This window comes from Roseovarius gahaiensis (assembly GCF_011601345.1).
GTDB classification, from domain to species: domain Bacteria; phylum Pseudomonadota; class Alphaproteobacteria; order Rhodobacterales; family Rhodobacteraceae; genus Roseovarius; species Roseovarius gahaiensis.
The window spans coordinates 1-46,725 of record NZ_JAAORB010000021.1; the positions used below are offsets into that span (position 1 = coordinate 1).

The following is a 46,725-nucleotide window of genomic DNA, read 5'->3' on the forward strand; positions in this document are numbered from 1 at the left end:
ATATGCCTCAAAAGCATGGAATCACAAAGCAAGCATCATGGGAATCCTGAATCTGATCAGGGGCGACACGCTCTAGATAGATGCGCAGCCACGGGGTATAGATGTTTGGACGTTGACGGATGCGCTTTTCCAAATCCGCCATATCGATCCATTGCACATCCATCACCTCATCGCGATTAGGGGTGACGGGAATACGCGACCGCACACGGGTTACGAAAATGTCCACCACCTCGTGTTCTATAAGGCCGTCGCCAACATCGGCGCGATACTCGACCTGTTCGCGATACTGTAGAGGCAACCCCTGCAGGCCCAGCTCCTCATCCAACCGTCTGGCGGCGCACGACACCGGGTCTTCGTCCCAATGAGGATGCGTACAGCAACTGTTCGCCTATAGACCGGGGGTATGGTATTTGCCCATAGCGCGGCGCTGAAGCAGCACCTCGCGCCCATGCATCACGAAGACCGAGACCGCCTTGTGCCGCAGCCCTTCACGATGCGCTTGCAGTTTTTCGACCGCGACAAGGTCGCCGCCCACCCATGTGGGGATCATCACAGTCATGTATAGGCCTTTGGGACCAAGCGGGTCAGATGGGCGAGGTTCTTGAGCCCGATCTTGAGATGCGCCATGGGTCGCGCCTTCACCAGCCGCTTGTTCATATACGCCTCAAACGTCAGACGCTGCACATCAACGTCATGGCACAGCGACACGAAACGTTCGCGCCTCTCGTCGGATTTGTAATAGGCGTTCTGCATCGAGGCCAGCACTCGGAACACAGTCTTGTGCTCGCGCATGAAAAGCTGCCGGGCAAGGCGCAGGTCTTTGACCCGCCCCGACGTCAGACAGGCCGCCGCGGCGGTGGCGGCCACGCGCCCCCCGGCCATGGCGTAATAAATCCCCTCGCCCGAACTGGGCGCGACGACACCGGCGGCATCCCCGGCCAGCACGACATCGTGGCCATTGTCCCAACGCTCAAGCGGTTTGAGCGGAATGGGCGCGCCTTCACGCCGGATGGTCGGGCAATCGGCAAGGCCACTGGCGATGCGCAGATCGGCCGTCGCCTTTTTCAGATCCACCTCGCGCACAAGCGAGCCCATGCCCACGCTGGCCTTTTGCCCGTGCGGGAAAACCCAGCCATAAAAATCTGGCGAAATACGGCCATCATAGATCACATCGCAGCGGTCCGGGTGATAATCCCCCACCGCGGCAGGGGCCTCGATAATCTCGTGGTAGGCAATCACATAAGGGATGCAGTCGCCGCCCGGCACCTCGTCACGCGCCACGTTTGAACGGGCGCCATCCGCGCCGATCACCAGCTTGGTGGTGAGGCGGGTTTCTTCGCCGCTAACCTTGTCGCGATACACCACGGCCGAGCCAGTCCCATCGCGGTCGATCCGCAGATAGGTGCCCGTCAGCCGCACAGCCCCGGCGCCGGCTGCACGCTCGCGCAGGAATTCATCGAAATCCTCACGATCAACCATCCCGACAAAGCCGTTTTCAATCGGGATATCCACACGGCGTCCAGTGGGCGAGATCATCCGCGCGGTGGTGATCTTGGCAACCAAAAAATCCTCGGGGATATCAAAATCAGCGATCAGGCGCGGCGGGATGGCCCCACCACAGGGCTTGATCCGCCCGGCCTTGTCCAGCAGCGCCACCTTTCGGCCCGAGCGGGCCAGATCCTCGGCCGCGGTGGCCCCGGAAGGCCCACCCCCTACGACAACGACATCATATTCAGCCATGATCTATTCCCCCAGAACGATAATTGCATTGCGGCCCTGGCGGTGTTCGATCACCCGCATGGCCATGAGGGCCGCCAGCACGAAAAGCGCCGCTTCAGCCAAGAAAACTGCGCCAAAGGCTGCGGCGTCCTGCCCCGATGCCACGCGCATCACATCCACGGCGGCGGCGCCGACCAGCCCGCCAAACCCGGCTGCAATGGCTTGCGCCGCGCCCCACAGGCCCATGCGCGTGCCTTCACGCGCGCCGCGCCCTTTACCCGCCAGCGCCATCATCGACCCGATGGCGGCCACGGCAAACATGCCATTGAAAAATCCAAGCGTTACGACCGCGCCGATCAACGCCTTGGCAAAGCCCACCTGCCCCAGACCGGTGATGACAGTCAAACTGACCGCTGACCCAAGGCAGCCCGCAACAACCCAGTGCCGAAGTGAGCCGATACGAAGGCCGGTCGCGGCGATGCCAACGGTGAGCATTCCAAGGAAAACCCCGCCGTTCTGCGCCCCGCTGAGCGAGGTGGATTGCCCGGGCGTGAAGCCAAAGACCAGCCCGGCATAGGGTTCGAGTATCAACTCCTGCATGAAATAGGCTGTCATTGACAGGAAAACGAAGATGGTGAAAAAGCGCGCCTCGGGTTCGGCCCAGACCTCGCGCAGACCGTCGATCAAGCGGGGGGTGTCGCTATGGCGAGCGGGGGCTTTGACACCGCGCTCAATGCCCCAAACCGCCAGCGTTGTCAGCGCGACCGCCCCGGTACAGACGATCCCCACGATCTTCAGCAGAAGCTGCGGCGTGTAAGGATCAAGGAATGCACCCACGCTGCCTGCGGTCACGGCGATGCCCGCAATCATCATAAGCCAAGTGATCGTGGCGGCCGCCGGGCGACGGTGCGGCGCGGTGGCCGTGGCCAAAAGCGCCAGAAGCGATGTACCCGACGCCCCAACACCCACACCGATCAAGGCATAGGCAAGGAGCGACAGGGTCAAACCCACGGCATAGGACGTCTCAAACAACACGACCCCCTGCGCCGCGCCATAGGCCCCAAAGGCCAGCGCCGCCATGCCGCCGATAATCCAACGGGTCCGATGCCCGCCTGCGTCTGACAAAAAGCCCCAGTTGGGGCGGGTAATTTGGATGCCATAGTGTAGCGCCACCAGCGCACCGGGCAGGACAGCGGGCAATGCAAGCTCCACCACCATCAGGCGGTTGAGCGTCGAGGTCGTCAGGACCACCACCGCCCCAAGCGCCATTTGCACAAGGCCCAGACGGATAATCAACAGCCAATTCAAGGTCATGGCGTCCCCTCCATCGTGCGCAGGGCAAAGGCGGCGATCATCATGCCGCTGACATAGAGGGTGACGCCAGTGGCATTGTACCACGGCGCGCGACCTTTGGGATCACTAAGCAAAATACGCATCGCCCAAAGCTGTGCGGCCACAAGCGCCGCGATGGCCAAGGCGTGATAAGGACGATCCCATGCAACCAGCAAAACGATAACCAAGAGTTGCGGAAGCGCCATGACCCAACAGGCCATGCGCGCCGCGCGTTCCGGGCCGAGGGTCACGGGAAGCGAGTTGACGCCGGTTTGCCGGTCCCCCTCCAAGGCCTTGAAATCATTGAGAGTCATAATGCCATGCGCCCCAAGCGCATAGAGCAGCGCAAGGATGACCGCCGGAAACGACGGCGCCCCGGCGGACAACACGGCAGCACCAGTGAACCACGGCAGGCCTTCATAGCAAAGACCCACAAGCCCCGGCCCCCAGATACCCGACTTCTTGAGTCGAACGGGTTCAGCGGAATAGGCCCAAGCTGCCAAAACCCCAAAGACGGTCGCACCGCCCCCCCATGGCCCAAGGGTGGCCCCAAGAGCCAAGGCCAGAACACTCATCATCAGGGCGATCCAAAGGCCCCAACGGCCCGGAATGGCGCCAGACGGAATTGGGCGGTTGGGTTCATTTATGGCATCGACATGCCGGTCACACCAATCGTTGGCAGCCTGGCTCATACCGCAGACAACCGGGCCGGCGAGGATCATACCGGTCAAAACTGCGACAGGCGCCGAACTCAACGGCACCCCTGACGCAATGACACCACACAGATACGCCCATATCGGCGGGAACCATGTGATCGGCTTGATCAGGGTAAGCATGGCGCGCGGGTGCGGATAGCGAGGCGACGGATGTATATCAAATCTGACACTCATGGTGTCAATTAAACTATACACTCAGCGTTTTTGAAAGAGGTTTGTTTGCCACAGGTCGGGCGGCGCGCGGCGCTCAGTCGTCCTTGTCGGAATTCACAAGCCCATGCTTGCGTAGCTTGACGTAAAGACTCTGACGCGACAGGCCCAGCATCTGCGCGGCAGCCACGCGGTTATTGTTGGTGATCTGCACCGCGGTTTCGATGCACATTTTCTCAACCACATCCGAGGTGGCCGACACCAGATCCTTGAGCGAAGCCGTCCCGACCAAATCCATGACGTTGCGCATCGCCTCTTCGCTGACAATGGCGTTTGCATCCTCAACATCAGGCAGTTGATTCGAGGACACATCGCGAACGATCAGCCCGAATCCCAACTCGCCACCGCGTTGGCGCAATCTGGAAATCGAAATATCTACGGGTGTCCGATTGCCAAAGGCGCTTTTGAGCTGTGCCGAATAATGGCGGATAGGACCCTTTTTTGCCGCGCTTTCCAGCAACAGCTTGAGGTCAACCGACCCGCGCATCAAAAACTCGGACAACGATTGGTCTTGAACGTCACGCAGTTGCATCGCGTCGACCATGACAAGGAAAGCCTCATTGGCTTCGCGCACGAAACCCTTGCCGTCAATCAAAACGATTGCGTCGGCCGAGGCGGCGTAAAGCGACGCAAGCCAATGCGCGAACTCTGGGCCTGTAGCATCGTTGTCGTCGGTCGGCTCAATCACGCAGAGCAGCAAAGATTCCCCCGCCGCGCGGAAAAACATGGGCCGAAGGTTGAAAACCCGCCCATTGCGGCGCGACACGGCCTCAACCGTACGGGCCGACTCGGCATTGGCCGCGCTTTGCATGGCTTCCATGAATTCGCCGCGCCGCCGCCCCTCAAAGGTTTGCGACATGATATTGCCGGTCAGTGTATCGGGATTACTGCCAAGAAGGCTTGCAGCGGCCGAGTTTATATTGCGAATACGGGCCTTTTCGGGCTCGACAATGATGAAAGGTGTTTCCGATTGCTCAAGCACCACGCGAAACAGCGTTTGCTCACTTCTAAGAAGCTGCTGATCGCGCTCGCGGGCAAGCTGTTCGTGCACAAGACGCTGCTGAACCTCGGCCAGGGGCTGCATATCGCGACCGATAAGCAAAACCTCACCAGCATCGCCAATCCGGTGAAGGGTGTAACGAACCGGGAACTCCCATGTAGCGTTGTCCATGTGATTGAGTTCGATGGCGCGCACGGCCCCATCCGCGGACTTCGACAACTCGGCCAGACGGTCGGTGAACTTGATCGCACTGTCCGACGTCAGGAAGTTCTTGAAAGGCCGCCCGACCCAATGATCGAGACAGCCGAGTGCAGGGCTTTCGGGATTGACTGAAATACCTTGAATGGTGTCACCTGCATCCATGTAGACGGCAATATCCGACGACTGCTCTAGGATATTCCCAGCAGATCCCACGTCGGGCAAGCCCCCGGCGCGCATTCGCTCTGATGTCCGACTCTGTCTCGTCAAGTTTACACCTCGGTAAGCCAAGCCAAAGGCTTGGGCTTTCAAGCGTCAAGCAGCGCCGAACCCGCAACCGTTGACAGCTCTGCCCGCTCTACAGCCTCGCGAACCGACTTTACTGCGAAATCCGCTCCGGTGACTCGCTCAACCGCCTCAGCGTCTTCAACCGCAAAGCCTCCGATCGCTATTGGCGGGCAATGCTCAACTTTAGTTTTCAGGTATTCAACTATCTTCCTGCACTTTTCAACCGATTTCGGTGTTGCCGCAGTAATGCCTAGCAAAGAAAACCCACTTGTTTCTATTAAAGCGGCAATTTCCTCATCTTCAAGGCCAATGGCCATATGAACCCACAAACCGTGACGGCGGAACTGATCGGCGGCCACGAAGGCCCCAAGCGAATGGTTTTCAAAATTGGGCACGATCATCAGAACAGATTGGCCAAGCGGTATACTGCGGGTGAGCCAGCCCGCCTCGCCTGGCTGTGCTTTATTGCGGAACAGGGCCTGCAAGCGCGCCGCGCCCACGGTAACATCGACAAAGCTGGCCTTGTCGCCGACCCACATCTCGCCAAGAAATCTTGACACGGCGGGAATATACTTCTGAAACACCTCTTCGGAAGACACCCCCGACGCGACAAGCGAAGATATCGCCGCATGGTGGCTTGTCTCAGATTCTGAGATCATCGCCTCGGCAAGGTAGGCAACCCATTCCTCCCGCGATCGAGGCTTGTCAGATTGAGATTTGGATAGAACCGATCGCAAGGCGGATTCGACCAGAAATCTGATCGCTGGCTCACGTTTCTGGCTGATCCCCGAGCCGCTATTCCCGTTCTCTTCTCCCATGCGCTCCTCCCATGGCCGCACTTTGATGCCGTTATACACGACACCGAATAATTGCACTCTTAGGTTTAAGTCTGCTTAGGGCTGGATCAAATGTCAATTTTTATTGACATGCCAAACGCCTGAGTGGAACCAAATCACTGGGATCACCGACAATTTCTTGCAAACCGGCGCAAACGCCAGAAACGCCGCCCCGATCCTCCCCCCAACCCGCGAAACACACCGGCAATATGACAACCAATATAGACAGATCATGATTTTCTAATGTGTAAATTTCAATTGACACTTTCACCCTGAAAGCCATAGCATCGAATGACAAGATATCGGCTTTTCGAGGGACCAAATGACGCCAAGCGCGCAAAATACGACCCATTCGGCCGCGCTATACACCCCAGCGCAGCGCGCCCGGCGAGACTCAAGTCGCTGGACAATGGTGCAAGGCGTTTTGGCCCCCCTTCAGTTCGTCGCTTTCGTGATCTCATTGATCCTTGTGCTGCGCTGCCTCTGGAACGGCGCTGGATACGAGGCCGCGACCTGGTCGATCCTGATCAAGACGGGCTTTTTGTATCTGATCATGGTGACCGGCGCGATTTGGGAAAAAATCGTTTTTGGTCAGTACCTTTTCGCTCCTGCATTCTTTTGGGAAGACGTCTTTAGCTTTGTGGTGATCGCGCTGCACACGGCCTATGTCTGGGCGCTTTTCGGTGCCGCTTTGGAACCGGCGCCGCTCATGTGGTTGGCGCTTTGCGCCTATGCGGCTTATGTCGTCAACGCTGGGCAATTTCTTCTCAAGCTCAGGGCCGCGCGTCTTCAGGCGGAGGCCCCGGCATGACCGCCCACACGCCCCCGCCCCCCACCATGGGATGCCGCAACGCGCCGTTGCTCAAGGAACGTGGTCAGCACGAGGTTTTCTGTGGTCTGACGGGAATCATCTGGCTGCACCGGAAAATGCAGGATGCGTTTTTCCTGGTCGTCGGCAGCCGCACCTGCGCGCATCTTTTGCAAAGCGCCGCCGGGGTCATGATCTTTGCCGAGCCCCGTTTCGGCACCGCGATTCTGGAAGAAAGCGATCTGGCCGGGCTGGCCGATGCCCAAGAAGAGCTTGAGCGCGAGGTTGACCGCCTGTTGGCACGGCGCAGCGACATCCGTCAGCTATTCTTGGTCGGCAGTTGCCCTTCGGAAGTCATCAAGCTTGATCTGTCCCGCGCCGCCGAACGCCTAAGCGCCAAATACGCCCCGCGCGTGCGGGTTCTGAATTACTCGGGCTCGGGCATCGAGACCACATTTACCGAGGGCGAGGATGCCTGCCTTGCGGCGATGGTCCCGGCCCTGCCCGCCAGCGATGAGCGGCAGCTGATGATGGTGGGTGCCCTGCCGGACGTGGCCGAGGATCAGGCGCTGGACCTTTTGGCGCAAATGGGACTCACCAATGTCAGTGTGTTACCCGCCCGCAACGCCGACACCGAGGTTTCCGTCGGGCCAAACACTAGTTTTGCCCTGACCCAGGCTTTCCTGGGGGGCACCCATGCCGCCTTGGAAAGACGCGGGGCGCGTCATATCCCTGCACCATTCCCATTCGGCGAGGAAGGCACCACAGCGTGGCTTCGCGCCGTTGCGCAGGATTTCGGTATTGATCAGGCGCGTGTTGATGCCGTGACAGACGCGCCCCGTGCACGCGCCCGCAAAGCAGTGGCCAAGGCCGCGGAAACGCTTTCGGGCAAATCGTTATTCTTCTTCCCCGACAGCCAAATGGAAATTCCGCTGGCCCGGTTTCTGACCCGTGAATGCGGGATGGAGGCGCTGGAGGTGGGCGCGCCTTATATCCACAAGGCGCTTGTTGCCCCTGATCTTGACCTGTTGGCCGAAGGTCCGGTGATTTCCGAAGGGCAAGATGTTGAGCTGCAGCTTGATCGCTGCCGCGCGGCCCAGCCCGACCTGACGGTCTGCGGCCTTGGCCTTGCCAACCCGCTTGAGGCCGAGGGGCTTTGCACCAAATGGGCCATCGAGCTGGTCTTTACCCCGGTGCATTTCTACGAACAGGCCGGCGATCTGGCCAGCCTCTTTGCGCGCCCCCTGCGCCGCCATGACCTTCTCAAGCTGGAGGCGGCGGAATGAAGCTGAGCGTCTGGACATATGAAGGCCCGCCGCATGTCGGGGCGCTGCGCGTCGCCACCGCGATGAAGGGGCTGCACTATGTTTTGCACGCGCCGCAGGGCGATACCTATGCCGATCTTCTGTTCACCATGATCGAGCGACGCAACCATCGCCCGCCGGTGACCTATACGACATTTCAGGCGCGCGATCTGGGCAGCGACACCGCGAACCTGTTCAAGACTGCCTGCCAAGCCGCCTATGAGCGGTTCAAGCCGCAGGCGATGATTGTTGGCGCGTCCTGCACGGCGGAACTGATCCAGGACGACCCCGGCGGTATGGCCGAGACCATGGGCATGCCCATCCCGATCATCGCGCTGGATTTGCCCAGCTATCAGCGCAAGGAAAACTTCGGCGCGGATGAGACCCTGTTTCAACTTGTCCGTCGCCTTGCAAAACCAGTTGAAAAGACCGCGCAGATCACCGCCAACCTGATCGGCCCAACGGCCCTTGGCTTTCGTCATCGCGATGACATCACCGAGGTGACCGCGCTTTTGACCCATATGGGCATCAAGGTGAATGTCTGCGCGCCCTACGGCGCTACGCCCGAAGATCTGACACGGCTGGGGGCGGCGCATTTCAATGTGCTGATGTATCCCGAAACCGGCGAGGCCGCCTGCCGCTGGATGGAGCGGGAACTTGGCCAGCCCTTTACCAAAACCGTGCCCATCGGTGTCGGCGCCACCCGCGATTTTGTGGCCGAAGTAGCCAGGATCACCGGGCTTGAGGCCACGCTGGAAAAAGCCCGCCTGCGTCTGCCTTGGTATTCCGCAAGCGTCGATTCCACTTATTTGACCGGCAAACGCGTCTTTATTTTCGGGGATGGCACACATGTGGCCGCGGCCGCGCGCATTGCGCGCGACGAAATGGGCTTCGAGGTGGTGGGCCTTGGCTGTTACAACCGCGAAATGGCCCGCCCGATCCGGGCCTTGGCCAAAGAATACGGTGTCGAGGCGCTGATTTCCGATGATCATCTGGATGTGGAAGCTGCAATTGCCGAGGCCGCGCCCGAGCTGATCCTTGGCACCCAGATGGAGCGCCATACCGGCAAGCGGTTGGGCATCCCGTGCGCGGTCATTTCCTCGCCCGTGCATGTACAGGATTTCCCAGCGCGCTACAGCCCGCAGATGGGGATCGAAGGCGCGAATGTCATTTTCGACACCTGGGTGCATCCGCTGGTCATGGGGCTGGAAGAGCATCTGTTGACCATGTTCCGCGAGGATTTCGAGTTTCACGATGACGCCGGGGCCAGCCACCATGGCGGCGCACATGTGGCGCGCGAAACCGCCACGGCACCTGCAAACGGCCCAGAGGATATTTCGGACGATCTGAAAACCGGCGAGGTCATCTGGCTTGATGCGGCAGAGCGAGAATTGAAAAAGATCCCCTTCTTCGTGCGCGGCAAAGCCAAGCGCAATACCGAGACCTTCGCCAGCGAGCGCGGCCTTGAGGAAATCAGTATCGACACCCTTTACGAAGCCAAGGCCCATTATGCGCGATAACGTGGTCATAAACCCGGGCACCCTGCCCTATCGCGTGGTGATCCTGACATTGGACAGTCACGCGGCGGGGCCTTTTGCGCGTGTCGCCGAGCGGATGGCCGAGGATTTTCCTGGGCTGGAAATCAGCGTGCACGCCGCCGCCGAGTGGGGCGAGTGCGACGCTGCACTGGCCCGGGCGCGGGCGGCGATTGCCAGCGCCGATATCGTGGTCGCGAACTTGCTGTTCCTCGAAGAGCATATCAACGCCATCCTGCCCGACCTCGAGGCGCGTCGCGATCATTGCGACGCCATGGCCGGGATCATCGCCGATGGTCAGATCGTGAAATGCACCCGCATGGGCACGCTGGACATGGCCGCACCGGAGAGCGGCACCCGCAAGCTATTGAAAAAGCTGCGCGGGGGTGGCAAATCCGGCGGCGCGGGGCCGGCCAAATCGGATGACGGCGCGCGAAAAATGCGCATGTTGCGTCGGCTGCCGCGTATCCTCAAGCTGATCCCGGGCAAGGCGCAGGACCTGCGCGCATGGTGCCTGGTCATGCAGTATTGGCTGGGGGCGTCGGACGACAATATCGAGGCGATGGTGCGGTTCCTGATCTCGCGCTATTGTCACCGCGAGGATTGGCGCGGCCTGCGTGCGCCCGCGCCGCTGGAATACCCAGAAACCGGGCTTTACCATCCTGATCTCGAGGCCCGGATCACCACCGATCCCGCCGATCTTCCACACTGCGCGGCTCCAAATGGCACCGTCGGGCTTTTGATGATGCGCAGCTATGTGCTGGCGGGCGATACGGCACATTACGATGCGGTAATCCGCGCGCTGGAGGCTCAGGGGCTAAAGGTTCTGCCCGCCTTTGCCGGGGGGCTGGATGGTCGCCCCGCGATCGAGCGGTTCTTCCGCGATACAAACGGTGTCAAGATCGACGCACTGTTGTCGCTGACCGGGTTCAGCCTTGTCGGCGGCCCTGCGTATAATGACAACGACGCGGCCATCAAGGTGCTTCAAGACCTCGATGTCCCCTATGTGGCCGCGCATCCACTGGAGTTTCAGACGCTGGATCAATGGGCCAATTCTGCCCAAGGCCTTGGCCCCATCGAAACGACGATGCTGATCGCCCTGCCCGAACTCGACGGGGCCACAATGCCGACCGTCTTTGCCGGGCGTCATGGCGCAGAAGGGTGCAACGGATGCGCCCGCACCTGCCCTGCCACCTCGATCGTCAAGGCGATGGCCCCCTGCCCCGAGCGGGTCGAGGTTCTGGCCAGCCGTGTCGCGCGACAAGCCACACTGCACCGTGCCAAAATGGCCGAGCGCCGGGTGGGTATCGTGCTCTTTGACTTCCCGCCCAACGCCGGCGCGGCGGGCACGGCGGCTTACCTGGATGTTTTCACCTCGCTTTACAACACGCTGCACGCCATGGCGGCGCGCGGCTATGATCTGACCCCGCCCCAAAGCGTCGAAGCCCTGCGCGCCATCGTGCTTGAAGGCACGGCACAGCAATATGGCCAGGAGGCCAATGTCGCGGCCCATGTCGGTGCCGAAGAGATGGTGCGCAATACCGCGTGGCTGGACGAGATCGAGGCACAATGGGGCGCGGCGCCGGGGCGTGTGCAATCGGACGGTCGCGGCGTTTTCGTACTTGGGGCACAGTTCGGCAATGTCTTTGTCGGATTGCAGCCGGCCTTTGGCTATGAAGGCGACCCGATGCGCCTTTTGTTCGAGCGTGGCTTTGCCCCAACCCATGCATTCGCACAGTTCTACCTGTGGCTGCGGCACTCGTTCAAAGCCGATGTGCTGCTGCATTTCGGGATGCATGGCGCGCTGGAATTCATGCCGGGCAAGCAAACCGGGCCGGGGGCCGCGTGCTGGCCCGACCGGCTGATCGGTGACATGCCGAATGTCTATCTTTACGCCTCCAACAACCCGTCCGAGGCGACGCTGGCCAAGCGCCGCTCGGGCGCTGTAACAGTCAGCCACTTGACCCCGCCTCTGGCCACGTCCGGTCTTTACAAGGCGCTGGCAGAGTTGAAAGACAGCCTGACGCGCTGGCGCGAAATGGCGCCGGGGACCCCCGAACGCGGTGACATCGAAGTCCTGATCGCCGAACAAGCCGAGGCCGCCGACATGGCCGGACACCCGCCCGAGGCCTTGTGGTTGCGCCTTTTGGAAACCGAAGAAGCGCTGATCCCCGAAGGGCTGCATGTGCTTGGCCGGACGATGGATGCCGAGTCGCGCACTGAATATCTGGACCTGATGGCGCAGGCAGACCTCGAAACGCGCAGCCGCGTGGACGCGCATTTGCAGACCGACAGCGAAATTCCCGGCCTGCTACATGCCCTCGAGGGGCGCTATACCCCGCCGGTGCCGGGCGGGGATTTGATCCGCTCGCCCGAGGTTCTGCCGACCGGGCGCAACATCCATGCCTTTGACCCGTTCCGCATGCCCACTGCCTTTGCGTGCCGCGAAGGGGCCAAGCAGGCGCAGCTTTTGTTGGACACTCACAAGCGCCTGCCGCGCAGTGTGGCACTGGTTCTTTGGGGGTCCGACAATATCAAATCCGATGGCACGCCACTGGCGCAGGCCCTGTCATTGATCGGGGCCGAACCGCGCTTTGACAGCTTCGGGCGGCTTTGCGGGGCCGACCTTGTGCCGCTGGAACAATTGGGCCGCCCACGCATCGACGTGATCATGACGCTATCGGGCATTTTCCGCGACCTGCTGCCTTTGCAAACCAAGCTTCTGGCCGAGGCCGCCCTGAAGGCGGCCACGGCGGATGAGCCGCTGGACCAGAACTTCATCCGCGCCCATGCGCTGGCCTATGCGGAAAAAATCGGCTGTGACATGGAAACCGCCGCCTTGCGGGTCTTTTCCAATGCCGAGGGGGCCTATGGGTCCAACGTCAACCAACTGGTCGACAGTTCGGCCTTTGGCGACGAGGATGAACTGGCCGATGCCTATGAGGCGCGCAAAAGCTTTGCATACGGTGTGAACGGCAAGCCGACACAGCACACCGCCCTGTTGCGGCAGGCCCTGCGGGATGTGGATATCGCATATCAAAACCTTGAATCGGTCGAATTGGGCGTGACCACGGTGGACCATTATTTTGACACGCTGGGCGGAATTTCGCGCGCAGTGAAGCGCGCCCGCGATGGCGAGGAAGCGGCGGTCTATATCTCGGACACCACGCGCGGGGCCGGTAAGGTGCGCACGCTTTCCGATCAGGTCGCGCTGGAAACCCGCGCACGCTCGCTCAATCCGAAATTCCACGAAGCCCTTCTCAAGCACGGGGCCGAGGGCGTGCGACAAATCGAAAGCCACCTGACCAATACGCTGGGCTGGTCGGCCACCACGGGTCAGGTCGATCCTTGGGTCTATCAGCGGCTGTCGGAAACCTTTGTTCTGGATGACGTGATGCGCAAACGGCTTAGCGATCTCAACCCGGTCGCCTCGTCGCGCATGGCCAATCGCCTGCTGGAGGCGCATGACCGCGCCTATTGGAGCCCGGATGACGACACGCTGGCCGCGCTGCGCTATGCGGCGGACGCACTTGAAGACCGACTGGAAGGGGTGGCCGCCGAATGACACCGCAGCGCAGCACAAACCCACGCAGCACAAAGCCGCGCCCGAGCGACGGGCCCAATACCTATAAAATGAGGACGATATCATGAGTCCACTGGATACCAAGCAGCCACCTTCAGCGCGAGCGAACATGCGCGAGGCCGCCGGCCTTGAGGCCCGCAGAGAAGTTAAAACGCCGCCCATTCTCACCGGACAGGACGGCGAAGGCTCGGTGCAGGTGCATCAGGACCCGTCTATGCAAATCGATGGCGCCAAGGTCTTTTCCGTCTATGGCAAGGGCGGGATCGGCAAATCGACCACCTCCTCAAACCTGTCGGCGGCCTTTGCCCAGATGGGCAAGCGGGTGCTTCAGATCGGCTGCGACCCCAAGCATGACAGCACCTTCACCCTGACCGGACAGTTGCAACCCACAGTGATTGACATCCTCAAGGAAGTGGATTTCCACGCCGAGGAACTGCGCCCTGAAGATTTCGTGACCCGCGGCTGGGGCGGCGTGCAATGTGTCGAGGCCGGTGGCCCGCCCGCCGGAACCGGCTGTGGCGGCTATGTTGTGGGGCAAACGGTGAAACTGCTCAAGCAGCACCACATGCTGGAAGACACCGACGTGGTGATTTTCGACGTGCTGGGCGATGTGGTCTGCGGTGGCTTCGCCGCGCCTTTGCAGCATGCAGACCGGGCGCTGATTGTCACGGCCAATGATTTTGACAGTATCTATGCGATGAACCGGATCATCGCCGCCGTGCAGGCCAAATCGAAAAATTACAAGGTTCGGCTGGCCGGATGTGTCGCCAACCGCTCGCGCGAGACCGATGAGGTGGATCGCTATTGCGCCGAGGTGGGGTTCAGCCGCATCGCGCATATGCCAGACTTTGACGCGATCCGCCGCTCGCGCCTCAAGAAGAAAACGCTCTTCGAGATGCCCGACGAGGAAGACATCGTCATGGCGCGAAAGGAATACGTGCGTATGGCCGAAACCCTTTGGAACGGCACCGAACCCTTGGCGCCTGCGCCGATGGAAGACCGCGATATCTTTGAGCTGCTGGGGTTTGATTGATGCCTGACGGACAGCCCATCGACATGCCCGTTCCGGGCCAGATCCGGGGCCGCGACACGGCCACCAGTGCAGGCGGCTGGTCGCGCACGCGCGACCAGGTGGAGACCTATTTCGACAAGACAGCCACCCGCACCTGGGAACGCCTGACCAGCGACGCGCCGGTGTCGCGCATTCGCGAAACCGTGCGCCGCGGACGCGATGAGATGCGCGCGCAGATGCTGTCACGCCTGCCTGACGACCTGCGCGGCGCGCGGATTTTGGACGCAGGCTGTGGCGCGGGGCAAATGACCGCCGAGCTGGCCGCCCGTGGGGCCGATGTGGTCGCCGTGGATATTTCGCCCTCGTTGGTCGAGATTGCCGCCACGCGCTTGCCCGAAGACTTGCGGGGAACAGTGCGGTTTCTGGCAGGCGATATGTTGTCGGACGATCTGGGTGGCTTCGATCACGTGCTGGCGATGGACAGTCTGATTTACTACGACCGCCACGATATTGCCCGCGCGCTTGATACGCTGGGCCGTCGGACTGGCGAAAACATCGTCTTTACCGTCGCCCCGCGCACGCCGCTTTTGATGACCATGTGGCGCGTCGGGCAGATGTTTCCGCGCGCCGACCGCTCGCCCACCATGATCCCGCATGCCCCCGCCGCCCTGCACAAAGCCTTACTGCGCGCAGAGGCCCCCGGCCACCTGAGCACGCTGAAGCGGGTCACATCGGGCTTTTATATCTCGCAGGCGATGGAGCTTGCGATATGAGCCACCGCCCCTCCCCCCTGATGGCGCTGACGACGCGGCTTTTGCCCTTTGCCGATGCGGCAAGTGAAGGCCTGCCCATGTCGCAGCTTCTGCGCCTGTCGTTGTTTCAGGTGTCGGTGGGGATGGCGACGGTGATGCTTCTGGGGACGCTCAACCGCGTGATGATCGTAGAGCTGTCAGTGCCGGCGGTCATCGTCGCGGTTATGATCGCCCTGCCCGTTCTGATCGCGCCGTTCCGGGCGCTTCTGGGGTTCCGGTCAGACACCCATCGCAGCGCGATCGGCTGGAAGCGTATCCCCTACCTCTGGTTCGGCTCACTTTGGCAGATGGGCGGTTTGGCGGTGATGCCGTTCGCCTTGCTGGTTTTGTCGGGCCAACAGGCTGTGGGGCCGACATGGGCCGGTGAAGTTCTGGCCGCACTGGCGTTTCTGATGACCGGCCTTGGTTTGCATATGACCCAGACCGCCGGTCTGGCCTTGGCCACGGACCGGGCGGATGACGAAACCCGCCCACGCGTCGTGGCGCTGCTTTACGTGATGTTCCTGCTGGGCATGGGCCTGTCGGCGCTGATCATCGGCTGGCTGCTGCGTGATTTCGCCCCCTTCACGCTGGTGCGCGTGGTGCAGGGCGCGGCGGTGGTGGGGATCGTGCTGAACCTTATCGCTCTGTGGAAGCAGGAAAAAGTCACCCCGATGAGCCGCGCAGAACGCGCCACCCCGCGCCCCAAGTTCAGCGAGGCTTGGGCAGACCTGATCGCAGGTGGCCAAGCCGGGCGCCTTCTGGCCGTGGTGTTTTTCGGCACTATGGCCTTCAACATGCAAGACGTGTTGCTGGAACCCTATGGCGGTGAAATCCTTGGCCTGTCAGTCTCGGCAACCACGGTTCTGACCGCCGTTTGGGCTCTGGGCGCATTGATCGGCTTTGCGCTGGCCGGGCGTATGCTGTCACGTGGACGCTGCCCCTATCGCATCGCCGCGCTTGGTCTGCTGTCGGGAGTCGTCGCCTTTTGCACCGTGATTTTCGCCGCCCCCATGGGATCAAGCGTTATGTTCTTTTGCGGCGCGGGCCTGATTGGATTTGGCAGTGGCCTATTCGCCGTCGCCACTTTAACCGCAGCCATGAAGATGCCCGCCACCGGTGCGGCGGGTCATGGCCTTGCTCTCGGGGCTTGGGGCGCGGCGCAAGCCACCGCCGCGGGCCTGTCCATTGCTTTGGGCGGGGGCTTGCGCGATTGGATCGGCGGTCTCGCCACCTCGGGGCATCTGGGCGAGGCGCTAAATACGCCCGCGACCGGATACTCCTTTGTTTATCACATCGAGATCGGGCTTTTGTTCGTCACCCTTGCCGCCCTTGGGCCGCTGGTGCGCTATGCCCCCTCTCGTCCCCGCAACAAAAACACAGGATCGGCCCGTATCGGTTTGGCCGACTTCCCCACCTGATAGCCGGTTTCGAAAGGATACGGACATGACAGAAACATTCTTTGGACAAGTGGACCTGGCCAGCGTCGCGCTATGGCTTTTCTGGATCTTCTTTGCATTGCTGATTGTTTACATTCAGCGCGAAAACATGCGCGAGGGCTACCCGCTTGAAGATGACGACGGCAACTTGTCGGCCAACCAAGGGCCTTTCCCCGTGCCAAGCGACAAGACCTTCAAATTGCCGCATGGCCGGGGCGAACTGACACTGCCCTCGGGGCAAAGACCCGATCGCATGGATCTGGCGCTTGAAAAAACCGCCGCTGGCAATGGATTTCCCTTCGTGCCAACGGGCGATCCGATGGTCAATGGTGTCGGCCCGGCCTCATGGGCGCCGCGCCGGGATGTGCCCGAACTGGACGGTCACAGCCACCCCAAGATCGTGCCAATGGCGGCAACCGACCAATTCCACGTGGCCGCGGGCCGTGATCCGCGCGGCCTGCCGGTGATGGCGGGCGACGGCGAGATCGTCGGCAAGATCACCGACATGTGGATCGACGAACCCGAACAGCTTGTCCGCTACATGGAGGCGGAACTCGACGAGGCCCATGGCGGCGGCAAGCGTCTGATCCCGCTGACCATGGCAAGGATCAAGTCTGACAAAGTCAAGGTGCGCTCGATCTTCGGCAAGCACTTCGCCGGTGTGCCCAAGATCGCCTCCCCCAATCAAGTGACCCTGCTCGAAGAGGAAAAGATCTGCGGCTACTACGCCGGCGGCACGCTTTACGCCTCGGACGCGCGGCTTGAACCGCAACTGGGCTGACCCTGAAGGAGGCCAACATGAGAACCGACCACGACGATTTCGCTGTTGAGCCCGTAAAGGGCCTGCCGGAAACCCCACCCAAGGGCGAGCATATCCTGTGGCAAGGCCGGCCCGATTGGTGGGCGCTGACGCGCGAGTCGCTCAACCTTCGTTGGGTGGCGGGATATTTTGTGGTCCTTGCGCTTTGGCGGTTCGGCACCCTGATCGACCAGGTCAGCCTGTCGTCGGCCTTCGCGGCCTCTTTTCCATTCATCATCCTTGGCGGCATCGTTTGCGCGCTGCTTCTGGTGATCGGCGTGGTGCAGGCCCGAAGCACTGTCTACACGATCACCAACCGCCGGGTGGCCATGCGGATCGGGGCGGCGCTGACTGTCACGCTCAACCTGCCGTTTTCACAGATCGCGCGCGCCGACCTTGAAACCCGCCGCGACGGCACCGGGACCATCGCGCTCGACCTGCTGGGCGACACACGGCTAAGCTATCTTGTCTGCTGGCCGCATGTGCGTCCGTGGCATATGCGCCGCACGCAACCTGCGCTGCGCTGCATTCCGAATGCCACAGACATCGCCCAACTGCTATCCGAAGCCGCCCAGGCGCATCTCAGCACCCCAAAGGTCGCCCCGAACCCGCTGCAAACTCAGGCACCCGTCGCCGCCGAATAAGAGAGACACCATGACCCAGACCGACACGCAGCCCCACATTCGCACCCCGCAGGACAAAGACCTTATCCCGCGCCTCATGGTACGCGCCATGTTCGGGCTGGTGCTGGCAGTGCTGGCGCTGGTCTCGTTCGCACGGGTCACCGACCGCCCGCTTATTTCAACCCCGCCCCAAGGCAACATTGTGCATGAACGCAGCTTTTTCCTTGATGGCGATATGTCAGGCGCGGTCACGGTGACCGCCCCCGATGGCACGCTGATTGCCGATCTCACCCCGGAAAAGGGTGGATTCATCTCGGGCGTCTGGCGGGTCATCGAACGCGAACGCACCAAACACCGGGTCGCCATGAATGGCCCCGTCACAGTCATGCGGCACGATACGGGCCGCATCTCGATCCACGACCCGTCAACGGGCTGGAGCGCCGATTTAATGGGATTCGGCGCAGATAACGCCAAGGCCTTCGCGCGGCTTTTGGCACAATAGGGAAAGGAGGCCAGTAATGGGATGGCTTACCAAAGACATTGAACACGCGCCCTGCACTGTAGAGATAAGCCACAAGTTCGAAGCGTTGCACGCGCATGTGCGCTTCAACAATGGCGCCACCGTTTACCCGGGCGATGAGGTAAAGGTCCACGGACCAGAAATCATGGCGCCCTTCGGCGAGATCGTCAGCGAAGACCGCGACGCCACAATCGTGCGCGCCAGCGGTCTGGAACGACTTTGGACGCGCCTGACAGGCGACTTCGAGGTGATGGAACTTTGCGAGTTTTCGTTCTCTGAGGAGGTGACGCTATGAACCTTCAAGCACCGCAGACCGGCGACCAAGGCGCAACACACACCGCTGACGCGACCACCGCCGAGGAAAGCTTTGCCATCCAGAAGGAACAGGCAAAGTTCGACAGCAAGGCCGCCACCGAAGTGGCGATGCAGAACACGCTGCTCACGCCACGGTTCTACACCACCGATTTCGATGAGCTGGACGCCATCGACGTCAGCCCGGTGCGCAAGGACTGGGACAAGCTGATCGCGCAGATGGAGGCCGACCCGAACAAGGGCCACTTCAAGAAAAACGAAGACTGGGATCACGTCGATTGGGACGGGATGGACCCGGCCCTGCGCAAGGAATTCATCGACTTCCTGATATCCTCCTGCACGGCCGAGTTTTCGGGCTGTGTCTTGTACAAGGAAATGAAGCGGCGCGGCTCGAACTCGGATATCACGCAGCTTTTCCAACTCATGGCGCGCGACGAGGCGCGGCACGCGGGCTTTATCAACGACGCCCTGCGTGAGGCGGGCGTGGCCGTGAACCTAGGGTTTCTGACGCAGAAAAAGAAATACACTTATTTCCGGCCCAAGTTCATCTATTACGCCACGTATCTGTCGGAAAAGATCGGCTATGCCCGCTATATCACCATTTTCCGGCATCTCGAAGAGCATCCCGAGCATCGCTTTCACCCGATCTTCAAATGGTTTCAGGAATGGTGCAACGACGAGTTCAGCCACGGCGAGGCGTTCGCGCTGCTGATGAAGACCGATCCCAAGCTAACCCGCGGGCGCAACGTGCTGTGGATCAAGTTCTTTCTCACGGCGGTCTATGCCACGATGTATGTGCGCGACCATCAGCGCCCGGCCTTCCACAAGGCACTTGGCGTCGATCCGGATTGGTATGCCCACGAGGTCTTTACCAAGACCTCGGAGCTGACCAAGCAGATCTTTCCGATCACTCTGGATATCGAGCACCGAAAATGGCAGCCGACGCTGGTCAAGCTTCAACGCGCCAATGTCGATCTGGACGCCGCGCGCAAGCAAGGCGGGGTTATGGGCTTCGTCAAGAAACTGTCTGCGCAGGCACGGGCAGCTTCGGCCTTTGCCACGCTGTATTTCATCCCGACGCAAAAACACCAGGTGCCCGATAGCACGCGATTGGAGCCCGCCTACTGATGGAGACCGCACGCAAACATGGCCTCAGGGCCGACCAGCGGGGGGGCTGAAATGGCAAACCCTTGGATCGCCGCGCTTTTTGCGCTCTTCCTCTGGTGGTTTTCCACCGGAGCGATCCTGATCGTGGTGCGCCGGGCCGAGCGGGCAGGCGACGCGGCGCGCCGCTTGGCCACATGGGGCGGCCTGCCGGTTCTGGCCCTTGGGCTTTGGGGCTTTGTGGTGACGATGGACAGCGGAACCACCCGCGCCGCCTATGGCGCGTTTTTGGCGGCGCTGGCGATCTGGGGTTGGATTGAGCTGGCGTTTCTGACCGGCACCATCACCGGCCCCAACCTGCGCCCCTGCCCCGATCATGTGCCCGAATGGGAACGTTTCCTACGCGCATGGGGAACGATCGCCTATCACGAAATGCTTTTGACGGGCGCGCTTGTCTTGCTTTGGATCATCGGCTTCGGGGCCGAAAACACCTTTGGCCTGTGGACCTTCACCACGCTTTACTTCGCCCGCATTTCGGCCAAGCTGAACCTCTATTTCGGCGTGCCAAAGATCAATACCGAGTTCATCCCCGAAGCACTGGCCCATCTGACCAGCCACTTTCGCATATCGCGGCTGAACTGGGTTTTCCCGATCTCGGTGACCGCCCTGACCCTGGCCATCGCCTGCTGGTCAGAGCGGCTTTATGCTGCTGAAACAGCCGGCGAGACTGCAGGCTTTGCACTTTTGATTGCCATCACCGCACTGGCCGCGCTTGAGCATTGGCTCATGGTGCTGCCGCTGCCTGACGCAAAACTTTGGCGCTGGATGCTGCCCGCGCCCAAACAAAAAACCGACAAGATACGACCGGAGGGACCCCATGGATTTTGATGCGATGTTTTCCAAACAGGTGGATGCGCTGAAAGAAGACGGCAATTACCGCATTTTTGCCGAACTTGAACGCAAGTGCGGGGCCTTCCCCCGCGCCAAAAGCCATGATGACGACGCCCCCGATGAGGTGACTGTCTGGTGTTCCAATGACTACCTCGGCATGGGGCAACACCCCGTCGTGCGCCAGGCCATGAAGGACGCAATCGACGATTGCGGCACCGGCGCTGGCGGCACCCGCAATATCTCGGGTACCGCGCGCCATCACGTCGCGCTTGAAGGGGAGCTGGCCGATTTGCACGGCAAGCAGGACGCGCTGTTGTTCACTTCGGGCTATGTCTCGAACTGGGCGGCGCTTTCGACACTGGGCAGCCGCCTACCCGATGCGGTAATCCTGAGCGATGAATTCAACCACGCCTCGATGATCGAAGGTATTCGCCATTCGCGGGCCAAAAAGGTCATATGGCGTCACAACGACCCCGAAGATCTGGATCGCAAGCTGGCTGCCCTGCCCGCGAACGCGCCCAAGATCGTGGCCTTTGAGTCCGTCTATTCGATGGATGGTGACATTTGCCCGATGCAGGAAATCATCGAAGTGGCCGAAAAGCATGGCGCGATGACCTATCTCGACGAGGTCCACGCCGTGGGCCTTTACGGCCCACGCGGCGGTGGTGTGTCCGAAGAACTGGGCCTTGCCGACCGGATCACCCTGATCGAAGGCACACTGGGCAAGGCGTTCGGCTGCATGGGCGGCTATGTCACCGGCTCGGCGGCGATGTGCGATTTCATTCGCTCTTTCGCCAGCGGGTTCATTTTCACGACCGCCCTACCACCTGCCGTGGCAGCGGCGGCGCAGGCCTCGATCGCGCATCTCAAGACATCACAAACCGAGCGTGAGATGCAGCGCGACCGCGTCGCCCGCCTGCGCGCCAAGCTGGACGCGCACGGCATTCCGCACTTGCACAACCCCAGTCACATCATCCCGGTGATGATCAAGGATCCGGTGAAATGCCGGATGCTAGCCGATATCCTGATGCGCGACTGGGGGGTCTATGTGCAACCGATCAATTACCCAACTGTCCCCAAGGGCACCGAACGGCTGCGGTTTACGCCCGGCCCTCTCCATTCTGAAGCAGACATCGACCATCTCGTCGAAGCGCTAACTGTATTGTGGAAACAATGCGCCATCGCACATGCAGTTGCGTGAATTTGACTTCACTCATGACGAGCTATCTAGGATCGTTGTTTAACTTAACCGGGAGTTTCCAATGCAATTTAAGTTTTTGACCATTCTTGCCGCGACCGCTGTGGCCACTCAAGTGCTGGCAGACGATCATGCCTCGGGCGATGCGGAGGCCGGTGAAAAGACGTTCCGCCAATGCAAAGCCTGCCACATGATCGTGGATGACGACGGCAACAACATCGTGCGCGGCGGGCGTGTCGGCCCGAACCTTTACGGCGTCGTCGGCCGCGTCGCAGGCTCGGTCGAGGATTTCCGCTATTCTGGTTTGCTGGAAGCCGCAGGCGAGCAAGGCCTTGAATGGGATGAAGAAAGTTTCGTCGGCTATGTGCAGGACCCGACCGGATGGTTGCAAGACTATACCGGCGAAGACGGGCGCGGGAAAATGTCCTATCAGGTCCGCAAAGCCGAAGATGCCGTGAATGTCTGGGCCTATCTGGCATCCGTCGGACCGGATGAAGCGATGTAAACCGTTTCACTCCGGCAGCCGCCAAACAAAAAGCCGCGCTTGATTAAGCGCGGCTTTTTCATTGGAGGGCTCTTGCCCCCTATTTCGCCAAGCTCAGCGGCACCACCTGCCCGCCCCCCGAAAGCGCATTGCGCGCGGTTTCGCAGATATCGAGCGCCGTCATGCCCGCGTCTGCATACATCTCGGCTGGGCTGGCCTGTTCGATGAAACGATCCGGCAGGGTGACATTGCGGATGGCCAGCCCGCGATCAAAGGCCCCGCGGCGGGCCAATTCATGCATGACCACCGACCCAAAGCCGCCTTCGGCGCCTTGCTCGACCGTCAGCAGAACCCGGTGATCGCGCGCCAGCGCAGCAACCAGATCACCATCCAGCGGCTTGGCAAAGCGGGCATCGGCCACGCTCACTCCAATCCCCTCCGCCTCTAGCATGTCAGCGGCGGCCAGACATTCGGAAAGATGCGCCCCAAAAGACAGGATCGCCACATCCGCGCCCTCTCGCAGCATCCGGCCCTTGCCGATGGGCAAGACCTCGCCTCGGCCGGGCCGTTCAACGCCAGTCCCCGCCCCGCGCGGAAAGCGAAACGCGATAGGCCCCACATCATGCGCGGCGGCAGTGGCCACCATATGCACCAGCTCGGCCTCATCAGCGGCGGCCATCACGGTAAAGCCCGGCAGGCTGGTCAGATACCCGATATCGAAGGCCCCGGCATGGGTCGCTCCGTCGGCCCCGACAAGCCCCGCACGATCAATGGCAAACCGCACCGGAAGCCCCTGAAGCGCCACGTCATGCACAACTTGGTCATAGCCACGTTGCAGGAAAGTCGAATAGATCGCGCAAAAAGGTTTCAGCCCACTCGCCGCCATTCCTGCCGCGAAGGTCACGCCGTGTTGCTCGGCGATCCCCACGTCAAAGACGCGCGACGGGAAACGCTCGGCCATTTTTGAAACGCCTGTGCCATCCGGCATGGCCGCCGTCACCGCAACGATATCCGGGTCGCGCGCAGCCTCGTCTGCAAGGGCGTTGCCGAACACGCTGGTATAGCTGGGCGCGCCGGGCTTTGCCTTGGCCTGCGTTCCTGTTTCCACATCGAATTTCGACACGCCATGATATTTGTCGGCGCTGCTTTCGGCAGGCTGGTATCCTTTGCCCTTGACCGTGCAGCAATGAATAAGAACCGGTCCCGTGGCCCGCGCACGGGCGGCGCGCAGCACCGGCAAAAGCTGATTCATGTCGTGGCCATCAATCGGACCGGCATAGTCAAAACCCAGCTCTTCGAACAGGGTGCCACTTGCGGTGATGCCACTCACCAGTTGGCGGGCCCGCTTGGCCCCCTCGCGCATGGGCGCGGGCATCGCGCTCTCAAACCCTTCGGCCAGCGACCGCATCTTGGCCAGAGGCTCATTGGCATACATCCGGCTGAGGTAAGACGACATCGCCCCCACGGGCGGCGCGATGCTCATCTCGTTGTCATTGAGGATCACGAACAACCGCCGCCCTTCATGGCCTGCGTTGTTCAAGGCCTCATAGGCCATGCCGGCACTGATCGCCCCATCGCCGATCACCGCGATCGCATCGCCGGTGGCCTGCCCCATGTCGCGCCCCACGGCAAAGCCCAATGCGGCACTGATCGAGGTCGAAGAATGCGCCGCGCCAAAGGGATCATGCGCCGACTCGGCCCGCTTGGTGAAGCCCGATAGACCGTCCTTCTGGCGCAGGGTGCGGATGCGCTCCCGCCGCCCGGTCAGGATCTTGTGGGGATAGCATTGATGCCCCACATCCCAGATCAGCTTGTCCATCGGTGTGTTGAAGACCGCGTGGAGTGCCACGCTCAACTCCACCACCCCAAGACTAGATCCAAGGTGCCCCCCGGTTTGCGACACCGCCGAGATCAATTCGGCGCGCAGTTCACCGGCCAGAGCCGTCAAATCGCTGTCGGGCATCTGGCGCAGGTCCGCAGGCCCGGCCACCCGATCAAGCAGTGGTGTGTTGGGTAAATCCTTGGTCATCGCTTCCCCCTTTACGGTGGCTCTGGCACCGCCCGGCAACGGGCGTGATGCAGACGGCGCGATGTAAAGCGGGGCGGCACATCATGGCACCGCCCCGCGTTGTCTTAGTCGCCGTAGTCCGGCGCACCCGTCGTGGCCAATTCCGGCCAATCCTTGATGACATTGGTGCCCTGAAGCGGCTGCTGATACCCTTTGTGGCAGGTCTTGCAGGCGGCCTTTGGCGCATCCTGATGAACCGGCCCCAAGCGTTCAGCGGGGTATTCATCCTTGAGCGGCACAAGATAGTCGTTGTTCAGTTCAAGAACCATCTGGATACCAAGGCTTTCGGTGGCCCACTGCGGCGTCACCTGCGAACCGTCATAAAACGCCCGGCTGTTGTGGCAAAAGACACAGTTCACCCCCAGCGAATTACTGACATAGTTCATCAGCGAATAGGTCCGCTCGGCCTGCTGGATACCGGGATAGCCATCCTCGCCCGGCACACCGGCTACGCGACTTTCCAGATCATGCACCCCGATGATTTCACCATCCAGAAGGTATTTCTCCAAGGCATCCGATGGCAGCGAGGTCGATTGCGACTGCGCCGTGGCGCGGTTCTGAATGGCGGGCCATCCCTCTGTCGCTTCGTTCACGTTGCCCAGTTTGAACCAGATATCACTTGGCACATTCTGCCCCCGGTGACAGGTCATGCAGGTCACGCCCACCTCCTTGTTGGCATTGACGTGCCCGGCCCAGCTTTCATTTAGGGTCTGGGTCATCTGGATCATCCGGCGGGCGACGACCTTGGTGTAAAGGTTGTCCTCGCCATAGGTCTCCATCCCCCCGTCGCCATGACAATAGGCACAACCCTGCTCGGGCGCGACCCAACGGGTCATCGCCGCCATCAGGCGGTTGAAATTGGCATCGGTCAGATCGCCCAGAACCTGCACGTTCTCATAGATATCCCCGGCCAGTTCCTCGCCCGGTTCGGGCAGATATGGCGGATCTTCCAGCAGCAGCTCGATATCGGGGTCAGGTGTGGCCAAGGCGGCCTTGAACTCAGGCACCGACATGCCGGTACCACGCGGCCCGGTCTGCATGCTGTTGGTGGCAAAAGGCTGCCCCCATGCCACCAGCATGGTGGCCGTAAAGACGGCCGCGCCGATCACCCCGATAATGACCGCCGGGCCATAGATATTGGTGGGGTTCTCGCGGTTCCATTTATTAAACCATTTGGGAAACATGGATCAATCCTCCTGCACGATGAAGGCTTCGTAAGTGCCGTAAGCCTCGTAGCCATATGAGCCGTCATACATCGGCGCAAAGTTGTGCTCCTGTGCCCAGATGAACCAGTTGTCCACGACCGTCCCGGTCAGCAGAATGCCTATCCCGCCGGTGATCGGCGTCAGCACCGCAAACCACCAAGCCCAGCGGTGAATGCCTTCCATCGTGGCGTTGAACCCCATGGTCCAGCGCCAGAACAGGGCGGCACGCTCACTGGCCGTGCCACGGTCAACGATCTGCTCAAGCTCCCGGTCGCCGCCGAAACGCGTGACCGCAAGGATCGTCGCCCCGTGCATGGCGAACAGCAGAACCGAGCCATAAAGGAAGACAATCGAAAGGCAGTGGAACGGGTTGTAGTAAAGGTTGCCATAGCGAATGCTGAAGGCCGTCGTCCAATCAAGGTGCGGGAAAATGCCATAAGGCACCGCCTCGCTCCATGATCCCATAAGGACCGGACGGAACAGGCCCAGCACCAGGAACAGCCAGATCGCCGAGCCGAAAGCCCAGAAGACATGCTTGCCCATCTTGTGACTGACAGCCAGCTGATAGCTGCGCGCCCACCACGCCAAGACCGCCACCAGCAGGAATAAGGACGAGATGATATACCAGCCCCCTTCATCCAGCGGCGGGATCGACAGGCCATGCTCCGGGCCCGGCGGCTCCAACGCCAGCCAGAACCCCTGCCGCAGAAACTCGGGGATAGACCACCCCACCTGCGCCAGCATGTTGAACCCGACGATGACGAACCACAGCGTCCCGGTCAGCAGGCTGACCACCCCGAGCATACCAAGGTTGATCGGCCCGATCTGGGCATTCCCGATCCACCCCGCCAGCTTGGAGAAGAACGGCTTGCCCGCCCGTTCTTCGCTCAGACGTCCGCCGGTGTCATCCATGCCCCATTCGGGCGTGCCCTGCACCTGAACTTGTGTAAATATGTTTTGATACTCGATCATGATTACATCCCCACTTGGCTGGGCCAGATCGGCGCCTCAAGCCACCAGTTCCACCATTCGGGCCAGCCCTTGGTCCAAACCGGGCCGCTTATGATGATACAGATCGCCGACCAGAACCCGGCATTGAGCGCCAGCAAGAGACCGACACGGTGAATGCCCAGCGTGCCAACCGAATAGCCGATGAAATCACGGAAAAAGGTATCCTCGTGATCGGGCGTTTTCATCTCTTCACCCTTTTCCGGGTTCGCCGCTGACAGGATCAAACCGCCATGCAAGGCCAAGGCCAGTGTCGTGGTAAAGAAGAAGGTCACCGCTAGCATATGCGCCGGATTGTAATGGAAATGCAGATAGGCATAGCCGGTATTGCTCACCCAATCGAGGTGACTGAAGATCCCGTAAGGAAAGCCATGCCCCCAAGCGCCCATCAAAAGCGGACGGAACACCACCAGTGTGGCATAAGCGAAAATCGCAAAGCTGAAGGCGACAGGCACGTGATACCCCATGCCCAGCTTGCGGCAAATTTCCACCTCGCGCAGCGCCCAACTGATGAACGCGCCAAGCGCACAGATCGTGATGATCTGCCACAACCCCCCTTCCATCAAAGGGGCCAGGCCCAAACCGTATTTCAGGTCAGGCGGCGCAATATTGATAAGCCATGGATTGAAGGTGCCTTGTTGTGAGGCGCCCCAAAAAATCAGGATGGTCCCGAGCAACGCGAAAAAGGTCGTCGTGACCCCAAAGAAGCCAACGTAAAATGGTCCGACCCAAAAGTCGAACAGATCGCCGCCAATCAACGTCCCTCCGCGGACCCGGTATTTCCGTTCGAAACTGAGCAAAGCCATTTTCGTAGTCTCCGCGTTTTTCGGCCTTTCAAAGCGCGTAGCGCAGCTTTGGAGACCGCTTAAAAATTATATTGGTAGCTGCGGGCGGGCGAACCCGCCCGCAGCGATCGCTGTGATCAGCTATCAGCGCCCGTACTTCTCGGCCGCGATTTCAAACCAGTTGAAACCGTCGGTGCTGAGAAGCACGAGGTGAATCATCGCTGCGAGCAGGAACAGAAACGCCCCCTGCGCCACGAAAACGCGGCGGGGGTCGAAAATGAGCCAGATTTTGTAAAACTTAGCTATAGTCATTGTTCAAACCCTTTCCTTAGAACCAAGGAAACCAAAGAAAGGTCGCGATGTGCGCGACCACTGCGATCAGTGTGAACAGCCAAAGGCCACCCATATAAACCGAATGCAGCTCCTGGGCCTGCTCGTTTGTGAGACCTGTGAAGGACAGGTCGGATTTATCAGCCATGAACTTTCCTCCGGAACGTTATGCTGACGCCGCGAACCCCGCGGCCGGGTGCCTTCGGGGCCTTCACGGTCCCTCAGGTTTCTGTCCGCCCCCGAAAGGACAGGCAGGTCGTATCTCGGATTACTGGCCCTTTGCGGGACTCAGACCGAGAAAATGAATGGTGTCATCCGGTCCGCTTCCGCCCATGCGCGCGCCAACGGGCCACGCAGGTTCAGGGTGCGATACCGCGCCACGTCACGCGCCCAGCGCAAACTTGCGAATGGCAACGAAACGAAGAAAATCAACGTGAAATAGACCTGGTACTCAACACTGCGACGGCGGCCGTTACGGCCACGTTCGGGTGGGTTCGATGTCATGTCAGTCATCGGTTCAGTCCTCCTTGTGAACTATTGTGCCCGTATCGGGCGAAAGCGATTGAACGGTCTCAAGAACCACCCGATCCTGCCCTTGGCGAAGGGCGGCGTGCTCGGCAGCATCGCGCAGGGATTTGGCAGCAGAAATTCGGGTCAAGACGGGATGGCTGGCCACGATCCGGTCCAGCTCTCGGCTGGCGTCCGCATCCCATGGAAAATCGCGGCGCAGCGGTGTTGGCGTCGCCTCACCTGCGTCCATCTCGGCGCCCAGCGGCAGAATGTGGAAAAGCGCATCGAACAGCCCGTTGCAGACCTCCTGCAACAGGTAGGTCGCCCCGGCATAGCCCATCATTGGCGTGCCCGTGGCGCGCCGGATCGCGGCCCCGGGAAACGAGGCGGGAATGAACGCAGGGCTTGGCCCATGCCCGCCCGCGGTTTCGGCCAGATACATCTTTTCGTTGATCGACCCCATCAGGATCATCGGGCGTTTCTGTGCGATCATCGCGCGCACTTCTTCGTTGTTGGTCTTCGTCCCGGCACAACGTGCCACCGCAAAGGCGCAAGGCAGGCCCAGATCATTTTCAAGGAAATGCCGGATACCGCGGGCATAGGTTTCGCTTGCCACGATGCCGAAATTCGCCGTGGCAAAAAAATCCTGCGTCACCGAGCGCCACAAATCCCACACCGGCTTCAACGTGGAGTGTTTTTCACGCTCGATAAACGGCTCTGGATCAAGACCCAGCAATTCGCCCAACTTACGCAAGAACAATGTCGTCGACTCAACACCGATGGGCGCTTGCACATAGGGCTTGTCCAGAACCTCGGCCAAACCACGGCCAAACTCGCGATACATGCAGATATTTGCGTCGGCATTCACCAGATCGCGCATCTCAGCCAGATGGGCGCCCAGTGGCAACACCATGTTGACCTCGGCACCGATCCCTTCAACCAGCCGCCGGATCTCGGCCAGATCGCTTGGCATGTTGAATGTGCCATACATCGGCCCAAGGATATTGACGCGCGGGGCGGCCCCCTCTTCGCGTTTCTTCTCTTTGGGCATACGGCCCTTGGTCATCCCGAATTCGGTGAACAGCCAAGTCATCGCCCTGTCGGCGGCCTGCCATTGATCTTCGTCGATGGTGCGCGGCAAGAACCGTTGCAGGTTGGTGCCTTGTGGTGTGACCCCCCCGCCGATCATCTCGGCGATTGACCCCGTGACGACCACCGCCGGCAAGGCTGGGTCCAACGTCCCCCAGGCGCGCTTCATCGCGCCTTCGGTGCCCTCGCGGCCAAGTTCTTCTTCACCAAGGCCGGTGACGACAATGGGCAATTCGTGCGGCGGCAGGGCATCGGTGTAATGTAGTACGCTTGTCACCGGCAGGTTCTCGCAGCCGACCGGCCCATCAATCACGACCTGAAGGCCCTTGACGGCGCAGAAGGCATAGACAGCGCCCCAATAGCCCCCGGCGCGATCGTGGTCTTGGATCAACATGCCAGCCCGCCTTTCTTACCGGCGAAATACCGACGGCATACCGACGTGAGACCGACGCGGGTTTTTGCCCTTTCCCAAGCCATCACATCATCTCCTGCGCCTTGGCGGCGCGCTTTTGTTTTTCCAACTTCTTGAGGTTCAGCGCCCGATAATCCTCGCGTATGTTGGGCTTGCCTTCCCATACGCCCGCGCTGTCACCCGAGCCCACGCCCTCAAAGAATTCGCGCATATGATCCATACGCGCCTTGCCGGCGATGGCAGCATTGACAACCTCGGCCAGACTGCCCGCGCCCGCCGGTCCCATAAGCGGCCGCGCAGAGATCAGGTTTGTGAAGTAAAGCGCTGGAATTCCTTGCTCTTTTGCCTTTTGAACGACAGGTGTCGTGCCGATGGCAAGGTCGGGTTTCACAGCCTCCATTGCGGCGCAATCATCTTCCAATGAGGCGCGGAATTTCACCGTCACCCCCTTGCTGCGCAGCCATTCGGCATCGGCTTCGGACCACGGCGATTTGGCGCAGGCCGTGCCCACATAGGGCACATCCGCCCCACTTTCGATCAGCAGGCGGGCGACCAATAGTTCGCTGCCTTCATAGCCACTCAAGGTAATTGTGCCATTGATTGGAGCCGCCCCAAGCGCGGTCTTGATCACCGGCAGAAACGCATTTTGCGCGTCCGCGATTTTTTCCTGCGGCAAACCAAAAGCTTGGCCGATATTGCTCAACCAATCGGCAGTGCCATCATAGCCCACGGGCGCACTTCCCACGATGGGGCGGCCTGCAGCCTCGAATTCGCGCACGGCGGCGGTATAGAACGGGTGGATCGCCGCCACGGCACCACAATCAAGCGCGGCATAAAGCTCACGCCATTCGCGGCAGGGCACGACCGGCCCGGCGGCAAGGCCCATTGGCGCCAGAATCTGGCCGATCATGACCGGGTCCGCCGGGAACATCTCGCCCAACAGGCTCACTGTGGGCCGATCCGAAACACCCCCCGCAGGGGCGGCCACGGGGCCCGCTTCGCTTTCTTGGCGCGCATAGTTCAGCATCGCGCCTGCCAGCACATCCTTGGCCTCGGCATGGGTGGGGATACCAAACCCCGGCACATCAATGCCGACGATCCGCACCCCATTGATTTCTTTGGGCAAAAGGCGCAGGGGCACACCGCTTGCCGTGGGCACGCAGAGGTTTGTCACCACCACTGCGTCAACGCGATCAGGGTCGGCCAATTCATGCACGCTGTCGCGGATGTCCTCAAATAATTTGCCGGTGACCAGCGATTCCGAGTTGAACGGCACATACCCGACCGAGCGGCGCGCGCCGTAAAAATGACTGACGAAACTCAGCCCGTAAACACAGCAGGCCGAGCCACTCAGCACCGTCGCCACTCGCTTCATCCGCAGGCCGACACGCAGAGAGCCGAACGCGGGACACATGGATTGCGGTTTGTCATGCGGGCCTTGCGGGTAATCCTTGGCGTATTGGTCCAAAATGTCTGACTGCCCCGCCATCCGCGCGGCCTTTTCCATTTCCCCCCCCGAGTGACAGCCAAGCTCCGGCGCACCCGCCGTGTCCGGGGTCGGTTCATCGGACTTGCCCTTGATCACCTCGGCTTCATGGGCGGCATCATATGTGATCTCGTCACTCATGGGGTTCCTTTCATGCGTCGTCATAGATGACTTCGAGCGAGGGCTTGGTTTCGGCATGCTTGCCGCGCATGTCCTCGTCGGTGGCCGGTTCCAGCGTCACGCCGGCCCCGGTGTCCGATCCATCAAAGAGGTCCAGCAGACCGTCCTGATCCAACGGCGCCGGCCGGACTGGCGGGGCCAGTGAAACCGCCTCGGCCAATTCGGCAAACAGGTTGCCCCATTGGCTCTCGGAGGTGCCAACAATCTGATAATTGGCAGATTTCTTGCGCAGATCGTCATCTTGGGGAATGGCGGCCAGCACCGGGATATCGACCGCCTCTGCAAATGCCTGCGCCTCGCCCGAGTGGTCATCCTTGTTCACCACCAACCCCGCGACGCCAACATTGCCCCCCAGCTTGCGGAAATACTCCACCGCCGAGCAAACGTTGTTGGCCACATACAATGACTGTAGATCGTTCGACGCGACCAGGATCACCTTCTGCGCCATGTCGCGGGCAATCGGCAGACCGAAGCCGCCGCAAACCACATCACCTAGGAAATCCAAAAGGACGTAATCGAAATCCCAATCATGAAAGCCCAACTTTTCCAAAAGCTCGAACCCGTGAATGATGCCCCGGCCTCCACAGCCACGGCCCACTTCGGGGCCGCCAAGCTCCATGGCGAAAACACCGCCCCGCTTGAAACAGACATCACCGATCGCGACCTGTTCACCCGCGAGGCTTTTCTTGGTCGAGGTTTCAATGATCGTAGGGCACGCCTTGCCGCCAAAGAGCAAGCTGGTCGTGTCGGATTTCGGATCGCAACCAATCAGCAGGACACGCTTGCCTTGCTCGGCCATCATGTGGCTGAGGTTTGCCAGTGTGAAACTTTTGCCGATGCCACCCTTGCCATAGATCGCGATGATCTGGGTCTTCTGGGTTGGCTCCCCTTCGTGGATCACATCCGCCAGGTCTTCATGCGCTTCCTCTCGTAGACGTTGGTCGAAATCTTTTAGATTAGGTATGTCGTCCTTCACGCGGCGTCCTCCCAATTGAGTATCATTTTCAGGCAAGCAGGGTCTTCAAACGCCGTGCGATAGGCCTTCGGAGCCTGTTCGGCGGGGGCGTTGTGGGTTATCAAACCACCAAGGCTCAACGCGCCGGTTTCGATCAGCGCCGCCGTGGCCTGCAGGTCTTCGGGCGTCCATTCAGCAGCCACCCGGAACCGAGCCTCCTTCATGAAGGCCGGCGGAAACGCAAAGCTCAGGGCCTGCGGGTAAAAGCCCGCCAGAACGATCTCGCCGCCCTTGGCGATGCGCCCCACCAGATCATTGAGAATGTCCGGATTGCCCGATGCGTCATAAATTGCGCGATAATCTTGGCGGGTGTCCTCTTCGGGGTTGATGACCTCATAGCCTTCGGCGCCACTGCACCGGTCGGCTTGGGTTTCCCATACCGTGGGCGCAGGTGCCCCTGCCGCAACGGTCAGCCGCGCCAGAAGACGGCCCAGCACACCGTGCCCCACGATCAAGTCCGGCACGGCCTTGTCCAGCCCGGCCATCGCATGGCGCGCAGTCGCGGCCAGCGCCAAAAGCGCACCTTCTGCCCCTAGCGAAGACTCAATGCGCGTGACGCGCCCCGCATCGGTTACAAGCCGCGACGCGGCGCCACCGAATAGACCATAGGCCTCACTGAAACAATTCGACCCGGGGACGAAAACGGTATCTCCAGCCTTGAAACCCGTCCCTGGTCCGGCCTCCACCACTTCGCCCGCGGCCTCATAGCCGGGCACAAGCGGATAGCCCATGCCAGGAAATGGCGGCATCTTTCCAGACCAAAAAAGCTTTTCGGTGCCCGTGGAAATCCCCGAATGCGCAATATCTACGACAATATCCCCCGCGCCCGGCGCCTTGAGCGCAAGGGTGTCCAAATGAAGATCCTCAGGACCATTCAGGTAGACAGCGCGGGTATGCATGGTCGCCTCCTGTCTGTCTTTCCACCACCCTCAAACGGATTCTGCGGAAATTGGCGGCAGTGCCAGTTGTAAGTCTAACCATACACACCCAGATGTCAATATTTGTTTACACGTTAGATGTATTGGACGTCAGACAGGCTTGACGCAAGTCAGGACGCGCGTCACGTAAGGCCGCCGCGGGCGGGGCTGGCTGGATCCTAGGAACCCGGCCTCTTCGCACAGCTCTGAAATCCGCTCGGGCGATCGCGCCCGTCCGGTACCCATCGCCATGGTATAAAAGGAAAAATAGATGTCTCCCGCGCGCTCGGGGCGCGCCCCGCCCGCCATCGGTTCTGAGATGATCAAAAGCCCGCCCGGCGGAAGCGCATCAAAGGCCTTGGCCAGCAAATCGCGCACCGTCGCATCGTCATGATCATAGAGCACACGGACAAGGGATATGGCATCAGCCCCCTTGGGCAAAGCCCCATCGCGAAACGATCCGGGATGCAGCGAGACACGGCCCAAAATCCCCGATGACGCCAACCGCGACTCAGCAGCCGGAATGACACTCGGCAAATCCACCAGCATGGCGCGCAACCGGCGGTGCCGCCACAGTGCCTCGGACAGGAAAACGCCCGATCCGCCGCCCACGTCCATCACGGTTTCCACCCCACGCAATGACACGGCGCGCAGCGTGTCCTCGGCCACAAGCACTTGCGACTTGGCCATCAGGCCGGAATACCTCAGGGCCTCATCACATGCCACATCGCTGTCCCCACCCAACACATAAGGCCAGAATTGCGCCAGATGCGTCTCGCCCTCACCACGCAAGATTGCGACCGGGTCGGCCATATCCTTGTAGAACGCCGCATTGTGCCGGATCATATCCGTCAGACCCGGCACCCCAAGAATAGCCGCCCCTTTGCGCGCCAGGGAAAAGCGCCCATCCCGCCCACGTTTGAGCAGGCTCAGGGCGGTGCCCGCCCGCAACAAAGCCTCCATTCGGTCATGCGGCACTTGGCGCCCAAGCGCCGCCTCTTCAGCAGTCACAGGGCCACTCAAAAGATCTTGAAGCACCTCCAGCTTGATCAAGGCCAGCAGCACTTGAGAGGCAACAAAGCCTTGCAAAATATCGAAAATCTCGGCGCCATCCCGACGCGCCATGGATCCGATCAGCGGAACATTCGCGGCGAATTTCTGAAATCCGGGCCTTGCCACCAGACGCGCAAACCATCCCCGCCATTGGCTTTTGGGCCGCGCGGCCCGGCCCGGCAGGTCACTGAACGCGGACACCGATCAGACCTGATAGCGTTCAGGTAGCTTGGGCATGATCGCTTGCGCTTGGCGCCGCACCATCTTGGCCAGATCCGCCTCACCCGGGCATGACGGGATCGAGGCGATGGCCCCGGCCAGAATATCCGACAAATGCGCCCTGGCCCCCTTCACTCCAAGTGTGGCAACCGCGTTTGGCCGTCCATGAAGGTCGTCCTGACCCACCGGCTTGCCCAGTGCCTCTTCGTCCAGAAGTGCATCACGCAGATCATCGGCCACCTGAAACGCCTCACCGATCAAAGCCCCAAGATCGCGCCATGGCTCGGGGTCATGACCGGCCGAGATCGCACCCATTTCCGTCGACGCAATAAACAGCGCCGCCGTCTTCGACATATGATAGGCCCTCAGATCAATCGAAGCTTCGCTTTCCCAGCCTTGCCCGGCGCAAATGCCGCCCGGCATGCCCGACCGCTGCGACAGCGACAGAACCAGCTGCGCCGCGCGCAGGTTTGCATCTTCTGCCCGCCCCGCCCGCACGAGGATTTCAAACGCCAGCATAATAAGGCTATCGCCGGTCAAAACCGCCAAAGGCTCGGAATAGGCCCGATGCACCGTAGGCTTGCCGCGCCGGGTATCGGCATCGTCGAAACAGGGCAGATCATCATGCACCAGACTGGCGCAGTGGATCAATTCCAGCGCGGCTGCCGCCGCATCACTCATCGCCGGGCAATCATCGCCACAGGCGCCAGCCACCGACAGAAGGATCGTCGGCCGTATCCGCGCGCCTCCGGGCAAAATTGCGTAACTCAAGGCTTGGCTCAATTTGGCCGGGGCTGTCTCGACCTGCACGCGGCCAAGCGCGCGCGCCAAGGCGCTGTCAATCCGGTCGGATAGATGCATTTCACCCTCCTTGAAGTGATCCGTGTCATACATTAATGACATCTATAATGTAAATTACACTGGACACTTTTATCGAACGAGTCAACACTCGAGCCATGACATCCAAGGCTTCCTCCGGATCTGCGGGATCGCGCGCAATCGTGATTGGCGCGGGCGTCGCGGGCCTTGCTGCAGCAGCGCGTCTTGCGCAGGCAGGTCTGCACGTCACCGTGTTGGAACGCCATTCCGCCCCCGGCGGTCGCATGCGTACCCTGCCCTCGGCGGCTGGCCCTTTGGATGCGGGACCGACCGTTCTGACCATGCGCGCGGTCTTTGACGACCTGTTCCAGACCCTCGGAACGCGGCTTGAGGATCATATCACGCTTATCCCCCAGCATTGCATCGCGCGGCATTTCTGGCCGGACGGCAGCACGCTGGACCTGTTTGATGACGAGACCAGGAACACCGAAGCTATCCACGCCTTTGCCGGAGCGCGCGCCGCCAAGCAATTTCGCAAGTTCGCACATCGCGCACGCCGGTTGTTCGAGGGCTTCGATGCGCCGATGATGCAGGCCCCCGCCCCGTCCTTGCCCGGGCTTGCAATGCATGTTGCGGCCCGGCCATGGCTGATACCGGACATGGCCCCGACGGCGACACTCGCGCAATTGCTTGATCGCAGTTTTGATGACTCGCGGCTTGCGCAGCTTTTTGGCCGCTACGCGACCTATATAGGCGGCTCACCCTATGAAGTGCCCGCGCTCCTCTCGCTTATTTGGCAGGCCGAGGCGGCGGGGGTCTGGGCCGTCAAAGGCGGCATGCACCAATTGGCCTGTGCGCTGCAATCGCTCGCCAACAGCAAGGGAGTGCATTTTCACTATGACGCGGATGTCTCTGACATCATGGTCCACGCAGGTGATGCCACTGGTGTTCGACTGACAGACGGAACCATCCATACCTCCGATATCATTGTTTTCAATGGCGATCCCCGCGCCTTGGCCACCGGTCTTTTGGGCAAACCCGCAACCTCTGTGGCGCCACAAACCAAACGCATCCCGCGCAGTCTTTCGGCCGAAGTCTGGGCCTTTGCGGCAACACCCAATGGCCCCGATTTGGCCTATCACAATGTGTTTTTCCGCGATCAGGCGAAACCTGAATTCGATGCCATCGCCCAAGGCCGCCTTGTGCCTGACCCTACCCTTTATATCTGCGCGCAGGATCGCGCGACCGGCGCGGCCCCACCGCCAGTTGAACGGTTCGAGATCATTGCCAACGCCGCCCCCCTGACTGACATGCAGACACCCGAGGAGTTTTCCCGATGCCAGACTCGCAGCTTCCAGACGCTGGCCAAATTCGGCCTGACCTTCGATCCGATACCGCAGAGCCCAGCGCTGACCACGCCGCAGGGCTTCGACACCCTTTTTCCGGCGACGGCAGGTTCCCTCTACGGGCAGAGCCCACATGGCACGACCGCAACTTTTCAGAGGCCCACGGCCCGGACACCGATCAAGGGGCTGTATCTGGTCGGGGGCGGGACGCATCCGGGGGCGGGTGTGCCGATGGCAGCCCTCTCCGCGCGGCACGCGGCCGAGGCGATCTTGAGCGACCGAACTTCAACATCGCGGTCCCGCCAAACGGATACGCATGGTGGTATATCGACGGGATCAGTGACGGCGGCGGGCGATCGCTAAGCATCATCGCCTTCATCGGTTCGGTGTTTTCACCTTGGTATGCATGGTCAGGGCGGCGCGCGCCGGAAAACAACGTCTGCATCAACGTGGCCACCTATGGCCCCGGAGGGCGCTTCACCATGACCGATCGGGGCCAAAGCGCCCTGCGCCAATCGCCGGATCACTTTACGGTTGGCCCCTCATCCTTGCACTGGACTGGCGAAGAGCTGGTGATTGCCATCAACGAAATCGGCTCACCGCCCTTGGTCTTGCGGGTGCGGGGCACAATCAGGGTGCGCCCCACGGCGCTGACCTCGGTGGAATTGCCGCTGACCGAGGATGGCGCGCATATCTGGCGCCCCTTCGCGCCGACCTGCTCAATCCGTGTCGACCTTGAGGCACAGGGTTGGCAATGGGATGGGCATGGCTATTTCGATGCCAACTTTGGCACGCGCGCCCTTGAACAAGACTTCAGCTATTGGACATGGGGGCGTTTTCCCACCGGGCGCGGCTCCACCTGCTTTTACGATGCCAAACGGCTTGATGGCTCCGAACTTGGGGTCGGTGTTCAATTTGACGATTGCGGCCATGCCAAAGCCATCACGCCACCCCCAAAGGCGCGGTTGAAACGCAGCCTTTGGGCCCTGCGCCGTGAAATCCGCGCCGATTCCGGGGCGCAGCCCGAACAAGTTCAAAGCATGCTGGATGCGCCATTCTACAGCCGCGCAACGGTAAAAACCCGGATCAACGGTGAGGACACGGTCGGCGTGCACGAAGCGCTTGATCTCAAACGCTTTCGCTCGCCACTGCTCAAGCCGATGCTTGCCGTGCGCGTGCCGCGCCGGAACCGCTGGCGCTTTGATTAGCTTTCGGAGGGTGCGGCGGCCGCATCGGGGTTCAAACGCAGTACCGACAGGTTCAGGGCCCCAGCAACGCTGACCCAAACCAGATACGGGATGAACAACGCACCGGCCAACCAATCCACCATCCAAAGCGCGACCATCGTCGCCGCGACCGACACCCATAGCCCAACCAGCACAATCAAGCCAAGGCGCATGTTGCGCAGGCCGAAAAATACAGGCGTCCACAGACCGTTCAGCGCGATTTGCAAAGACCAAAGCGCCATGGCCAAACCATTGTCGGGGCTGATTGCGGCGCGGGCGCCTGCCGTCGCCATACAAATATAAAGGGTGGTCCAGGCCACAGGGAACAGCCAATTGGGTGGGGTCCAGCTGGGTTTGTTCAACCGCTTATACCACGCCCCGGGCGGAAACAGGCCGCCGGTGCTACCCGCTGCGAAACAAGCCGCCAAGAAAATCGCGAAATAGACCCAAATCATGCCGTGACACTACCTTCCGCAGCAGGTTGCTTCAATGCCTCATTGCGTGCGGCATCCTGCGCCTTGAGACCGGCCATGGTCTCATAGAGCGTATCGCTCCAGTCATTCACAGGCACAGTTTCCTCCGCGGCCGCCTCGACCAGAAACGCCGTTTCGGGCGAAGGCTGCGCAAAGATCACCGGCGATGTTGGCATGACAACGCTACCCGCCGCACGTAGGCCAGACAGGCACAACCACCCAATTTTTTGCGCCCCATTGGTGCGGGCCCGCGCCGAGATCGAATCACATCCAGCACGGCGCAACTGACCTCCAATCCCCGCGTAGATATAGCGCGCCGCAAAAATGCCCGGACGACACGAAAGCGGCAAGGCTGCGATTCCGGCCTCGGACCGAGCATAAAGCTCATCCGCCTCATGCAACAACCGTTTCACCAGTTGGGCGACAACCGGCGTCGGGCGCGGCGACTCAAGAAAGGCCTCTGGCGCAAGCCCCGCCTCCTCCATCCAGTCTGTGGGCAGGTACAGGCGCCCCTCACGGGCGTCTTCGCCGACATCGCGGGCAATGTTGGTCAACTGCATCGCCACACCCAAATCACTGGCCCGCGCCAGCGCATTTTGGTCGCGCACTCGCATCAAAACGCACATCATCACACCCACGGCCGAGGCAACGCGGGCCGCGTAACTGCGCAACTCAGACAGGGTCGCGTACCGTGTCTCCATCGCGTCCCAAGCCAAACCTTCCAAAAGCGCCTCTGGCAAGGCGCGCGGCATGTCGTAATCTTCGATGATGGCGGCAAAGGCGCGATCGGCCGGTGAATTGCGCGGCTTGCCCGCATAGGCCAGATCCAACCGCTCGTGCAGGCGCAAGACGGCGCTGGCCTTTTCGGGCTGCAAGTCCACTGCGTCATCCGCCAGACGGCAAAAGGCATAAAGCGCCAAGGCCGGATTGCGCACATGGGCCGGCAACAGGCGCGATGCGGCGTGAAACGACAATGACCCATGCCGTATCGCCGCCTCGCAATGCGCCATATCCTGCGGGGCGATCATCTTTCGGCCACCGTTTCCGGGTCGGGCACCAGGCTATCCAACACCTCGGCGCTGGAAATCACCCCCGGCAGTCCGGCCCCCGGGTGCGTCCCCGCGCCCACCAGATACAGACCTTCTGCCTCCTCGCTCACGTTATGCGGCCGGAACCATGCACTCTGCAAAATCCGCGGCTCGATCGAGAACCCCGAGCCATGAGGACTCAGGTATCGGTCCCGAAAGGTTTCCGGCGTGAACACGGTTGAGGCCGTCAGGTGATCACCCAAGCCGGGCAATAGCTGATCCTCCAGAACCTTTTGCACCTTCTGACGATATCCCTCTGCCGCTTCGGTCCAATCCACCGGGTCATCATGGCCCAGATGCGGCACGGGGCTGAGGGCATAAAATGTATCGCCACCCTCGGGTGCGACACTGGGATCAGTCACACTGGGGCGATGCACGTAAAGGCTCATGTCGTCAGACAGATGCCCGTTGATAAAGATATCACGCACAAGCCCCTTGTAACGCGGCCCATTAAGGATGGTGTGATGCCCCACCTCGGGCCAAAGGTCTTTGGTGTTGCGGGTGCCGAAGTACCAAACGAAAAGCCCCATGGACCAGCGCGAGCGCTTCAACTTTTGAGGCGTCCACCGCTTGCGCCGGTCATTTCGCAACAGCCGATCATAGGTGTGGCCCGCATCGGCATTGGAAACCACGACCTTGGCCGTCAGGATTTCTCCGGTCGTCAGGCGCACACCCCTTGCGCGCCCCTTGTCCAGAAGGATCTCATCGACCTCGGCGTTCTGAATCACCTGGCCGCCCTGATCCTCGATCGCCTTGACCATGGCCCGCGCGATGGCATCCACGCCGCCCATCGCATAATGGACGCCAAATTCTTTCTCCAAGTGACTGACAAGGGTGTACATCGAGGTCACGTTGAAAGGATCGCCGCCGATGAACAGCGGATGAAACGACAACGCCATACGCAGGCGTTCGTCCTTCACACGCCGCGCCGCGTGCCCATAGACCGAGCGATCTGCGCGCAGCCATGCGAATTTGGGCAAGACTTTCAGCAAATCGGGGAATCTGTGCATGCTGCGGCGGCCCAGATCTTCAAATCCGAACCAATAGCGCCGCTCGCTGTCTTTGAGGAACGTGTCATAGCCCGCCACATCCATGGGCGAAAGCCGCGCCACTTCCGCGCGCATCGCATCGCTGTCTTTGCGCGCCGCAAACCGGCTGCCATCCGGCCAGCGTATCTCGTAGAATGGATCAAGCGGGCGCAGATCCACCTCGGCGTCAAAGTCCCGGCCGCACGCAGCCCACAGGCCGCGAAATATCTGCGGAACCGTCACAATCGTCGGGCCAAGATCAAATCGATGACCGTTTTCCCAAATCGCCGATCCGCGGCCCCCGGGGCCATCAAGGCGGTCCAGAACAATCACCTGATACCCGCGCGCGCCCAATCGCATCGCCGAGGCCAAGCCCCCCAAACCGGCACCAATGACGACCGCGCGAGGTGGCATGGCCTCACTTGCCTTTTGCTTCAGGCCTGGATCAAGACGTGTCAACATTATGCAACCCTACACATGTCTAACTTAATTGACAATTGGACAATATACCTCTTTCGCAAGAGCGAAATGCATGTCAATCTTGGCTAACGAACACCAAGGAGTGCCGATATACAAACCGTAAGCATCAGCTTTTTCCGTTTCCCACCAGGGCTGTCGCGGCTCTGGGCGCTTGGCATGATGGGCGCGGCGCGGCTGGCGCTTCCACACGTTCCGGGAATCGGATTCTGGAGACTTTGCGGATCAGGCACCGGCGAGGGCTTCACGCCAATTCCCAACACGGCGGTCTATGCGATCCTCGCAACATGGCCCGACCTCGAGACAGCGCAGACACAAACCCAGAACGCATCGATCTTTCGTCGCTATCAGGCCAAAGCCTGCGAAAGCTGGACAGTTTTTCTGGCCCCGGTGTCGGCACGAGGGCAATGGGCCGGCGAGGCCCCGTTCACACCCGAAGGCAGCGCGCCCAAAGGGCCCCTTGCAGCGCTGACGCGCGCCACGGTGCGGCCGCTAAAGGCGCTGCGTTTCTGGAAACGCGTGCCAGATATCAGCACCGTCATCGGCAGCGATCGCAATGTCGCCTTCAAGATTGGGATTGGCGAACTGCCGCTTTTGCATCAAATCACCTTTTCCATTTGGCCCAACAGCCAAAGCATGGCCGATTTCGCCCGTGCCAATGGCCCTCATGCCCGCGCCATCCAGGCGGTACGCGAGGGCGATTGGTTCCGCGAAGAGCTTTATGCCCGCTTTCGGGTCCTCGGCGATCACGGCACGTGGCACGGCCAAAGCCCCCTTTCCAACTTGAATATAAAGACATGAAGCCATGAAGACTCCCTTTCCCTTCTCCGCCATCGTCGGCCAGGAACAGATGAAACGCGCCATGATCCTCACTGCGATCGACCCGGGTATCGGCGGTGTTCTGGTATTCGGGGATCGTGGCACCGGGAAATCCACCGCCGTGCGCGCCTTGGCCGCCCTCTTGCCGCCGATCAGCGTGGTGCGCGGCTGTCCGGTGAATTCCTCTGACCCTGCCGATTGCCCGGATTGGGCGCATGCCAGCGAAACCGATCTGGTTGAACGGCCGACACCGGTTGTCGATCTGCCCCTTGGCGTGACCGAGGATCGTGTGACTGGCGCTTTGGATATCGAACGCGCCCTCACCCGAGGTGAAAAGGCGTTCGAGCCGGGCCTGCTGGCCCGCGCCAACCGTGGCTATCTTTATATCGACGAAGTCAATCTGCTTGAAGATCATATCGTCGATCTGCTGCTCGACGTGGCGCAATCCGGCCTCAATGCCGTGGAACGCGAGGGGCTTTCGATCCGCCACGATGCACGCTTCGTGCTTGTCGGCTCCGGCAACCCCGAAGAAGGCGAGTTGCGCCCGCAGCTTCTTGATCGCTTCGGCCTGTCGGTTGAAGTGACCTCTCCCGACACGATTGACGAGCGTATCGAAGTGATCCGTCGCCGTACGGCCTTTGAAAATGAGACCGATCACTTTCTGGCGCGTTGGCAGGCCGAAGATGCCACGCTGCGCGAGTCGATCCTTGCCGCCCGCGCAGCCCTGTCGAACACCGAAACGCCCGACAACATCTTGCGCGATTGCGCGCAGCTATCCATGACACTGGGGGCCGATGGGCTGCGCGGTGAACTGACTCTGCTGCGTGCCGCCCGCGCCTATGCCGCCTTCAGTAGCGCAGAGCAGATCACCCGCGATCACCTGCGCAGCATCGCCCCTATCGCGCTCAGCCACCGATTGCGGCGCGACCCATTGGACGAGGCAGGCTCGGTCGCGCGTGTGAGCCGCGCGGTCGTGGATGTCTTGGGATGATGGCCGACGCGCCGCAGTCTTGGGCGCGGGCCATGCGCGCCATGGCCGCGCTGGCCGTTGACCCCGGCGCGCTCAAGGGGCTGACGCTTCGCGCCCGTGCAGGGCCAGTGCGTCAAACCGCCGAGGCCGCATTATCCAAGCTTCCAGGACGGCAACACCGCATTCATCCCAGCCTTACGGACACACAACTGTTCGGTGGCCTCAACATTTCGGCCTCGCTCTCCGAAGGTCGTTTGGTGAAGGACAAGGGGTTGGCCGACCGGCCCGCCACACTTATTCTGCCCATGGCCGAGCGCTGCCCCCCCGGCCTTGCAATTCGGCTTGGGCAATTGCTGGATGCGGGCCTCGGTCACGCCCTGATTCTTCTCGACGAAGGGGCCGAGCCCGAGGAAGAGGGGCACGCGGCGCTACAAGACCGCCTTGCCTTTCACGTCGATCTCAACGGCTTGCGTTGGTCCGAGGTATCCGTGCGCCTGCCCGCCCCGGCAGACATCGAGGCGGCGCGCAGCCACCTCATGCGGATCGCGCTACCCGAAGGTGCAATTCAAAGCCTGACGGTTTTGGCCACCCGGTTTGGTATCGACAGCCTGCGTGCCCCACTAATGGCCGTGTCCACTGCCCGCGCTCTCGCCGCGCTTGACCATGCCGACACCGTGACAGAGGCGCATCTGAGCGAAGCCGCCGAACTTGTTTATCCCGTCCGCGCAACGCACCTGCCGCAGGAGCCGGACCAGGATGATACATCGCAAGAGGCCGAAACACCCCCCGACGAAGGTCACAGCTCGGACGGCGACGGAACCACCCCGAACACCCTGCCCGACGACTTGATGATCGAGGCCGTGGCGGCGCTGCTTCCTGATGGCCTGCTGGATCGTGTCAGCGCAAAAACCCGCAGCGCCCAACCGCTGTCGGGCGGCGGCGCGGGCGCGCGGCGGCGGGGTAACCGCACAGGCCGCCCCCTTCCCTCGCGGCCCGGTCATCCGGATGGCCGCGCGCGGATTGATGTGATTGCCACCCTGCGCGCCGCCGTTCCATGGCAGGCTCTGCGCCCCAAACGCGGCGATGCACGGATCATCATCTACCCCTCAGACATCCGCCTGCGCCATTACGAGGATCGCTCTGATCGCTTGGTGATCTTTATCGTCGATGCCTCCGGATCGGCCGCGATGGCCCGCTTGGCCGAGGCCAAAGGCGCAGTTGAACTGCTTCTGGGTCAGGCCTATGCCCGCCGCGATCACGTGGCCTTGGTGGCGTTTCGCGGCACCGGGGCTGAAACTCTTCTGCCTCCGACCCGCTCGTTGGTGCAAGCCAAGCGCCGCCTAGCGGCCCTGCCTGGTGGTGGCGGCACGCCGCTTGCCGCCGGACTTGAGGCCGCCGCCCAGCTTGCAGAACAAGCGCGCTCTCGCGGGCTCAGCCCCACCTTCGCCCTGCTGACCGATGGCCGCGCCAATATCGCCTTGGATGGTGCTGCTGGCCGTGCGCAAGCGCAAAGCGACGCGGCGAACCGCGCCGCGCAACTGGGCGCGCTGACGCTTCAAGGCTGCGTCATCGACACCGCCCCACGGCCCGGCCCCGAAGCTACCAATCTGGCGCGCGCGCTTGGGGTGGCATCCATTAGCTTGCCACGCGCTGATGCACAGCGCCTGTCCCAAGCTATTGAAACGGAACTGGACCGTTAAGGATATGGATTGGGCCCGCGACCTTCCCACTTGGCCTAACCACGCCGCCTCTCGTCGGCTTCGGGTGCGCCCGCATGAGTGGCACATCCAAGAAATGGGCGATGGCCCCACACTGCTTTTGCTGCACGGCGCGGGCGCCTCCACGCACACATGGCGCGATATCCTGCCACGACTTGCCGAAACCCATCACGTCGTGGCGCTTGATCTGCCCAGTCAGGGTTTCACACAGGCCGGCACCCTTCGACGATGCAGCCTTGATCGGATGGCCGAGGATATCGCCGCTCTCTGCGTGTCGCAAAACTGGAGTCTTCGCGCCATCATCGGACATTCCGCAGGGGCTGCCCTTGCGCTTCGCTTGTCGGAAATCATGAGCGAGGAGGCCCGCCCGGGCCTGATCCTGGGACTCAACCCGGCGCTTGGGAACTTTGAAGGGGTCGCCGGATGGTTATTCCCGGTGCTCGCCAAATTCTTGGCGCTCAACCCGCTGACCTCATATCTCTTTGCTGGCGGCTCTCCGCAGATCAAGCGCACAAGACGCATAATCGAAAGCACTGGCTCCCATCTGGATCAAGACGGCCTTACCCTGTACGCCCGCCTGATCGCCGACCGCGCACATGTCGAGGCCACATTGCAGATGATGTCGCAATGGCAAATCGACCCATTGCTCAACCGTCTGGAAACAATCGAAACTCCATGCCACTTCATGACCGGCGACCGTGATCGCGCGGTGCCCCCAGAAACAGCCAAAACCGCGGCGGCACGCCTGCCCAATTGCGGCATGACTAACTTGCCCAATCTAGGCCACCTCGCTCATGAAGAACAGCCAGAGCTGATATCGCAGCTTCTTATCGAACACCTTTCGGCACTCGAACAATAGGTCGCCACACAGCACCTGTCAGGTTTTTGTGCCGCACTAAATTCTAATTTTAGCCACCTTCTCATCCGACCGATTTACCGATGTTCTGCGCCACCGAGCGCCGGAGCTGATCGAACAGGCGATCCAGCCCGAACTGGACAGGCTCATGGCTAGCTTTTCTGGGGAAACGCTCGAAGATGGTATTGCAAAGAGAGAGACCCATCAGCGGCAACGTCAACTTGCCCCACCGCGAGACGATCGAACCAGACGGGGACAGAAGCCTTCACTGGTAGTCTCCGAGATCATAGCCCTCAGATGGTGGTTCGGAACTGGGTGGAGTCGCGTTTACCTCGTCCGCGATCAACACCGCGAGGGGCACGCGGAGGGCATCAGCGATCCGGGCAAGCGTGGTCAGCCGCGGATCGCGTTTTCCAGTTTCGATCAGGGAGAGCGCCGGTGCGCTGATGCCGGTCAAGCGCGCCAGCTGCTCCAAGCTTAAACCCTGCCCGGCACGCATCTCACGGATCCGGCGACCCGCATCTTCTAGGAGCGTTTTCTCAGCATTATCGGACATCTTGGCATCCTTACCCTTTTCGGTAAGAGTACGGACCGCAGGTGTAACTTTCAAGTTATTTTATCGTAAACGGTAATGAGCTAGCGCTGAATGCATCCCGAAGACTATTCTTATCGAATAGGGTAAGTCTACTGGAAGGAGCAAATTGGCAGTTTTGACTGCTTAAATGCCGTCGAGTGCGGGCCGATGCATACCGGTGAGGGCGAGTACATGCGAATCCGGCTTTTCCAAAGCGGTGTTGATGTAGCGTTGATGTAGAACGCAAAAAGCCCAATGGCATTGACATACCACCGGCTTAAGCGTTTGATTTATTTTGGAATAATTGGTTGCGGGAGTAGGATTTGAACCTACGACCTTCAGGTTATGAGCC

45 protein-coding genes and 1 pseudogene are annotated in these 46,725 nt (G+C 61.0%); 21 read left to right on the forward strand and 25 right to left on the reverse strand.

Features of this window, described 5'->3' with window-relative positions; translation table 11 throughout:
* Positions 1-7: 7 nt before the first annotated feature.
* The 6 genes and pseudogenes from idi to HAT86_RS10710 all read right to left on the reverse strand — a co-directional run bounded on the left by idi (position 8) and on the right by HAT86_RS10710 (position 6,281).
* Positions 8-559: pseudogene (gene idi, locus HAT86_RS10685) on the reverse strand (isopentenyl-diphosphate Delta-isomerase).
* The gene (locus HAT86_RS10690; protein WP_167197108.1) at positions 556-1,740 is read right to left on the reverse strand and encodes a geranylgeranyl diphosphate reductase; all 1,185 of its coding nucleotides are present in this window, start codon (positions 1,738-1,740) and stop codon (positions 556-558) included. The pseudogene idi and the gene HAT86_RS10690 overlap by 4 nt, the downstream one beginning before the upstream one ends.
* Before the next feature lie 3 nt (positions 1,741-1,743).
* Positions 1,744-3,033, reverse strand: coding sequence for a BCD family MFS transporter (locus HAT86_RS10695; protein ID WP_167197111.1), 1,290 nt, complete (start codon positions 3,031-3,033; stop codon positions 1,744-1,746).
* A complete protein-coding gene (chlG, locus tag HAT86_RS10700) occupies positions 3,030-3,941 on the reverse strand; it encodes a chlorophyll synthase ChlG (protein WP_167197113.1) in 912 nt (303 codons plus the stop codon). Before chlG ends, HAT86_RS10695 begins: the two co-directional genes overlap by 4 nt.
* 73 nt (positions 3,942-4,014) lie before the next feature.
* Positions 4,015-5,445, reverse strand: coding sequence for a transcriptional regulator PpsR (ppsR, locus tag HAT86_RS10705; RefSeq protein ID WP_231125884.1), 1,431 nt, complete (start codon positions 5,443-5,445; stop codon positions 4,015-4,017).
* Between the two features lie 38 nt (positions 5,446-5,483).
* Complete coding sequence (locus HAT86_RS10710) at positions 5,484-6,281, reverse strand: cobalamin B12-binding domain-containing protein (RefSeq protein ID WP_167197116.1); 798 nt, start codon at positions 6,279-6,281, stop codon at positions 5,484-5,486.
* A gap of 340 nt (positions 6,282-6,621) precedes the next feature.
* Between HAT86_RS10710 and bchF the strand changes: the two genes are divergently transcribed.
* The 15 genes from bchF (at position 6,622) to HAT86_RS10785 (ending at position 22,723) form a co-directional block, all read left to right on the forward strand.
* Positions 6,622-7,110, forward strand: a complete 489-nt coding sequence (bchF, locus tag HAT86_RS10715) for a 2-vinyl bacteriochlorophyllide hydratase (protein ID WP_167197119.1) — start codon at positions 6,622-6,624, stop codon at positions 7,108-7,110.
* The gene (locus HAT86_RS10720) at positions 7,107-8,393 is read left to right on the forward strand and encodes a ferredoxin:protochlorophyllide reductase (ATP-dependent) subunit N (RefSeq protein ID WP_167197122.1); all 1,287 of its coding nucleotides are present in this window, start codon (positions 7,107-7,109) and stop codon (positions 8,391-8,393) included. The genes bchF and HAT86_RS10720 overlap by 4 nt, the downstream gene beginning before the upstream one ends.
* Positions 8,390-9,931, forward strand: a complete 1,542-nt coding sequence (bchB, locus tag HAT86_RS10725) for a ferredoxin:protochlorophyllide reductase (ATP-dependent) subunit B (RefSeq protein ID WP_167197125.1) — start codon at positions 8,390-8,392, stop codon at positions 9,929-9,931. The genes HAT86_RS10720 and bchB overlap by 4 nt, the downstream gene beginning before the upstream one ends.
* On the forward strand, positions 9,921-13,511 hold the full coding sequence (locus HAT86_RS10730) for a magnesium chelatase subunit H (protein ID WP_167197128.1): 3,591 nt from the start codon (positions 9,921-9,923) through the stop codon (positions 13,509-13,511). Before bchB ends, HAT86_RS10730 begins: the two co-directional genes overlap by 11 nt.
* 127 nt (positions 13,512-13,638) lie before the next feature.
* On the forward strand, positions 13,639-14,562 hold the full coding sequence (gene bchL / locus HAT86_RS10735) for a ferredoxin:protochlorophyllide reductase (ATP-dependent) iron-sulfur ATP-binding protein (RefSeq protein ID WP_167197131.1): 924 nt from the start codon (positions 13,639-13,641) through the stop codon (positions 14,560-14,562).
* 23 nt (positions 14,563-14,585) lie between these two features.
* Positions 14,586-15,314: a magnesium protoporphyrin IX methyltransferase gene (gene bchM, locus HAT86_RS10740; RefSeq protein ID WP_167197219.1), complete on the forward strand. Its 729-nt coding sequence runs from the start codon at positions 14,586-14,588 to the stop codon at positions 15,312-15,314.
* On the forward strand, positions 15,311-16,753 hold the full coding sequence (locus HAT86_RS10745; protein WP_167197134.1) for a PucC family protein: 1,443 nt from the start codon (positions 15,311-15,313) through the stop codon (positions 16,751-16,753). Before bchM ends, HAT86_RS10745 begins: the two co-directional genes overlap by 4 nt.
* A gap of 25 nt (positions 16,754-16,778) precedes the next feature.
* A complete protein-coding gene (puhA, locus tag HAT86_RS10750) occupies positions 16,779-17,552 on the forward strand; it encodes a photosynthetic reaction center subunit H (RefSeq protein WP_167197137.1) in 774 nt (257 codons plus the stop codon).
* A 17-nt stretch (positions 17,553-17,569) separates the two neighbouring features.
* Positions 17,570-18,214: a photosynthetic complex putative assembly protein PuhB gene (puhB, locus tag HAT86_RS10755; protein ID WP_167197142.1), complete on the forward strand. Its 645-nt coding sequence runs from the start codon at positions 17,570-17,572 to the stop codon at positions 18,212-18,214.
* Positions 18,215-18,224: 10 nt separating this feature from the next.
* Entirely contained in the window at positions 18,225-18,695 is a 471-nt protein-coding gene (gene puhC, locus HAT86_RS10760; RefSeq protein ID WP_167197145.1) for a photosynthetic complex assembly protein PuhC, read from the forward strand.
* 16 nt (positions 18,696-18,711) lie between these two features.
* Positions 18,712-19,008, forward strand: coding sequence for a hypothetical protein (locus HAT86_RS10765; protein WP_167197148.1), 297 nt, complete (start codon positions 18,712-18,714; stop codon positions 19,006-19,008).
* Positions 19,005-20,153, forward strand: a complete 1,149-nt coding sequence (gene acsF / locus HAT86_RS10770; RefSeq protein WP_167197151.1) for a magnesium-protoporphyrin IX monomethyl ester (oxidative) cyclase — start codon at positions 19,005-19,007, stop codon at positions 20,151-20,153. The genes HAT86_RS10765 and acsF overlap by 4 nt, the downstream gene beginning before the upstream one ends.
* Before the next feature lie 51 nt (positions 20,154-20,204).
* Positions 20,205-21,017: a putative photosynthetic complex assembly protein PuhE gene (gene puhE / locus HAT86_RS10775; RefSeq protein ID WP_167197154.1), complete on the forward strand. Its 813-nt coding sequence runs from the start codon at positions 20,205-20,207 to the stop codon at positions 21,015-21,017.
* A complete protein-coding gene (gene hemA, locus HAT86_RS10780; RefSeq protein WP_167197157.1) occupies positions 21,007-22,221 on the forward strand; it encodes a 5-aminolevulinate synthase in 1,215 nt (404 codons plus the stop codon). The genes puhE and hemA overlap by 11 nt, the downstream gene beginning before the upstream one ends.
* 61 nt (positions 22,222-22,282) lie before the next feature.
* Positions 22,283-22,723 carry a c-type cytochrome gene (locus HAT86_RS10785; RefSeq protein ID WP_167197160.1) on the forward strand — a complete coding sequence of 147 codons (441 nt, stop codon included), beginning with the start codon at positions 22,283-22,285 and terminating at the stop codon, positions 22,721-22,723.
* Positions 22,724-22,802: 79 nt separating this feature from the next.
* Here the strand turns inward: HAT86_RS10785 and dxs are convergent, their stop codons facing one another.
* The 13 genes from dxs to HAT86_RS10850 all read right to left on the reverse strand — a co-directional run bounded on the left by dxs (position 22,803) and on the right by HAT86_RS10850 (position 35,840).
* Entirely contained in the window at positions 22,803-24,731 is a 1,929-nt protein-coding gene (dxs, locus tag HAT86_RS10790) for a 1-deoxy-D-xylulose-5-phosphate synthase (protein WP_167197163.1), read from the reverse strand.
* Between the two features lie 104 nt (positions 24,732-24,835).
* The gene (gene pufC, locus HAT86_RS10795; RefSeq protein WP_167197166.1) at positions 24,836-25,954 is read right to left on the reverse strand and encodes a photosynthetic reaction center cytochrome PufC; all 1,119 of its coding nucleotides are present in this window, start codon (positions 25,952-25,954) and stop codon (positions 24,836-24,838) included.
* A gap of 3 nt (positions 25,955-25,957) precedes the next feature.
* Positions 25,958-26,947: a photosynthetic reaction center subunit M gene (gene pufM / locus HAT86_RS10800; protein WP_167197169.1), complete on the reverse strand. Its 990-nt coding sequence runs from the start codon at positions 26,945-26,947 to the stop codon at positions 25,958-25,960.
* 2 nt (positions 26,948-26,949) lie between these two features.
* Positions 26,950-27,789 (reverse strand): photosynthetic reaction center subunit L, encoded by an 840-nt coding sequence (pufL, locus tag HAT86_RS10805; RefSeq protein ID WP_167197172.1) that lies wholly within the window; start codon positions 27,787-27,789, stop codon positions 26,950-26,952.
* Between the two features lie 123 nt (positions 27,790-27,912).
* On the reverse strand, positions 27,913-28,074 hold the full coding sequence (pufA, locus tag HAT86_RS10810) for a light-harvesting antenna LH1, alpha subunit (RefSeq protein ID WP_167197222.1): 162 nt from the start codon (positions 28,072-28,074) through the stop codon (positions 27,913-27,915).
* A gap of 22 nt (positions 28,075-28,096) precedes the next feature.
* The gene (gene pufB / locus HAT86_RS10815; protein WP_167197175.1) at positions 28,097-28,246 is read right to left on the reverse strand and encodes a light-harvesting antenna LH1, beta subunit; all 150 of its coding nucleotides are present in this window, start codon (positions 28,244-28,246) and stop codon (positions 28,097-28,099) included.
* Positions 28,247-28,386: 140 nt separating this feature from the next.
* The gene (gene pufQ, locus HAT86_RS10820; protein ID WP_167197178.1) at positions 28,387-28,611 is read right to left on the reverse strand and encodes a cytochrome PufQ; all 225 of its coding nucleotides are present in this window, start codon (positions 28,609-28,611) and stop codon (positions 28,387-28,389) included.
* 4 nt (positions 28,612-28,615) lie between these two features.
* On the reverse strand, positions 28,616-30,091 hold the full coding sequence (gene bchZ, locus HAT86_RS10825; RefSeq protein ID WP_167197181.1) for a chlorophyllide a reductase subunit Z: 1,476 nt from the start codon (positions 30,089-30,091) through the stop codon (positions 28,616-28,618).
* A gap of 82 nt (positions 30,092-30,173) precedes the next feature.
* Complete coding sequence (bchY, locus tag HAT86_RS10830; protein WP_167197184.1) at positions 30,174-31,736, reverse strand: chlorophyllide a reductase subunit Y; 1,563 nt, start codon at positions 31,734-31,736, stop codon at positions 30,174-30,176.
* Between the two features lie 10 nt (positions 31,737-31,746).
* On the reverse strand, positions 31,747-32,751 hold the full coding sequence (locus HAT86_RS10835) for a chlorophyllide a reductase iron protein subunit X (protein ID WP_167197187.1): 1,005 nt from the start codon (positions 32,749-32,751) through the stop codon (positions 31,747-31,749).
* Positions 32,748-33,689 (reverse strand): chlorophyll synthesis pathway protein BchC, encoded by a 942-nt coding sequence (gene bchC / locus HAT86_RS10840; protein ID WP_167197190.1) that lies wholly within the window; start codon positions 33,687-33,689, stop codon positions 32,748-32,750. Before bchC ends, HAT86_RS10835 begins: the two co-directional genes overlap by 4 nt.
* 129 nt (positions 33,690-33,818) lie before the next feature.
* Positions 33,819-34,961, reverse strand: coding sequence for a methyltransferase (locus HAT86_RS10845; RefSeq protein ID WP_331272537.1), 1,143 nt, complete (start codon positions 34,959-34,961; stop codon positions 33,819-33,821).
* Positions 34,962-34,964: 3 nt separating this feature from the next.
* On the reverse strand, positions 34,965-35,840 hold the full coding sequence (locus HAT86_RS10850; protein WP_196780591.1) for a polyprenyl synthetase family protein: 876 nt from the start codon (positions 35,838-35,840) through the stop codon (positions 34,965-34,967).
* A 95-nt stretch (positions 35,841-35,935) separates the two neighbouring features.
* On the opposite strand from HAT86_RS10850, the gene crtD reads away from it, so the two are divergent.
* Positions 35,936-37,507 carry a 1-hydroxycarotenoid 3,4-desaturase CrtD gene (gene crtD / locus HAT86_RS10855; protein WP_167197193.1) on the forward strand — a complete coding sequence of 524 codons (1,572 nt, stop codon included), beginning with the start codon at positions 35,936-35,938 and terminating at the stop codon, positions 37,505-37,507.
* The gene (crtC, locus tag HAT86_RS10860) at positions 37,480-38,352 is read left to right on the forward strand and encodes a carotenoid 1,2-hydratase (RefSeq protein WP_331272538.1); all 873 of its coding nucleotides are present in this window, start codon (positions 37,480-37,482) and stop codon (positions 38,350-38,352) included. Before crtD ends, crtC begins: the two co-directional genes overlap by 28 nt.
* Here the strand turns inward: crtC and tspO are convergent.
* The 3 genes from tspO to HAT86_RS10875 are packed head-to-tail and all read right to left on the reverse strand — an operon-like array spanning position 38,349 to position 41,421.
* Complete coding sequence (gene tspO / locus HAT86_RS10865; RefSeq protein ID WP_167197196.1) at positions 38,349-38,825, reverse strand: tryptophan-rich sensory protein TspO; 477 nt, start codon at positions 38,823-38,825, stop codon at positions 38,349-38,351. The two genes, crtC and tspO, sit on opposite strands and share 4 nt — an antisense overlap.
* Positions 38,822-39,871 (reverse strand): 15-cis-phytoene synthase, encoded by a 1,050-nt coding sequence (gene crtB, locus HAT86_RS10870; protein WP_167197199.1) that lies wholly within the window; start codon positions 39,869-39,871, stop codon positions 38,822-38,824. Before crtB ends, tspO begins: the two co-directional genes overlap by 4 nt.
* Positions 39,868-41,421 (reverse strand): phytoene desaturase, encoded by a 1,554-nt coding sequence (locus tag HAT86_RS10875; RefSeq protein ID WP_167197202.1) that lies wholly within the window; start codon positions 41,419-41,421, stop codon positions 39,868-39,870. The genes crtB and HAT86_RS10875 overlap by 4 nt, the downstream gene beginning before the upstream one ends.
* Positions 41,422-41,529: 108 nt before the next feature.
* Here HAT86_RS10875 and crtA point away from each other — a divergent pair, with 108 nt between their 5' ends.
* The 4 genes from crtA to bchO are packed head-to-tail and all read left to right on the forward strand — an operon-like array spanning position 41,530 to position 45,802.
* The gene (gene crtA, locus HAT86_RS10880) at positions 41,530-42,237 is read left to right on the forward strand and encodes a spheroidene monooxygenase (RefSeq protein ID WP_167197235.1); all 708 of its coding nucleotides are present in this window, start codon (positions 41,530-41,532) and stop codon (positions 42,235-42,237) included.
* A gap of 4 nt (positions 42,238-42,241) precedes the next feature.
* The gene (bchI, locus tag HAT86_RS10885) at positions 42,242-43,246 is read left to right on the forward strand and encodes a magnesium chelatase ATPase subunit I (RefSeq protein ID WP_167197205.1); all 1,005 of its coding nucleotides are present in this window, start codon (positions 42,242-42,244) and stop codon (positions 43,244-43,246) included.
* A complete protein-coding gene (locus HAT86_RS10890; RefSeq protein ID WP_167197238.1) occupies positions 43,246-44,925 on the forward strand; it encodes a magnesium chelatase subunit D in 1,680 nt (559 codons plus the stop codon). Before bchI ends, HAT86_RS10890 begins: the two co-directional genes overlap by 1 nt.
* Before the next feature lie 4 nt (positions 44,926-44,929).
* On the forward strand, positions 44,930-45,802 hold the full coding sequence (gene bchO / locus HAT86_RS10895) for an alpha/beta fold hydrolase BchO (RefSeq protein WP_167197208.1): 873 nt from the start codon (positions 44,930-44,932) through the stop codon (positions 45,800-45,802).
* Between the two features lie 61 nt (positions 45,803-45,863).
* Here the strand turns inward: bchO and HAT86_RS10900 are convergent, their stop codons facing one another.
* The 3 genes from HAT86_RS10900 to HAT86_RS16870 form a co-directional block, all read right to left on the reverse strand.
* On the reverse strand, positions 45,864-46,019 hold the full coding sequence (locus tag HAT86_RS10900; protein ID WP_167197211.1) for a hypothetical protein: 156 nt from the start codon (positions 46,017-46,019) through the stop codon (positions 45,864-45,866).
* A 45-nt stretch (positions 46,020-46,064) separates the two neighbouring features.
* Positions 46,065-46,355, reverse strand: a complete 291-nt coding sequence (locus HAT86_RS10905; RefSeq protein ID WP_167197213.1) for a helix-turn-helix domain-containing protein — start codon at positions 46,353-46,355, stop codon at positions 46,065-46,067.
* Between the two features lie 162 nt (positions 46,356-46,517).
* A partial coding sequence (locus HAT86_RS16870; protein ID WP_231125886.1) for a hypothetical protein occupies positions 46,518-46,725 on the reverse strand: 208 nt, incomplete at its 5' end.

Excerpts from the sequence above, each read along its gene's own strand:
- HAT86_RS10690 (WP_167197108.1), bottom strand. The coding sequence starts at position 1,740 with ATGGCTGAATATGATGTCGTTGTCGTAGGGGGTGGGCCTTCCGGGGCC.
- HAT86_RS10695 (WP_167197111.1), bottom strand. The coding sequence starts at position 3,033 with ATGACCTTGAATTGGCTGTTGATTATCCGTCTGGGCCTTGTGCAAATG.
- chlG (WP_167197113.1), bottom strand. The coding sequence starts at position 3,941 with ATGAGTGTCAGATTTGATATACATCCGTCGCCTCGCTATCCGCACCCG.
- HAT86_RS10710 (WP_167197116.1), bottom strand. The coding sequence starts at position 6,281 with ATGGGAGAAGAGAACGGGAATAGCGGCTCGGGGATCAGCCAGAAACGT.
- bchF (WP_167197119.1), top strand. The coding sequence starts at position 6,622 with ATGACGCCAAGCGCGCAAAATACGACCCATTCGGCCGCGCTATACACC.
- HAT86_RS10720 (WP_167197122.1), top strand. The coding sequence starts at position 7,107 with ATGACCGCCCACACGCCCCCGCCCCCCACCATGGGATGCCGCAACGCG.
- bchB (WP_167197125.1), top strand. The coding sequence starts at position 8,390 with ATGAAGCTGAGCGTCTGGACATATGAAGGCCCGCCGCATGTCGGGGCG.
- HAT86_RS10730 (WP_167197128.1), top strand. The coding sequence starts at position 9,921 with ATGCGCGATAACGTGGTCATAAACCCGGGCACCCTGCCCTATCGCGTG.
- bchL (WP_167197131.1), top strand. The coding sequence starts at position 13,639 with ATGCGCGAGGCCGCCGGCCTTGAGGCCCGCAGAGAAGTTAAAACGCCG.
- bchM (WP_167197219.1), top strand. The coding sequence starts at position 14,586 with ATGCCCGTTCCGGGCCAGATCCGGGGCCGCGACACGGCCACCAGTGCA.
- HAT86_RS10745 (WP_167197134.1), top strand. The coding sequence starts at position 15,311 with ATGAGCCACCGCCCCTCCCCCCTGATGGCGCTGACGACGCGGCTTTTG.
- puhA (WP_167197137.1), top strand. The coding sequence starts at position 16,779 with ATGACAGAAACATTCTTTGGACAAGTGGACCTGGCCAGCGTCGCGCTA.
- puhB (WP_167197142.1), top strand. The coding sequence starts at position 17,570 with ATGAGAACCGACCACGACGATTTCGCTGTTGAGCCCGTAAAGGGCCTG.
- puhC (WP_167197145.1), top strand. The coding sequence starts at position 18,225 with ATGACCCAGACCGACACGCAGCCCCACATTCGCACCCCGCAGGACAAA.
- HAT86_RS10765 (WP_167197148.1), top strand. The coding sequence starts at position 18,712 with ATGGGATGGCTTACCAAAGACATTGAACACGCGCCCTGCACTGTAGAG.
- acsF (WP_167197151.1), top strand. The coding sequence starts at position 19,005 with ATGAACCTTCAAGCACCGCAGACCGGCGACCAAGGCGCAACACACACC.
- puhE (WP_167197154.1), top strand. The coding sequence starts at position 20,205 with ATGGCAAACCCTTGGATCGCCGCGCTTTTTGCGCTCTTCCTCTGGTGG.
- hemA (WP_167197157.1), top strand. The coding sequence starts at position 21,007 with ATGGATTTTGATGCGATGTTTTCCAAACAGGTGGATGCGCTGAAAGAA.
- HAT86_RS10785 (WP_167197160.1), top strand. The coding sequence starts at position 22,283 with ATGCAATTTAAGTTTTTGACCATTCTTGCCGCGACCGCTGTGGCCACT.
- dxs (WP_167197163.1), bottom strand. The coding sequence starts at position 24,731 with ATGACCAAGGATTTACCCAACACACCACTGCTTGATCGGGTGGCCGGG.
- pufC (WP_167197166.1), bottom strand. The coding sequence starts at position 25,954 with ATGTTTCCCAAATGGTTTAATAAATGGAACCGCGAGAACCCCACCAAT.
- pufM (WP_167197169.1), bottom strand. The coding sequence starts at position 26,947 with ATGATCGAGTATCAAAACATATTTACACAAGTTCAGGTGCAGGGCACG.
- pufL (WP_167197172.1), bottom strand. The coding sequence starts at position 27,789 with ATGGCTTTGCTCAGTTTCGAACGGAAATACCGGGTCCGCGGAGGGACG.
- pufB (WP_167197175.1), bottom strand. The coding sequence starts at position 28,246 with ATGGCTGATAAATCCGACCTGTCCTTCACAGGTCTCACAAACGAGCAG.
- pufQ (WP_167197178.1), bottom strand. The coding sequence starts at position 28,611 with ATGACTGACATGACATCGAACCCACCCGAACGTGGCCGTAACGGCCGC.
- bchZ (WP_167197181.1), bottom strand. The coding sequence starts at position 30,091 with ATGTTGATCCAAGACCACGATCGCGCCGGGGGCTATTGGGGCGCTGTC.
- bchY (WP_167197184.1), bottom strand. The coding sequence starts at position 31,736 with ATGAGTGACGAGATCACATATGATGCCGCCCATGAAGCCGAGGTGATC.
- bchC (WP_167197190.1), bottom strand. The coding sequence starts at position 33,689 with ATGCATACCCGCGCTGTCTACCTGAATGGTCCTGAGGATCTTCATTTG.
- HAT86_RS10850 (WP_196780591.1), bottom strand. The coding sequence starts at position 35,840 with ATGCATCTATCCGACCGGATTGACAGCGCCTTGGCGCGCGCGCTTGGC.
- crtD (WP_167197193.1), top strand. The coding sequence starts at position 35,936 with ATGACATCCAAGGCTTCCTCCGGATCTGCGGGATCGCGCGCAATCGTG.
- tspO (WP_167197196.1), bottom strand. The coding sequence starts at position 38,825 with ATGATTTGGGTCTATTTCGCGATTTTCTTGGCGGCTTGTTTCGCAGCG.
- crtB (WP_167197199.1), bottom strand. The coding sequence starts at position 39,871 with ATGATCGCCCCGCAGGATATGGCGCATTGCGAGGCGGCGATACGGCAT.
- HAT86_RS10875 (WP_167197202.1), bottom strand. The coding sequence starts at position 41,421 with ATGTTGACACGTCTTGATCCAGGCCTGAAGCAAAAGGCAAGTGAGGCC.
- bchI (WP_167197205.1), top strand. The coding sequence starts at position 42,242 with ATGAAGACTCCCTTTCCCTTCTCCGCCATCGTCGGCCAGGAACAGATG.
- HAT86_RS10890 (WP_167197238.1), top strand. The coding sequence starts at position 43,246 with ATGGCCGACGCGCCGCAGTCTTGGGCGCGGGCCATGCGCGCCATGGCC.
- bchO (WP_167197208.1), top strand. The coding sequence starts at position 44,930 with ATGGATTGGGCCCGCGACCTTCCCACTTGGCCTAACCACGCCGCCTCT.
- HAT86_RS10905 (WP_167197213.1), bottom strand. The coding sequence starts at position 46,355 with ATGTCCGATAATGCTGAGAAAACGCTCCTAGAAGATGCGGGTCGCCGG.